This window comes from Paenibacillus senegalimassiliensis (assembly GCF_001486585.1).
GTDB classification, from domain to species: Bacteria; Bacillota; Bacilli; order Paenibacillales; family Paenibacillaceae; genus Fontibacillus; species Fontibacillus senegalimassiliensis.
In genome coordinates this window covers 1095759-1153429 of the sequence record NZ_LN909046.1, presented here as the reverse complement: position 1 = coordinate 1153429, position 57671 = coordinate 1095759, and the positions used below count along the sequence as shown (strand labels likewise).

The following is a 57671-nucleotide window of genomic DNA, read 5'->3' as shown; positions in this document are numbered from 1 at the left end:
ACAAATTGATGTCATTGCTGCCCGTATTGGTCAGCTTAATGCGTGGATTCAAGGTATTTACGGAGCTTGCCAGTGATCCGTTAAACATCTGGACCTTGATGTCGCCCGTGGCAGGCGGCTGCTCCGTGGTATCATTGATGGTAATCCCCAAAGTTGCGGGATTGCCTGCACTGAATACAAAGGTCAAGTGAGTCAAACCAAGCGCTTGCGCAGCCAGATAATGCTCACTGATGCTAACTGTAGTCCCCGATACGGTGTAATCCGTGCCGGACACAAGAACGTTGCTGCCATTACGAATAGAAGTTAGTGTATTTCCATTTAAGGTTAAGGTGACAGAAATATTCGCCGGATTATGCTTATCAAACTGGGCAGATATCGGAGTAATTACGGAGTTATCGTCCGGGTCAGGATTCGGTGTAGCATTCACCGGGTCTCCGTAAACGATACCGTGACCGTTGGTACCCAGATATACGCGGCCGAATACTTTCGGATCGCCAGTAATAGCCGAATTGGTCACCCCGTACTGATGTTGATCATCATTAATCCGCACCCAGCTTGCTCCGGCGTCAATGGAGCGGAAGATACCACGGACACCGTCGATTTTCGCGCTGGTGTAGATGGCTTTATAGCTGCGGCCAGGAGCTTCCTTCCCGAAGCCAACCACATCCGCTTCTTCGACATTCGCCAATCGGGTGAAGCTTGTTCCCGAATTGGTGGAATGCCAGAGTCCGTATACGCCTTCTGTACTTCCTCCAGCCAGCCAAATGTCGCCTTCCGTGCCTGGCAATGCCTTCAAGTTGCCTGTAACAGGCAACCCCGACGCGGCAGTGGGCGCAAAGGAGGCTCCGCCATTGGTACTTATATAGAAAGTACCGCCGCTGATCGCATAGAACTTGTCCTTATTCACCCGGTCCGAGGCCACCTTGGCTCCGGCAGGCAGTCCCGTGCTGGCCGACCAGGAGTTGCCACCGGTCTTGGAGTATTGCACACCGGCATCTTCAATCGACCAGACGATAGAGCTTCCGTCAGCAGCGAGGGCTACCGTTCCGCCACCCTTCTGGGTGGAAGGCTGACTGTTCGGAGAATACCAGTTGCTGGCGCTGTCCCGAGAAATTCCGATCAGCTTCTGATCCGGGTAGTTGGTATCATAGGTACCGACCCGAACGATAAATGCTGGGTCCAATTCAGCATAGTCCATGCTGGCTGTGCTCTTCGGATTAATCATCATCCTGGATGGAACCTTAGTTACATCATCATGACGGAAGCCGCTGACATCAAATACACCGCTAATGACTTCAGGACCGATAGGGGTGCTGAGCAGCGAGGTCACGGCTTCCTCCTCAATGCCCTTGGCCATGACGGAAATATTGATTTTCCCGCCATTATCCCAATCCGTCAGATTGTTGGTTCCGTACAGCGTAGCCCCGGTACCGTACATCATTCGGTCGGAATTAAACGGATCGATCTCGATATCGCCAATCATCCAGCCCAGCTTGGGCGTTGTTTCCGGTGGCTGGGGATTCGCGGCAAAATCCAGCCAAGGCGCGGTGGATATGTCCTGAGTGTAACGCAAGCTGCGGCTCGGATAACCATTCCAGTCCCAGATGGACGTCCAGGTAGCTCCTCCGTCCGTACTGCGGAAGATTTTCTCATCCGGCCACCATGCATTCATGGAGGATACCATCAATGTGTCCGGATCTTGCGGATCGACGGCCAGGCCGCCATAACCAAACCAGTTGTCCTCGCTATCGGAATCAACCGGGCTGATCTCCGTCCAGACACCGGTAGATGTATCCAGCTTCCAGACCTGTCCTTTGCTGCCGCCATAAGGGCCGACGTCATTGCTGTAGTTGACATATAATATACCGCTCGCGGCAAGCACACCGTGGTGAGGGAGGAACCCGGTCGGCTGACCAGGAACCGCCTGCCAAGTCACGCCACCATCTGTACTGCGAAAGATATTGTTAGACGGGTCGGCAACTCCTACATAAATTGTTTGCGTTGCACTGCCGGGAGAGCCTGTGCTTCGATCAAAGGCAATCCAGGCAATGCCCATAATGTCCCCTTGGTAGGAGTCGCCAGGGACAGGGATATAAGTGCCCGGATTCGGGAAGCTAGTAACTTTGCTCCACGTCTGTCCATAGTTGGTGCTTCTCCACAAGCCGTTGCCGCTACGCGCACCAAGATAGAGAATATTATTGCGATTAGGGTCTATTACCAGACGTTCGCCCATGGAGCGGCCCGGCATATTGCCGCCGACCTTGAAGGGCAGGGGAGAAGCAACAAAGGAATTCCCCCGGTCGGTGGAGATCAATACATTCCCGTTGTTGTGATCCCATTCATTCGTATACATCCCGGTCAGCAAATACAAACGGTCTGGGTCTACCGGGTCTGTGGCCAAACCATCGATTCCATTCTTGTTCCAGTCGTCCCAACCGACAAAACGGGTCAGTTGAATCCAACTGTTATCGCTAGGATTCCAGCGGTACGCACCACCAATATCTGTGCGAGCATAAATCAAATCCTCTTCGGATTCGTTGAAGATAATGCCAGGAATAAATCCGCCTCCCGCACCTGTGTTCACATTCTTCCAAACATAATCTTCATTTGGAGCAGAATGGGCGGTAGGGGTCCATTGCAAGAAAGATGTTCCAATTAGCGTTACAGCGAGCAGTAAAACAGTAGCGAATGAACTTCTTCTTTTGCGTACCATTCATCTTCACCCTCCGTAAAATAGTTTTGTTACAGCCAAAGATGGAACACAGCCTTCCATGCCAGATTCCGGGCATCACTCCTTCTATTCAAAGTACATCCGGGTTCAAGCGCGATGACCAAGAGATTACATAAGATACCATAATTTATAAAGATAGCGCATACAATTATTTTCATAAAATGTCTCTTCCCAGTCATGAAAGGAGATCGCGCCTTCAAATAAATTCTAACAAGGCTTGTACCTTTAGTAAACCCTAATTATGGATGATTATGGTATAAACCCGTGATAAGTAGACACATTTATTTCATAGATGCACCTATTTTTTTGGTAGAGAGAAGAATTGTCCTTGACTGTATAGAAAAGGCAGAGCTATGATTTGTGACAAGTTTCACGAACACCCATAAACTAAATAGGAGGCTGTTTTATGAAAAAAACGAAGGGCTCTTTGGCTTTCCTGCTTGCTACTATCCTGCTGTTATGTATTTCAATTCCTGCATTTGCTGCAGAGGTTCCTGCCGATAAGTACACTTATACCTTATCCGGCAAGATAGGGACTCAATCGGAAAAGATCGAACTCGAAGACTATGATGATAATCAAAATTTCAGAGACATTCTTGCCGCAGAAAAATATGAAATTGTTCTCGTGAAGGAAGGGGCCGAAATCAAATTTACGCCTAAGGAAACAATGCGTGCCATAGTTGATTATTTTAGCGTGGATGGTTCCTACGGGGGAGCTCTGTTGTGGACCATCGACGGTTCCGAGGAAATGGTAAATGAGCTTGCGGCTAACCAGACGGCTACCGTCAAGCTTTCCAAGAGCTATGGTGGATATAGCGGATTTGTTTATTATGTATTCAGCTTTGGCGAAGGGGACCAAGTGAGCAATATTATTTACCTCGTATCTGAGGGTACAGCCTCACCTGTTGCGGATCCTGAAGCCGCGACACCTGCTGAACAGCCTGAAACTGAACCGGCTGCTCCATCTGCTAACCCTGCGGTTAAACCGGTAGAGTCAGCCACGGCCAGCCCTTCGGTCTCCAAAGTGTTGGTGAATGGGAAGCAGGTTGCCTTCGAAGCTTACAACATCAACAATAATACCTTCTTCAAGCTGCGTGATATCGCTATGGCTGTGAACGGAACAGAGAAGGGCTTTGAAGTGGGTTGGGACGGGGATCATAATGCAATCAGCCTAAGTTCAGGCGAAGCTTATACGCCACAAGGCGGAGAACTGGCGGTAACGACCAAACCTGCTGCCAAGAAGGCCACCTTGTCCACAGCCAAACTTTACCTGGATGAAGAAGAGGTACAATTGACCGCCTATACCATTGGTGGCAACAACTACTTCAAGCTTCGCGATCTGGCAGAGGCACTGGATATCACAATTACCTTTGAGGCAGCAACAAATACCATCGGTATTGATACCACCGAACAAAGTAATTAATCATAGATATCGTGCTTCTATTGACATCCCTATGTTACAATGGGCATAAGAACGCAAACCTATCCTTATTAGACAGAGAGAGAGGAAAAATTCAAATGCCCAGACATGAATCAGAATTCGATATTAATCAAGACAAGCTATTAAACAGTTTAAAAAAGGAACAAACTCTTTGTACGATCATTACGAAAAATGGTGTTCCCATTAAGGGGAAGATTGCGGCTTTTGATAAATTTGTGATCTTGGTTAATACGCAAATAGGGAAGCAAAGCATGGTCTACAAACATGCCGTATCCACCATCGTACAAGGTTGAAGCTGGCCGTAAATCAGAAATACCCATCCATACTAAACTATAAAGTTCAAGAAGGCTTGCCCGTCGTTATAGACGAGCAAGCCTTCTTACATTAATTTACGGCTAGTCAGGAAAAATATAGAACATATTGTGCGTAAACGTTTTTACAACTTATTTGCCTCGAAATAAATCTACGCTTTATAAGTTTAAGTCATCTGATCAAATCATTTATCAATTCATTTGTATGTCACTAAACATAACACAAAACAATTAAATAGCTCATTTTAGTCCCATATAAATCCAAATACATGACATATATACGTTATATATTTGAGTTGTAAGCGTTTTTATTATTATTTTTTTAAATTAAACTATTGTAATCCCGGAAAAGCTGTACTAAAATGAAGTCAGAAATTGAGTAAACGTTTTTGCAAAAGAGGAGACATTCCTTCACAAATCCTTTTGACTGTACGACTGGGTTTTGCGTAAACGTTATGACAAGGGTGGGACGATGGAAGATAAAGAAATCACGATTAAGGACATAGCCCGATTGGCTAATGTGTCAGTGGCCACCGTATCGCGAGCCATCAACGGACGGGACCGGGTTAGCGAAGCAACGCGGAAGAAAATTTTGAAAATTATTGAAGAGGTCAACTTTGTACCGAATGCAATGGCTGCATCCATGGTTAATAAGCGAACTCATATGCTAGCCGTGGTTGTGCCAGAAATCCAAAACCCATTTTACACGGCTGTTATTGGTGGCACTGTAGAAGCAGCCAAGAAGGAAGGATATTCAACTCTGGTGGTCTCAACCTACGAGGATGAAGCTGAAGAAGAAGAGTTCTTTGAAGGTTTTCTGGGACGAAACGTTGACGGAATCATCTTAATCGGGACTCATAAGGAAGCTAACTTTTATAGAAACATCCGCAAACCTGCCATATTGGTGGATCGTTATATCAATGACTGTGGACATGATGGTGTAATCATTGATAACTTCCGCGGGGCTTATGAGGCGGTCAAGCATTTTGTAGAGTTCGGGCACGAGCGAATAGCGATTATTGACGGTTCTCATGATTTTAATGATGGCAAAGATCGTTATTGGGGGTATCACCAGGCACTGCACGAGAGTGGAATCAAGCCCGCTCCAGAATACCACAAGCAAGGAAAATGGCTGGAGGAGGATGGATATCGCTTCGCCACAGAGCTGATGCGTTCGGAGCAACCACCAACCGCAATTTTTGCAGCGAACAACGTGATATGCACGGGTGTAATCAAGGCTATTCGGGATTTGAACCTGGTTATAGGCGAGGATATTTCTTTAATCGGTTTTGATGATAATGAGCTAGCTCAATTTGTTCAGCCTCGGGTAACCATTGTGAGCAGACCTACCAGGGAGATGGGGGTTAGCGCAACAGAGATTCTCATTCAGAAGATTAAGGGGCGCACAAGCGACCCATCCAAGTTGAAGAAGGTCGTGCTTGACGTAGAACTTATCAAACGCGGGTCAGTCAAAAAGCTGAAATAGCAGATAGGAGAATACCATGTCCAACATTCTGGTTGTAGGCAGCATGAACATGGATATTGTAACAAGGGTTGGAGAGCTTCCGAAGCCTGGTGAAACCATTCACGGCATGGGGAGTGGCCTTCACATTGGCGGAAAAGGAGCAAATCAGGCTTGTGCTGCCTCTAGGTCCGGCGCCAAGGTAGATATGGCAGGAGCGCTTGGCACAGATGTCTTTGCTGGAGATATACGTAATGGATTGGAGAAGAACCAAATCAATACACAATATATCGTATCCAAGCAAGGAACAACCGGAATGGCCCTCATTACGATAAACGCCTCAGGAGAGAACTGCATTATTCTTTCTCCAGAAGCAAATTATAGATATGAAGAACAAGATATGAAGCCGATAAATTGGTCTGATTACGATGTGATTCTATTGCAAAATGAAATTCCCGGACGAGTTAACGCGAAGGTGCTCCAATTGGCTAGCGAGGCAGCAGTTCCTGTGTGTGTCAATCCGGCCCCTATGACCGGCTTTGATCGCGACCTGCTTGGTCATATTACTTATCTGATTGTAAACGAGGTGGAGGCGGAGGAACTTGCCGGGGTGCCAGTACATGATGTCGATTCAGCTCGTCAAGCGGCTCAATACTTACTGGAGCAAGGCACTCAGCATGTGATTGTAACGCTGGGTAGCCGGGGATCAGTCTACCTGGATCGGTCGGGTAATTGGATTGAAACTCCTGCATTTTCCGTGCCTTCGGTCGACTCTACCGCTGCCGGTGATACATTTATTGGAGCGTTCATGGCCAGCTACTTCGGGGGTACTGAGCTTAAAGAAAGTCTTCGCTATGCTACCGCTGCTTCTGCCCTGGCCGTATCCGCTGCCGGTGCCTATGATTCCATCCCTGCCCAGAGCAGCATTCGTTCCTTCCTTAATCAAGTAGAAACATAACGTAAGGTGAAGCAAGAAACACATAGATGCCATAAGGACATTCTCCGTCAGGAAGGATGTCGCACAACCTCACACTTTGATATATTAACGCTTGGTCTTGTTAAAGTTATCCAAAACATGCAGAGGAGGGGTTTAGATGAATCGACCTGTATTAACGATGGAAGGCATCAGCAAAGAGTTCCCCGGGGTAAAAGCCTTGGAATCGGTCGATTTCGAACTCTTTCCGGGGGAAGTTCACGCCTTAATGGGTGAGAATGGTGCGGGAAAGTCCACACTTATGAAAATCCTCTCCGGCGTATACGCTCCCACCCAGGGCACGATCAGGCTTAAGGGGGAGGAGGTTGCCTTCCGCGGCACGCTCGATGCCCAGCGTCAAGGTGTATCTATCATCCACCAGGAGTTCAACTTATTCTCGAATCTCTCCGTAGCGGAAAATATCTTCATCGATCGGCCTGAAATGACTGGACCCTTCGGCCGCATAAAGTGGTCCAAGATGATAGAGGAGGCACAAGCGCTAATCAATTCCATCGGGGGCAGTGATCTCGACGTCCGGCAGGAGGTTCGTCATCTCGGCGTACACAGCCAGCAGGTGGTTGAGATTGCCAAAGCGCTCTCCTTCAAAGCCGATGTGTTAATTATGGACGAGCCGTCGGCTGCCCTTCCTGAAAATGAAGTCAAAAAAATGTTCGAAGTCATCCATCATTTGAGGTCGCAGGGAGTAGCCATCGTTTATGTTTCCCACCGGATGAAGGAAATATTTGAAATTGCAGACAAGGTAACCGTGCTCAGAGATGGACAGAAAATTGATACTAAAAGCATTGATGAAGTCACAGAGCAGCAGTTAATTCAAATGATGGTCGGCAAGGAAGTTCAGCAGTTGTACCCGATTCGCCAGCAGCCACATGATGAAGAGGTCATTCTTAAGGTTAGCAATATGTCATTAGATGCAGAACACAAAATCAGTTTCGAACTCAGGAAAGGGGAAATTCTCGGGCTATTTGGAATTCCAGGCTCCGGTTCTCACACGGTAGCAGAGCGTCTATTTGGTCTTAAGCGGGGCACCGGGGAGATCGTTATAAATGGGAAGCCCGTGCAGATCGCTACTCCCCGCGATGCAAAAGATCATAAACTGGCCTATGTCCCGCCTGACAGACATCGTCAGGGAATTATCAAGCCGATGTCTATACGCAAAAATATTACGTTTACGCTGTTGCCTAGCTTATCCAAAGGTCTGGCCTTGAACAATACGGCCATTCAGCAGGTGAGCAGTGAATATATGAACAAGCTCAGAATCAAAGCGCCCCATGATGAGCAAGCCGTAGATTATTTAAGCGGAGGCAATCAGCAGAAGGTTGTGATTGGCAAATGGCTCGCTGCCAAGCCCGATATTCTTATATTAGAAGAGCCTACTCGCGGTGTGGACGTAGGGGCTAAAGCCGAAATTTACAGCATCATCCACAAACTGGCCGAAGAAGGACTAAGCATCCTGCTGATTTCTTCTGAAATGCCTGAGGTGCTCGGGATGAGTGACCGGATATTGGTGTTATACAAAGGTGACATCGTACACACATTTGCTCACGGTGAAGCCGATCAGGAACAATTGCTGCAGCGAGCGTCCCACCCCCGTATGGAAGGAGACGTGTTATGAAACGTTTGCTCAGTGTACACGAAGCGCCTATTCTTATTTTCACCTTACTCGTTATTGTCTTATTTTCCCTCGTTACTCCCGACTTCCTCCAACTGGATAATTTCAGGCTTATTCTGGATCAAAATATCTCTATGTTTATTGTAGCGATCGGGATGACGATGGTCATTTTGCTCGGAGGTATGGACTTATCGGTGGGTTCCGTTCTGGCTGTAACCGCGACCTCGGTCGGAATATTCTTGAATCATGGCATGCCCCCGTGGGTAGCCGCTATGCTGGGCATTGGCATCGGCGTTCTCTGCGGAATGGTGAATGGATATTTTATAGCCTACAGAAAAATCCCGGATATTATTGTTACCTTGGCTACGATGTATATATTTCGCGGAATAGCTGTTGGCATCAGCGGGGGAACATGGATGAATAATTTCCCGCCAGGTTTTCGCTTCTTTGGACAAGGCACCTTCCTGGGGATCTCCTTTCCTCTGCTTGTTGCCATACTCTTGATCGCTATATTCGTTTACCTCTTGCTCTACAGCCGTGCAGGCCGAAGAATCTATGCGGTTGGCGGCAACTCTTCTGCCGCAAAGCTGGCAGGAATCAATGCAGCCAGGACCAAATTCATGGTGTATGTCTTTACCGGGATGCTGGTGGGCATCGCTTCGGTCATATTCGCCGCCAAGGTGGGAAGTGTGCAGGCGTCAACGGCGGGCAATTCGCTCTCCTTTGAGGTCATGGCTGCGGTGTTGATTGGCGGAGGAAGCATTTTCGGCGGAGTAGGTACTATTGCTGGAACTATGCTTGGAGTCCTCTTCATGGGCATCGTGAAGAATGGCCTGATTATAGCTAAGGTATCTCCGTTTTGGGTCGATGCGGCGACGGGGTTCCTGATTATACTCGCCATCGTAATCAATACACTGCAAAGGGCAAGGCAATCCAAGAGAAAGGATGGGGATTTAATATGAGAGTGTGGATAGATCGGCTGCCACTTGCACTTCGGACCAACAAATTAATCGTTCAATTACTCCTGTTATTGTTCATTCTGGTCTTGTTTAGCTTCTTATCTCCCTATTTTCTTTCTGTAACGAATTTCATGAATGTCCTGAATCAGATGGTAGAGGTGGGGCTCATTGCTATACCGATGACGTTAATCATTATTTCGGGGGCTATGGATTTATCGGTGGGTTCCATCCTTGCCTTCTCTGCCGTGGCGATGGGCGTTGGGTTTGAAAATGGCCTGAACATCTGGCTATGTGTATTGATTGGTCTGTTCACAGGTCTGGTATGCGGTGCTATTAATGGCTATCTTATTGCAAGACACCGAATGCAGGCCATCGTCGTCACGATAGGGATGCTGGTCATGCTTCGCGGCCTCGTATACGTCATGAATGAGGGCAGGCCCATCAGTGGATTTCCGGATTCCTTCTACTTTCTAGGTCAACAATATATTGCCGGAATTCCCTTCAATGCCATCGTGCTCGTCATTCTGTTTCTCATCGCTAATTTCTTCATGAACAAAACGCGGTTTGGCAGTTACGTGTACGGAATCGGTAATAACGAGGAAGTGGTGCGTTATTCGGGTATATCCGTCACTCGTATTCGATTCATTCTGTTCATGCTAAGCGGATTGTTCTCGGCCATTGCGGGTGTATTCCTGGTGTCGCGGCTGGCCAGTGCTGAAGCGACATCAGGTACCAATATAGAGCTGGATGTTATTACAGCTACTTTAATAGGAGGTACACATATTTTTGGAGGGAGGGGGAGCCTTACCGGAACCTTTGTCGGGCTACTGATTATTGTATTTTTGCGCAATGGACTCAATTTGCTAGGTGTTTCCGTATTGTATCAAGCCGTTATCTTAGGCGCGCTACTACTGCTTGCAGTAAGCAATAAAAAATTTAGTGGAGAGTGAATCCTATGAAAAAAACAACATTGGCATTACTGACAGGTCTACTATCATTGAGCTTGGCTGCTTGCGGCAATTCTGCAAACACACAAACGGGTACAGGTGGAAATTCTCCTGCTTCGGGAGCAAAAACCTACTTCATTAATCCTAAATCGATAGGTCCTGCTTATTGGGCGGCTGCGGAGAAAGGCGCCAAACAGGCTGCCGAAGATTTGAAAGTAGAGGTGGTATTTAATGCACCTACTGAAGCAGACTCCTCGAAGCAGATCAATATGATACAGGATATGCTGACACGCAAGGTAAGCGGAATCGGCGTATCTCCCAACGATGCTAAAGCAGTAGGTCCCGTATTCAAAAAGGCAAAAGAACAGAATGTACAAATTGTGACCTGGGACAGCGATGCTCCAGATACGGACCGTCAGTATTACGTAGCACCGGCTACGGACGAAGAGATTGGCGAGCTTCTGGCGCAAACCATTGGTGAAGAGATAGGTGGAAAAGGCAAGGTCGCGTTCATGGTTGCCGGACTGGGCTCACAAAACCAAATTGCCAAATCCGATGCAGCCAAGGCTTATTTTACGGCTAACTATCCAGACATCGAACTGGTCACCACCGTATCCAGTGATGATGATCAGCAGAAAGCGTACGCCAATGCCCAGAACCTGATCCAGACTTATCCGGATTTAAGAGGAATTATAGGCTTTGCGGGTGGCGAACCTCCGGCTGCTGCAGAGGTTGTTGAACAAGCTGTAAATGCCGGGACATTAGAGCAAGGTCAGGTCGCCATTACAGGCATCGCTGTTCCGAGCGTAGTGAAGAATTATATCAAGAACGACACGATGAAGACGAGTATTATTTGGGACCCAGGCAAGCTTGCTTATACTACCGTCTATGTTCTGGATCAATTAGCGCAAGGCAATGAAATTCAGGATGGCATGGAAATTCCGAATGTAGGTGCTGTTAAGGTAGATGGCTCCAATGTTTTTATCGGCATGCTTGAAATAACAAATGAAAATGTGGACAGCTTTGATTTTTAATCCTGGCTGCTGAAAGGGTCAATAACTATGGAAATTCAAGTGCAAATAGAGAACTTATCACCTGAAGGCTTTGCGCCGTACGGTAAAGTGGTTGATATCCCGGCGGCCGCCCCCTCCAAAGAGGGGGATGGCTGGGATTGCTGGAGCTATATCCAAATGCTGGACGTATCAGAACCCATTGGATTTGGCCTCGTAGAGACCAGACAACGTGAGTTCATCGTATCGGCTATGGAGCGGCATGTGAGCCGGGAAGAATTGTTGCTTACCTTTGATCGGGAGATTATCCAGCCAGTGGCTCTCTGCAAAGATATCAGCAATCCAGAGGAGCAGCCAGATTCAAATACTGTGAAGTGCTTCCTTATTAAACCCGGACAAGCCATCGTTATCAACCGAGGGGTCTGGCATAGTCCAGCTTACCCGGCATCTGCAGATGCCCGTTATCTATTCGCTATCGAGAAGAAGAAGGATGCCTTTGGCGATGAGATGATTAACCCATGGGTCGATTTCACTAATGGAGATACTATTCGATTCAAGTAAAGGAGAAGCACATGACGCATGAACAACAGGTAATGAACTGGATTGACGAGCACCAGGAAGAAATTATTACATTTTTACAGCAGCTTATTCAAATTCCCAGCGTTAATCCATGGTTCTTTGACGAACCTGCTCCTTCCAAGGAGAAGGAACTACAGCAATTGATCTCAAGCAAGCTTGAGGGGCTGGGTGCAGAAATCGAGATGTGGGAGCCCGATAGTGATGAGCTAAAGCAATATGAAGGCATGGCGGGTTATTATCCAGGAAGAGACTTTACAGGACGCCCTAACTTAGCCGGGACCTTCGGAAAGGGGACAGCGGGCAAATCACTGTTGCTCTTCGGACATATCGATGTGGTGATGGCAGGGTCCAAATGGTCCGTTGACCCGTTCGAGGGGACGATCATTGACGGCAAGATGTACGGCCGCGGTACTGTGGATATGAAGGGCGGCGTTGCTGCCATGATTATGGCCGTAGAGGCTGTGCTGCGCAGCGGCCTGAAATTGAAGGGACCTGTCGTTGTAGGTACCGTTGTTGATGAAGAGGCTGGCGGGATGGGCGCGCTGGATTTTATCCACCATGGATACAGAACGGACGCTTGCATTCTGACCGAACCCACCTCGCTGACTATTGCGCCGTTGTGCAGAGGAATCTTGTGGGGGAAAATCCGTATTCAAGGGCGTAGCGGACATATTGAGATGCCGCAAGCCGACTGGAAGGATGGAGGGGCTGTAGATGCCATCAAAAAAGCACGGGTCATACTGGAAGCCTTTGACCGCCTGAATGAACGCTGGGCGGCGACCAAGACACACCCTTACCTGTCGATTCCTTGCCAGGTGCATGTGGCTCAACTAAATGCCGGAGAATATCCAACGTCCTTCGCTAATGAGGCAGAGATCGTATTTAACGCACAGTATCTGCCCAGAGAGCGCGATGAGAAGCTGGTCGGGGGAAATGTGAAGAAGGAATTAATCGAATTTATACGCGAGACAGCCATGCAGGACCCTTGGTTAAGTGAGCATCTGCCAGAAATTGAATGGATGGTGGATGCGGACTGCGCAGAAACGGACGTTGCTCATCCCTTTGTCCAAACCTGTGTACAGTCTTTAAAATCCGTTGGGGAAGAAGGCATCATCGAGGGCCTGGGCTTCCATACGGACATGGGCTGGCCGGTTAACGTAGGCATCCCGACAATTAACTTTGGCCCAGGCGATCCAAGTCTGGCTCATCACAGTGACGAATTCATCCCCTTAGAGGAGCTTATTCAAGCCGTGAAGATGATAGCGAAGACGACGATCGACTGGTGTGGGGTCGAGGAAGCTTAATTCGGCAATAAAGTCCATTCTACATGCGAAGTGAAGACACGGAGGGAGACGAACATGAAAATATTATTTGTAGGGGAATCCTGGGTGGTTCATATGATCCATACCAAGGGATATGATAGCTTTACATCAACAAAGTATGAAGAAGGAGCAACCTATCTATTGTCTTGCTTGAGAGAGCAGGGGATTGAGGTTACCTATATGCCTGCTCATGAGGTTCAGGTTCGTTTTCCCAAGTCCCTAGAAGAGCTTAAAGCTTATGATGCCATTGTAATTAGTGATGTAGGTGCGAACACATTCTTGCTGCAAAACCCAACCTTCTATCAAATGGAGATTATCCCGAATGCCCTGAATCATATTCAACAATTTGTTGCTGAAGGGGGAGGGCTGCTGATGGTTGGCGGTTACTTAACCTTTATGGGCATTGAGGGCAAGGCGAATTATGCCAATACCGTATTGTCCGACGTACTGCCGGTCATTATGCAGCAAGGGGATGATCGGGTTGAAATGCCGGAAGGCTTTGCTCCAACGGTTGCAGAGACGCATCCCTTGGTGGACTTTGGAGAATGGCCACGGTTATTAGGTTATAATAAGCTCGCTGCCAAAGCAGACGCTAAAGTGTTGCTTGGTCATAAAGAGGATGCCATCCTTACAGTCGGCACCTTTGGGGAAGGGAAAACCGCAGCCTTCGCCAGCGATTGCTCGCCTCACTGGGGCTCTATGGAATTCATGGAGTGGGAGCATTACTCGGCATTCTGGTCGGGTCTGGTTAAATATTTGAAATAGGTAAAGATGGTGACGTTCTTGAGTTGGTACGTGGTACGGATTTAATCGGCTGTTAGTTATGTTAGAAACCCAATCCCGAGGGGATTGGGTTTCTTTATATTTTATATAATGTAGTAAAAATGTAGATTGATACAGCTAAAAATAGCAGACATGATATGATTGAAATAATAAGTACATTGGAATATTGTAACTTCATATCCAAAGTAATACTATATGCACTGACTTTTTCGTGCAGCAAATGCACGGATTTTCTTTTTAAATTACGATAAATTTTAACTTGAAGGGAGGGGAAACGATGGATTGGTTGGACAACATGAAGGACGCTATGGAGTATATCGAAGCAAATCTGGCAGACAAGATCTCATATGATGAAATAGCGCGGAGAGCTTGTTGCTCTACTTATCATTTTCAAAGGATGTTTCCATTCATTACAGGGGTATCGTTATCTGAATATATTCGACGTCGGCGGTTGACCTTGGCAGCATTTGAACTACAGACATCGGATATTAAAGTTATTGATGTGGCTATGAAATATGGTTATGATTCGCCAGAAGCGTTTGCCCGTGCGTTCAAAAATCTCCATGGAGTTATGCCAATATCTGCGCGTGATAAAGGCGTTTCTCTAAAAGCCTATCCTCGAATGTCCTTTCATATTTCAATTAAAGGAGATATCGAAATGAATTACCGTATTGAACCAAAAAAATCGTTTGAAATGTTCGGAGTCTATGGCCTTATTCATTCAGACAGACAAACCGCCTTTGCTGAAGTACCTCTATTCCGCCAAAAATGTGACGATGATGGCAGTGTTGAACGGATGAACGAATTGCTCGGAAGGTTTAGTAACAACGTATTACACGCCGCATTATATGATCATACTGCAGAAGCCCTGAAATACATGATATGCTATCATGTACCTAAGGGATTCGAAATTCCCGAAGGATTTACAAAACTTACGGTCCCAGCATTGACTTGGGCTATCTTTCCCGATCCACAATGCGCTTTGCAAAAACTATGGGAACGGATATACTCCGAGTGGTTTCCAACATCTGAATACGAACAGGTAGAAGCTCCGAATTTTGAAATGTACTATGGAATGGCAGAGCATACCCAAGGTGAAATCTGGATACCGGTAAAAAAGAAATAGCGGGTTTACTACGTATATCTTTATCTTGAAATGTAATTAAGCAGGCTTATCTCTTTTTTGTGAGACACAAGTCTGCTTAATTAATCACAGCGGCGCAAGCGCAACATGATAGGGGATGAAGGGATAAGTCCCGCATAATTACGTTCAGAATAATCACATTGGACAATCGACGCGCATCGTTGCGTCCCAGAAGCGAAAGGAAGAGTAACGATGATAATGACAAAAAAAGAAATGCTGTTCATTGTGCAATCACAACTTGCTATTGACCTGAATTGCTCTGTCGATGACCTGAACGGCGAGAAGGATAGCATTATTTTTGTTGAAGCTAAAGAAAATCCTGGATGCAGACCATTTCCGAGGAAGGCACGGTATACGGTGATGTTCTATGGACTATACTAAGTGTTTTAAGGAAGTCTTACTGCAATATTCTTTTACTGACCCTATTGTCGAATTGATTCGTCATAATGAAAACATTACATACAAGTTAACAGAAAAGGGATCTGAAGATACTTACCTGTTGCGAATGCATAAACCCATTACGAAAAACATGCAGGGTGTACAAAATACACGTGAGGCCATTCTATCGGAATTAGAATATCTGATTGCTTGGTCGTCTCATTCTGAATTACCTGTTCAAAACCCTGTTCCAAATCAAAACGATGAACTAATAACAACCGTTATCGTTGAAGATGAAGAAGTACATTGTTCAGTATTAAAATGGATTTTTGGGGAAACCATGTCTAAGCAAGATTTTAACAGTGAGGAAACGGTTAATACCTTTGGAACAAATATAGCCAATTTGCATCGATTTTCGCTGAGTTATCAACATGGCTCATGTTTTATAAGACCAGAATATGGAATAGAGTGGACGAATACCATGTTAACTAAATTGCGATTAGGTGAAGAAATCGGAATCATCACATCAAGAGAATTTCATATTATTAAAAATACATTTTTGTTAATAAACGCTCGTATGAAAGAATGGAACAAAACGAAGGATACATGGGGGTTCATCCACGCTGACATAAACTACAGCAACTTAATCCTCACATCAAAGGGGATATCCTTCATTGACTTTGGTTTATCGGGTTTTGGATATTACATGATGGACATCGCTATGGGCACCTTAATGACTAAAGGCGAGATGCGAGATGCGTTACTATCTGGCTACACGAATATTATTCCAAAAAGAGTAGACGTCGAGCAATTAGAGGCATTCATGTTTTTGGCGATAGTTGGATACTATACGTTTATAATAAGCCAAAAAAATAAGCATAAGTGGATACGTGAAAATATATCAGGTCTGATTGAACATCTTTGCAAACCATTCCTAAACGGCCAAACAGTTTTTTATAATATATGACTGAGAAGCGAGTGACCATATCCAGCCCCTAAATCCGTCGGGACATCCAAAAATAATTGTAAGAAGACAGACAGCTGGTCACAGAAAATGATCAGCTGTCTTTGTCAGCTAACCATATCAAGTTAAGGTTAGTGGGATACGGGAACTTATAAAAAAACAAAGTGAAAATAGAGCTATATAATGTATGACACTAAATTAAAATTCTTATAGAATAAGGTTGAATAACATTTATAATATATATGTACAAAATACGGGTTTTGTGAAATAGTCATAAGTAAAATAGAAAAGACTGAGCATTTTTATTAATGTTAGTCTTCCGTCTTTTCTATTCTTTAATTTGATCCATATTGTTCACAGCCGTTCTCATCTCTTCATCTGTTAAATGCGTATAGATCATCGTCGTTTGAATAGAGGCATGACCCAGTTGGTTCTTCAGCCGTGGTACGTCATTGTTCTCCTGGTGGTATCTTGTCGCAAAGGAATGTCGCAAGGAATGCACGGTCAGTGCTGGCTTTCCAAAGGCTGTTGCGTATTTCTCAATCAGCTTCTCAATGGCCCGCGGCGTTAATCGCCGGTTCATGCCTTTGCGCCCGATTGGCGCTGCCATAAACAAAAACGTCTCTGATTTCTCCGGCTTATACCTGGACTCACGGATGATCAAATAATCGTTCAAATCCGCCAATGCCTGCTGACTAAAATAAACGTATTGTTCCTTATTGCCTTTACGAATGACCCGCACCTGACCCTTATTCATATCCAGGTCTTCAAGGTTAATCCCGGCAACTTCCGATAACCGGAGTCCGGAGCCAAGAATCAGAGAAACGATGGCCGTGTCACGTTCCCGATTAAACTCATGAAACCGATAAAGTCGTTTATTCTCCCGGTTCTGAACACCAAAATCATAGGCGACAAACTGCCGGAACAATTCAAAATCATCTGACCGAAGAATTTTACCCTCAATACGATTGGCAATGGTTTCTTGGCTTTCTTTCATGGCATTAAATTCAATTTTGGCCATCACGTTTCGCATAAGATAAGGCTCTAGAGCTTCAGTTTCAGCTTTATTTTGCAAATAATCAAATAGTGACTTTAACGCTGAGAGCTTGCGGTTAATCGTATATTTAGAATTATTTAGCTGATACTCCAGGTAAGTAAGAAAACTCTCGATCTCACGAGCCGTCAACTTTTCTAATACCGAAAGTTCCACGTCCTTGCGAGTAGGGGCCACAAACTTCTCAGCCACCAGCCAATCAAAAAAAATAATAAAGTCGTGGCAATAATTCAGCAGCGTCGTGTGCGATAATTTCCGCTTGCGCGTATCTATGTATTCATTAACATACCAAGGTAAATCAATCAGCTTATCGTCAATTCGGCTCATATAGTGCGCTTTAGCGGCTTTATCCATAAAAATGCACACCTCCTGATAGTTCCATTATAATTACTATATAATTATTCGTCAAATTATTATTTTACGTAATAATAAATAAGCAATGATCTCAACAGATCATCACTCCTCCGGCCAAGCTGCAAATCACAAACTTCAATTCGTTTAGTGTTAACCATCAATTTTTTAATAGCCGCCCATCATCATGCCATTGGCCATACATTTTATTTTCACGAGTATACTTCAGGAACTTCTCAAGTCTGCTATGGAATACGTCTGGCTGATTTTTGTAGCTTTGAATCGTATCAATGCGAATTCTCTGATAAAGGTTCGGGAATGCCACAAAATTTTGATAGGTCTGATCATCGGCTTTTAGCTGCTCCAACAAAAATTCATCTATGATAAAAGAATTCGGGTCCATATCCGGGAGCACCAGCCTGCCCTGCTCTCTCATCAGTCCAAGCTTCTCAAGACGACGAGCTCGTTCTTTATTTAATTCCGTCCATGAGCTTTTGTTACTTCTCGGAGATATACGCTGGGCCAGATCCCCTTCAGGCAGCTTCTTCTTTATGCCATCAATCCAGCCAAAGCATAAAGCTTCCTCAACTACGTCCAGATATAAAAGCTTATCAGAAACTGGGGTCATGCTAACTACAACCCAGCAGGCTTTCTCCGTTCCCGCGTGTTCTTCCAGCCATTGTCTCAGCTCTTCTCGCGATGCTGTTTTGAGCAAGTTGTGGATTTCCATGACTGTTAAGCCTCCATCAATCAAATTATACTAACCATTAATTCATGGCATAAATTATAAGGATCAGAGCATGTATTTCATCAAACATTGGGCTTTATTATAACACAACGACAGAAAGCGCATAGAGCTAGATTGGGCCGGATAACCTAAGCATGCCCTACAATACAACTTTGGAGGAATGAATCCATGAATAGCCAGCGTGCCAAAGACATTGTTGCTTCCCCTACTATGGTAGAAGTCACTTGTGACGGAGTTCCCATCTATATTCAGCATGTCGACGAGCAAAACAAGACTGCACGAATTTATCCGCTAGGTCAACCTGAAAATGAACAAGAGGTCGCTCTTTCCCAACTACACGAGCTGTAAACCAAATAGGAGGCGATGCCAAGTGGCGTCCCTCCTATTGTCGTCCAATTAACATCTTTACGTCCAAGTTAACATAACATTTATTATGTTTTATTAATCTCTTGAACTACTTCTCTTGTTATCATGCAGCGTTACATGCATATGACTCTCTGCTTCATCCCAAGATACAGCATAACCTTGACCCTTGGAGCAAAATATAGATGTTGAGGTATAAGCCGGGTCCGCATTCTTATCATAATTTCGCCGGGCGATGGCCTCTTCTGCCTGATGGCATGGCTCATATCCACCGAATTTCAGCGATAATGCCCCTTTTCCGTGTGTTAACGAAGCTAACTCCGTACTGTAATTCATGAAAGTTGCTACTGGGACGACTCCAGTGAGGCTTGCCGTAGACTCGGAGGTCTCCGGAGCTTCAAATCGACCGTGCGCCTGCTGGATATCGGTTAAGATTTTGCCCAGGTATTCAAGACTAACCTTGATTTTGAAATGATACACCGGCTCAAGTAGAATATTCTCTGCCTGCTCTAGCCCTTGACGTATTGCACGAAACGTAGCCTCGCGAAAGTCTCCCCCGCTGGTATGCTTATTATGTGCCCGGCCGGTTAACAGGGTAATCGCCACATCGGTTAGTGGCGCACCTGTCAGCAGGCCATGATGCTCCTGCTCCAGTACATGCTGACCGACCAAATGCTGATAGCCAGTGACAAGATCGTCGGGATGACAAGCATTGACGAAGACAACACCGCTATTTCTAACCGCAGGCTCTAGCCGCAGATGAATCTCTGCATAATGACCGAGCGGCTCAAAATGACCACAGCCAGATACAGGTCCGGCGATAGTCTCCTTATACAATATTTCCGGAGCGCCGAAAGTAACCCGCATGCCGAATCGCTCCAGCAACACCTGCTGCAATACCTCCAGATGGATGTTGCCCATGACATGAACATGAAGCTCTTGCAGCGCCTCATCCCAACGAGTACCCAGTGTGGGGTCTTCAGCATCCAGTTGACGAAATACACCAAGCACCTCTTTAATATGAAGTGGTGGCTCAAACTCCACACGAGATTGCAAGGTCGGAATCAGTTCCGTGTCCACCGTATCCAGACATACGCCCAAGCCTTCGCCGGGAGCCGCTGCGCCAAGTCCAATGACAGCGAACAAGTCGCCCGCCTCTACCTCTTCAACTTGGACGTAACCTCCACCGTTATACTTACGGATAGATGTAATCTTATCCTTCTGGCGATCGGTCTCCGGTCCATATTCCAGGAGTTCCCGGACCCTAAGCCTTCCTTGCAAGGCCTTGATGAAGGTAATCCGCGTCCCTTGCTCATCGTAACGAATTTTGTGTACTCTCCCGCCGAAGGGGAGTTCTCCATCATAAGTGGTTACGGTCAGGTTATCCAGCATTTTCAAAAATTCGGCAATGCCTTGATCCAGTAGCGCAGACCCTTGCAAGCAAGGAAACACCTGCCCTTCCTGGATCAGCCTGATCAATTCAGCACGCCACGCTTCGTCAGACAGGGTTCCTTCCAGATAGGCTTCCAACAGCTTGTCATCTCGCTCCGCCATCCAGACTTTTTGGGTATCCTGTAGCGGTTCCTCACAACTCCAGCCGCGTAAATCCAGTACATTCGGAGACAACTCCTGGCAGATGTCGCTTAGCACCTGCTCCGGGTCCGCACCTGTACGGTCAATCTTATTGATAAACAGAAACGTCGGAATGCCATAGCTGCGCAATAATTGCCACACCGTCTCCGTATGTCCCTCTACGCTCTCCACCGCGCTGATGATGATTACTGCATAATCCAGCACCTGCAAGGCTCGCTCCATTTCAGCCGAGAAATCAACGTGCCCTGGGGTATCCAGTAAATAATACGTCGAGTTCCCATAGTGCATCTCCGCCTGGTCGGCAAAGACGGTAATGCCCCGTGCTTTCTCAATCTCATGACTATCCAGAAAAGCATCCCGGTGATCGACCCGCCCCCGGCTACGAATCGTTTGCGTATGGTAGAGCAATGCTTCGGCAAACGTAGTCTTGCCTGCATCCACATGGGCCAGCAGTCCGATCGTTTTCTTCATCATCTATCCCGCCTAGTTCTTAAAGCTATGAATCGGTGCCGGAATACGTCCACCACGTTGGATGAATGGGGCACAGTTGAAGCTGTTCACTGGCATAACGGGCGCATAGCCCAGCAATCCACCAAACTCAACAATCTCGCCCACTTCCTTACCAATCACCGGAATAATCCGCACAGCGGTCGTTTTGTTGTTAACCATGCCGATGGCTGCTTCATCAGCAATGATACCGGAAATAGTGGCACTACTTGTACTACCTGGAATAGCGATCATGTCCAGGCCTACGGAGCAGACACAAGTCATGGCTTCGAGCTTCTCAAGCGTCAACGCACCGCGCTGTACCGCTTCAATCATGCCATGATCCTCACTAACGGGGATGAAGGCACCGCTAAGGCCACCTACATAAGAAGAAGCCATAACGCCGCCCTTCTTCACGTTATCGTTCAGAATAGCCAGTGCCGCCGTAGTACCGGGAGCCCCCGCTTCCTCCAGCCCCATTTCCTGAAAGATTTCAGCTATGGAATCACCAACTTCGGGTGTTGGCGCCAGGGATAGATCGATAATGCCAAAGGGAACGCCAAGCCGCTTGGAGGCTTCCTGTGCCACAAGTTGCCCTACCCGGGTCACCTTGAAGGCCGTGCGCTTGATTGTTTCGCAAAGGGTCTCAAAATCCTTGCCCTTCACATCCTCCAGCGCCCGCTTCACTACACCAGGACCGCTGACTCCTACGTTAATGACGCATTCCCGTTCTCCTACGCCATGGAAAGCCCCGGCCATGAACGGGTTGTCCTCTACCGCATTACAGAACACAACCAGTTTGGCGCAACCGATTGATCCCAGATCTGCGGTCCGCTCAGCCGTCTGTATGATGATTTCACCCATGCGTTTGACCGCATCCATATTGATACCGCTGCGTGAGGAGCCAACGTTGACCGAAGAGCATACGCGCTCTGTAACAGCCAACGCTTCTGGAATGCTATCAATCAGAATGCGATCCCCTTGCGTAAAGCCCTTTTGTACCAGCGCCGAAAATCCTCCGATAAAGTTGACGCCCACCTGCTTGGCCGCTCTATCCAGCGCTTCGGCTACTGGAACATATGTATCGGTCTTGAGCCCGCCTGCGGCGATGGAGATCGGAGTCACCGAGATTCGCTTGTTCACGATCGGCACGCCAAATTGCTTCTCCAAATCCTCACCCGTCTTCACCAAATGCTCGGCACTGCGAGTAATTTTATCATATATTTTCTGATTGAATACGCTCATATCCTCATGCGCGCAATCCATCAGGCTAATGCCCATCGTAATCGTCCGCACGTCCAGATTCATTTCCCGGATCATTGTATTCGTTTCCTGTACCTCTACGCGTGAAATCATGGTGTTCTCTCCCCTTTCTCAGATCCGGTGCATCGTATTGAAGATATCCTCATGCTGGAGCTTGATTTCTACGCCAATGGCTTCGCCCAGTCCCTGCAGTTCCTCTACCAGCCGTTCAAATTCCTTGGATGCCGCCGAAATATCCACGATCATCATCATGTTGAAATACCCTTGAACAATCGTCTGCGAGATATCCAAAATGTTGACACCGCTATCCGCCAGATACGTACATACCCTTGCGATAATGCCTACCTTGTCCTTGCCCAGTACAGTAATGATTCCCTTCACCGAAGCTTCCTCCTTTAAGTTCAAACCCTGCCGCTAGCTCATCTTGGCGAGTGTCTATTTCGCTTATTATGGCAAAAGTCGAGGAATTGTTCAATAACTAGGTTCACTGTGGAAAATAACCCATCTCTAAGGGAGACACGCTTTTGCTCTTGGATTTCTGTCCAGCAGGTTCCAAATGAGTGCTAGGGTCTTCGACCGCACACTCCTGACGGTAGCTCCCTTGCACAAGCTTAAGGTCGATAAAGTCCACCACTTGCTGCAACGAAACAATCTGCTCCACAATATGCTCGCGGTGCATTTTCATAAAATCCACCAGTTCCGGATAATCCCCAGGGTCTGCATCAACGGACACTTGCAGGAAGGGACGCATCTCCTCAAGTGGCATTCCCGTCTTCTTCAGGCAGCCAATCAGCTTAAGTGTCTCAATATCCTTCGAGTAGTAAATCCGGTGGCCATTTTCCTTCCGCTTGGCACGTGGCAGCAATGCTATCTTCTCATAATAGCGAATTGTATCCTCAGAAAGACCTGTGCGTTCGGCCGCTTGCTTGATGGAAAACACCTCAGTGTCCGCATGAGTCATACTCATAGCCATCTTCCTCCTTTATTTTGTTGAGTCAAAGCCTATTCTTATTCCGAACCGTGTGCTTGACGTCATTATATAACTTGGAGTTAACTCCAGGTCAAGTAGCCTTAAAATTTATTGATACGTGAATGAATGGGCTGCTTGACTTGGAGCCGACTCCAACATCTACACTGTTCCCTACTGGCAGCCATACAATGCTGCTCAATTACATGGGAGGGATACACATGCTTAGAAATACAAGAGAACAAGTGGCTCTGATTACAGGGGCCAGTTCGGGTATCGGACTGGAATTGACTCGCAAATTGTTGGAAGAAGGCTGGCAGGTCATCGCCTTGAACCGATCTGCGGTGCCATCGGGCGACATACCGTTGCAACAAGCCGTTCAGAGCGGGCAGCTTCGTATTTACACCGTGGGCGATTTGGCTGATTATGAGAGCTTAAGGTATGCCCTGCAAGAGGTTCGTGAGAAGGAATCGTTCATCGACGTACTCTTTAATAATGCCGGAGGAAGCTTCCACGAACTTACCTATAGTCGTCAGGGCCGGGAAACGCACTACGAGCTCATGACCGTTGTTCCGTATATCATCACCATGGAACTCAAGGAACTTCTACTGAAGGGGCATCTTAAAACCGTCATTAACACCTCATCCACTGCCCTGAATATGATTAAATCCTTTGATCTTGAACAATTGGAGCGTCCGAAGAAGTTCCGCAAATTGTTGGGGCCTTACGCCGCCTCCAAGTTGGGGTTATCGCTATGGACGGAGGCCGTAGCACCATGGCTGGCCAAGGAGGGCATTCTCATTCGCAGTGTGGACCCAGGAAGCAATAATACACTCCGCAAAGGCAAACAATCCGGGCTACCCATCTGGCTGGAGCCGATTATGCGCTATTTCTTCGCCCCCCCAACGCATGGAGCCAGCCTGCTGCTTGACGGTGCCTTTGGGGAACATCGGGGCCAGACAGGTGTATTTGTGAACAAAGGAAAGATTCAGTCGCTGCCTTTCAGAGCCTATTCCGAACCACTACTTGAACGGCTCCAGCAAGTTTATACAGAGGAATATAAGCTTATACGCTGATTATTGAACAGGAGGGATAGGTTATGCAATATGATACCAAGCATCAAGTTGCCTTAATTACGGGGGCCAATTCGGGAATCGGACTGGAATTAACCAGAAAACTGCTCCATGAAGGCTGGCAGGTCGTGGCCTTGAATCGATCTGAGGTCCCATCTGGCGACAGGCTGCTGCAACAAGCGGTGAATCAGGGACAACTGCGAATTTATAAGGTGGCTGATCTTGCCGATTATAATAGCTTGCGGCGGACACTCCAGAAGGTTCGGGAGAGCGAGCCGTTCATCGACGTGATCTTTAATAATGCCGGACAGAGCTTTCCCGAGCTTACTTATACGCCGCAAGGTCGGGAGACCCACTATGAGCTTCTAACTATCGTGCCTTACCTTATCACTATGGAGCTTAAGGAACTGCTACTGAAGGGCCAACTCAAAACGGTAATAAATACCTCCTCCTCCGCACTCAACATGCTCAAAACATTTGAGTTTGAACAACTGGAACATCCGCTAAAGTTCCGCAAGATGCTGGGGCCTTACGCCGCTTCCAAGCTAGCACTGTCATTATGGACGGAGGCACTAGCGCCATCGCTGGCCAAGGAGGGCATTCTCATTCGCAGCGTTGATCCAGGTAATAACAATACGGTTCGTAAAGGTCAAAAGTCCGGACTACCCATCTGGCTGGAGCCGCTCATGCGCTTTACCCCACCCCCAACGCACGGAGCCGGACTGCTGTTTGACTCTGCCTTAGGGGAACACCGAAGTAAGAGCGATGTATTCATTATCAAAGGGAAAATTCAGTCGCTTCCCTTCAGAACATTAGCCAAGCCCGTACTGGAACGAGTCGAACAGATTTATCGGGAGGAGTTCCGCAAGGTTGATATATAACAAGAAGAGCTTTGTCCCAGGCCCGTAAAGGTCAAGGACAAAGCTCTTTGATTACACTAACGTTGCAACCTGTCTTGATATTGCTTCTTAAGTAAAGCGAATAGAACGGCATCCACGAACTGATTCTTCTCGAAGAAGCATTCCTTCAAGTAACCTTCCTCGTAGAAGCCCACCTTCTCCAGCAAATAACGGGACCGGATATTATCCGGATCAATAAAGGCTTCCACCCGATGCAGTCCCCGATCCTCAAACCCAAAGCGCAACACCTCTTGCAGCACCTCGCTCATGACGCCCTGCCCCCAATAGGCAGGATCTAGCTCATAACCGACCTCGGCCTTCTGATGCGTCTTGGACCAGTTATGAAATCCGCAGGTGCCAATCACCCGGCTGCTCTTCGATTTGACGATGATGGCCCAGCGATAGCCTCGACGCTCTGTGTAGCGACTGTTCCAGGTCTGAATCAGTTCCTCCGCCTGCCGAAGCTCTACAAATCGTTCCAAGTCATAATATTTAGTCACTTCATCCGTCGAGAAGTATTTAAAGAGATCTGCGGCGTCTTCCGAAGTTAGCTTTCTGAGAATAAAGCGTTCTGTCTCAAGCTGCGGGAACAGTTTCATGACGGTCCGTCCTTTCTCCGTAGACTTCTTGCTAAATCCATTATAGAGGAAGAAACAGGACGAAAGAAAGGGCCAACCATTCCATCATGACAAACGAATTAGGCTGCAACAACCTCAAGCTTGATGCCGATGCCAAAGGGGTCATGCAGGGAAATGCCACTAAGCTCCCGCTCATAAGGAACATTAGCTTCCTCAAGACGGCTTACGACCGCCTCGAGCGCAGATGCGTCCGGCAGCGTTGTCGTGAAGTAACGAATGCCAACCGCATCCTCCGGTGCCGGTGGTGCTCCCGCCCCTGCCCACAGATTAAGGCCAATGTGGTGATGATAACCTCCAGCAGCGATAAATAGAGCAGCCTTACCATAATGCGCGGTCACTTCAAAACCAAGCACCTGGGTATAGAATTGCTCTGCCTTCTGCAAATCGCCCACATGAAAGTGAACATGCCCAATCCGTGTTCCTGCAGGCAATCCGTTCCACTCCGCTGATTCAGAGAGAGTCAGCAGACTGTCAACATCCACCGTGTCGGTGGTCATAACATATTCCCCGCCGCTATCCTTCTGCCACGTCTCACGTGGACGGTCTGCATAGATTTCAATTCCATTTCCGTCCGGGTCGTTGAAATAAAGGGCTTCACTGACCAAATGATCTCCTTGCCCCACAGGGATTTGATGCTTGACCAGGTTCCGCAGGGCCAGTCCCAAGGACACACGATCCGGCAGCAGTATGGCAAAATGGTACAAGCCCGATACGGACATTTCCCGCAGGACGCGGTATTCAGGGTTAGCATCGAGAATTAACAGCGATTGTTTGCCATTCGCAGTAAGCTCTACGGTCTGATCATATTGTTTAAGCACCTGAAAACCCACTGTTTCACGGTAAAATTGAAGTGATTTCTCCAAATCTCTAACTTTCAAGCGTACAGTGCCAATCTGAGCGGCAGCATCAATAGGTAATGGATAAGACATCATAAAACGCCTCCTTCTAAGTAAATACAGCATCATGGCATTTCAAGCCGAAGTTCGATTCATTTCCAAGCATTTAATCGTCGTTTTAAGTGTAGATTCAGGGAAATCATGTAACTAATATAGTTACACCAACTTATTGTAATCATTATAGTTACAGGTTAGCGATATGTCAATCACTTATTGTAGTCTTAGCACCGCCTGCTCATACAAAAAATGCCCCTGTTAGGGACATTTTAAGAGGTAGTTCAAAAAGTCGTCTTTCCAGAACGAAGCAGCTCGAGGAGTAGATTCGACTTTTTGAACACGTACTTAAGGACAATCTACATCAAGCTTATACGACCTCTGATTTAGAAGACAGATCATCTACAATATCCTGAAGCGTCACTGCCGCGAGTGTCTTCTCCATCGCCTTCTGCGCTGAAGAGAATACAGGTTCAATGGCCGACTGAATGTTACGCCCGACCGGGCAATTCGGATTAGGGCGGTCATGTACTGCGAACAGGCCATCCTCTTCCACCACGTTTACCGCACGATAAACATCAAGCAGCGTAATGTCCTCCAGCTCACGTAACAGCTTCGTTCCGGCCACACCAGCCCGCACTTCCACCAGTCCCGCCTTATTCAACATACTCATAATACGGCGAATCACGACCGGATTGGTATTCACACTACCAGAAATATATTCCGAGGTGCTTACGCCTTCCTTGTTAAATTCAAGCAAGGACAAGATATGAATGGCAACTGAAAATCTGGAGCTGATCGTCATAACAGCACTTCCCCCTTTCCACTTCCTTGTAACAATATTAGTTACAAGGAAGTGTTATGTCAATAGGATTCCCCCACAAGCCAAGAAAGAAGCCGCCAAACCGCACAAAACAATCACGGTCTGACGGCTTAGTTCCCGTTCCTTTCTCAAATGGACTAGTCCCAGGTAATCATCAATAGACAATCACCCATACACATGAATATCACGGATTTGCTTGGCCTGCTCGATATACGGACCTTCAGACAAGTTGTTAAAGGCCAGATGCGTCGCCCGCAAACTGAGAAGCTGATCCCCTGGCTTTAAGCCAAATTGCTGCCAGGTGTGCAGAGGCAATGTAAAGTAATGGCTGCTATTGAGATGAACCCAGCAGAAGGTACGTTCTTTGAATGTGATGGTCTCCCCTTCGGGGATGGCGAATCGTTGAAGCTCAGGCATGCTGGCAAAAATAGAAGCCAGCGGCGAGTTTGCAATTAACTCTTTGCATACGACGCTAAAGCCTTTGACCGTATTGCGCCCTGTCATTAAAATAATGTTGGAATCCGGCTTAATATGGTACTCATGTAGGGCTTGATCCGGAAGGTAAAACGATCCGTCAGGAAGCACTTTGCTCCATGCGTAAAAAAACTTCCCGCCTTTGGCATTAACTGCCATGCATATCATCCCCCGAGCGTATTAGATATCTTTTTGGTAGGTTAATCATCGCCCAATTGCGGGGGCTGGAGATATGATTTTAATCACGCTTTCATAAAGGTGATACTAACGATACAGGCCTTTATTCCGGTAGTTTTTCAATTCTGGAGGCAAAATAAGCTTTATGTGCTCTCAGCACCACAATCTTAAGCATCATATAGACCGGAATCGCCAGGATCATTCCCAGGATACCGGCAAAGTCTCCTGCTACCAACAGCAAAATGATTGTCGTAAGTGGATGAATGTTGATGGTCTTGCCATAGATATATGGCGAGATGAGATTCCCTTCAACCTGCTGGGCTATCACCACAATCACAATAACCCAGATCACCATGGATGGCGATACGGTAAACGCCACAATGACACAGGGAATCGCCCCGAGCAGCGCACCGAAATAAGGAACGAAATTGAACAGCGCTCCCACTACAGCCAGCAACAACGGGTATGGCAACCCAACCAGCCAGAACCCGATGAAGCTCATCAAGGCAAGTACCACGGCACTAATCATCCGTCCGGCAATGAAGCCCTTGAGCATATTATCAATATCATGAATGACGCTACTACCGTCCTTGCGGTACTTGGCGGGCAGCATACGTATCAAGGCCGGGGTAACCCGCTCATCTTCCTTGAGCATGTAGTACAAGAAGATGGGAACGGTACCGACAACAATTACAAAATCATTCAAGAAGGTGAAGAAATGAGACAGATATCCAGAGATGGCTTCCACCGCTGAATTTAAATGCTCGGTAATTTTGTTCATCAGCTCCGGGCTGCTCTCATTGGCCACCATGGAAAAGAACGTACTCTCGCGGATATTTGTCATTTGCTTTTGCAAATTACTGATCAGCTTGGGCACGTTATTCATGAACTCAATAATCTGATTTTGCAGCGGCGGCCATACAACGATAAGGAACACCGTCAGTACGCCGGCAAACAGCAAATAAATCAGCAGAATCGATAAGATCCGGTTTAGCTTCTTGCCATCCAGAAACTGCACAATCGGTCGCAACAAATAATACAGAAACCCCGAGATCGTTATCGGGACAATCAGTATACTTACCAATGTAACCAATGGATTAAAAATAAAGCTGACCTTGGATAGCAAATAAATCATTGTCAGCAGCAGAATAATCCCAAGCGATGTACGGTAGAATGGATGTTGCAGCATGTGATGCTCCCCCTCCCTTCTCCTTAATTATGAGCATTCCGGGCAATCCGTTTGTGCTGCCCATTGTTTAGTTCAAGCTTATTTAATTCTCCGGCAAGGTATCCCAGGCGGCATCCAGCAAAGTGTCGAACCAGCTATCCTCCTGCTCGATCTTGGCATCCACGTCGAGAAGCTGCTCCTCCATGCCAGGCTCTCCGGCATAATGCAGGCTGTAATCCCAATCATGCCCCCGCTTGCTGAAGAAGGAGATTTCATAGCCAACCTTGTGACCTTCAACCTCAAAGATGGTCTTGCCGATATAGGTCCCGTCCTCCTGACGCTTCATTTGTGCGCTTACAATATGTATTTCCTTCATACAATTAGCAACTCCTTTATGCAGTGAATAACTTTTTGACATTGTACATTCTTATTGCAATATCGTACCATGTTTTATGTCAATATCAATACGCAGAACTTGTATAGAGGTGGATCACCCTTGCCAAAACCAAAAAAATCGCTACTCTCCCCTGCCAAAGTATTAACCTTGGGATTTGCCCTTATGATTATGATCGGCACGTTTCTGTTATCGCTTGCCCCCGCTTCGGTGGAAGGCCGGAAGCTCGATCTGATTGATGCGTTCTTCACCGCGACTTCCGCTACCTGTGTTACGGGGTTGACCGTGGTTGATACGGGAACGCATTTCAGCTTGTTCGGGCAGATTGTTATCTTGCTACTGGTGCAGATCGGGGGACTCGGCTTCACAACCATAGGTACGCTAATTCTCCTGGCCTTCAACCGCCGGATCTCCCTGCGAGATCGGCTGCTGCTTCAGGAGGCTCTGAATTACCATCAGATCGGCGGATTAATGCAATTGATCCTGCGCGTTCTCGCCTATTCCCTGACCATAGAAGCGGTTGGGGCGCTGCTGCTTGCCGCCAGGTTCTCCTACGATATGCCAGTGGGACAAGCCGCTTATTACGGGATCTTCCATAGTATTTCTATCTTTAACAACGGAGGCTTCGATCTGTTTGGCAAAATTCATGGTCCCTTCAGCGGACTTGCCGAGTATGCTAGCGATCCGTTTGTAAATATCGTGGTCATGATCTTGATTTTTCTTGGCGGGATTGGCTTCATCGTCATTTCCGACCTGCTCGGCTATCGGCGCACTCGGCGTCTGGCCTTGCATACTAAAGTGGTCCTAACCATGTCGGCCATCTTGACGGTGGTTGGAGCCCTGCTCCTGCTGATTAACGAGGCTGGAAATCCTGACACCATGGGAACGATGAACTGGATGGATCGTGTGTACGCCAGTCTCTTTCATTCTGTCAGCTCCAGATCTGGAGGCGTCAGCACAGTCACCATTGCCAACATGGAGCAATCCAGCCAGTTCCTGCTGATTCTGTTGATGTTCATCGGGGCCGCTCCCGGCTCCACCGGTGGCGGAATCAAGGTGACGGTGTTCGCCATTCTGCTGGGTGCCATGTACACCATGATTCGAGGCAAGGAGGATATCGTCTTCTTCCGTCAACGCTTGTCCAAGGGTTCGATCATCAAGGCGATTACCCAAACCTGGCTGGCCACCTTCCTGGTAGTCTTCGTGGCTATGACCCTGTCTGCGCTGGAGGACCGCTCCTTCCTGGCGCTGCTGTTCGAGACGACCTCGGCCTTCGCCACCGCGGGACTTAGCCTTGATCTGACCCCGCGGTTAACCGATATCAGCAAGGTTATTCTGTGCATCGTCATGTTTCTTGGGCGGATAGGTCCACTGACATTGGCTTACGCCTTCACTTCTAAATCCAAGAAGGAATTATTAAAGTATCCTGAAGGCAAGATTATTATAGGGTAAATCACGCCGAGAGGTCCCGAATTACAATTGTTATTCGATTGGTGTATGATAGAACAATAACTTATTTAGTATGGAGGAGAGTTCGATATGTCCGATTTTCAAACCAAATTGGAGAAATATGCAGAATTAGCAGTCAAAATAGGCGTCAACGTCCAGCAAGGACAGACCCTTATTATCAATGCCTCCATTGATTGTGCGGAACTGGTTCGCCTGATCGTCAAGCAAGCCTATGAAGTGGGTGCTCGCTTTGTCAAGGTGAACTGGAGCGACGACACGGTCACTCGTCTTCGCTATGATTTGGCGGCTGAGGAATCCTTCCTGGATGAGCCGAAATGGTACGCGGGAGAAATGCTGGAATACGTGAAGAATGGTGCTGCCGTACTGCACGTGATGTCCTCTGATCCCGATCTGCTGAACGGTGTGTCTACCCAGCGATTGACCAATCACCAGAAGGCCTACGGTAAAGTAATGAAAGAGTATCGTCAATTGCAGATGTCCGACAAGTTCAGCTGGTCCATTGTGGCTGTGCCATCCAAACCATGGGCAGATAAGGTATTCCCTGATTTGGCAGAATCCGATCGTGTCAACGCGCTTTGGGAGACTATTTTCCGGACCGTACGCCTCGATCAACCAGATCCAATTGCCGCTTGGAAACGTCACATCGATAACCTTAAGGAAAAATCCGAGTATCTGAACAACAAACGTTACAAGAAGCTTCATTACATAGCGCCTGGCACCGATTTGACCATTGAATTGCCGGAGGGGCATCTGTGGGTGGCTGCAGAAAGTCATAACGCACAAGGGCATACCTTCCTTGCCAACCTCCCTACGGAAGAAGTGTTCACCGCTCCTCATAAGTCCGGGGTGAACGGTACGGTAACTGCAACGAAGCCGCTTAGCTACCGGGGGACGATCATCGATGGCTTCTCGCTCACGTTCGAGAACGGACGTATTGTGGATTACAAAGCTGCTGTAGGCCAAGATGTCTTGAAGCAGCTTGTTGAATTGGACGAAGGCTCACGCTCCTTGGGTGAGGTGGCATTGGTGCCACATAACTCCCCTATTTCCCAGTCCAACATCCTGTTCTACAACACGTTGTTCGACGAGAATGCCTCTAATCACTTGGCCATCGGTAATGCCTATGCCTTCAATCTCGAAGGCGGCAAGGACATGAGTCAAGAGGAACTTTCTGAGCGTGGTCTTAACGCCAGCCTGGCGCATGAGGACTTTATGGTAGGCTCGGCCAAGATGGACATCTTTGGCATCACAGCCGACGGCAAGGAAGAGCAGATCTTCCGGGAAGGCAACTGGGCCTTCTAACTAAGTCCCAATTACGTCTCTCCCAGCACACAAAAACGAAAAACCGGATTCCTCGTCATGAGGTCATCCGGTTTTATTTATTATTATCAGGCGCCTGCTTCCTCCAGTGGCATCAATTGCTGCCGGAGAATCTGAACGCGGGAAATTCTCTTGTTGTCGGTCTCTTCCACAATATAAGTATATTCGCCGTACTCAACGGCATTTCCAATCTGCGGCGGGAGAATATCAAGCCGGGCGTAGAGCCATCCCCCGATGGTATCGTAATCCTCAGAGTCCAGATCCAGACCAAAGTGATCATTAATCGCTTCAATCAGCAGCAAGCCGTCTACAGAATACACTTCGGTATCCAACTGCTCAATGGCAGGGCGCTCCTCGTCAAATTCATCCTGAATTTCCCCGACGATCTCCTCTACGATATCTTCCAGCGTCACCATCCCGGAGGTTCCTCCGTATTCATCGATCAGAATAGCAATTTGCGACTTGCCTCTTTGCATGCGTTTCATCAGATCGCTGATCGGAATGGATTCGGGAACAGCCATAATCGGCCGAATATGGTCGCGCAGATGGCGGGAATGAGAACGAATCAAATCCTTGACATGAATAAATCCAATAATATGGTCCTTATCCTGATTACATACGGGATAACGGGTTCGCGTGCCTTCCAGGGCAATTTCCAGGTTCTCCTCCAGCGAGTGCTGGGTGTACAGGCAAATCATTTCCGTCCGGGGAATCATGATCTCCCGAGCGGTAGTATCAGCGAATTCAAATATGTTGTCCATGAGCGACATTTCTGTGCTGTCGATCAAGCCGCTTTCGCTGCTCTCCTTCATCATAACGCGAATTTCCTCTTCCGTATGCAGCGACTCCTGCTCCGAGACCCGGGTCATGCCGAACATGCGCAGCAAACCACTCGAAAGAAGATTTAACACCCAGATGAAAGGATACATCAGCCGGTAAAAAACACGCATCGGCCAAGCCAACCATAACAGGATGGTTTCAGCCTTGCGAACGGCGATCGTTTTCGGGGCCAATTCCCCAAGCACAATATGCAGGACGGCAACCAGTACAAAGGCAACAGCTAGCGATATGATATACACCGGCCTCTCACCGAAGCCCATCCACTTAAACAATGGTCCAAGCATGCGGGCAACCACCGGTTCCCCAAGCCATCCCAGTCCAAGCGAGCTAAGGGTAATTCCAACCTGGCATGCCGATAAATATCCATCTAGCCGATCTAACAAATCCTTGGCAATTTTGGCGCCTCTGCGCCCTTCTTCCGCCAATGCGTCGATTCGCGAACTCTTGACTTTGATAATAGCAAATTCCGCTGAAACGAAGAATCCGTTAAGCAATACCAATAAGATCATCCATCCTACAGAGAAAAGACTCGGTAAAGGGTCACTCAATACATTTCCTATTCCCACTGATGAGGCGGCGAATAGGTGCACCTCCTTCGTGATTTGAAATTGATTGAATCATGACTTACAATAATTATCAAATTCCACATCAACTTCCCAATAGACCCATCTCCTTTGATTATATATTATACACTACACAGTCAACCGCTGCCGTATTCCTGTCGATCGGGCTGTAACTAAGAAAAAGCATCCAAAAAAGAACACCCCTTGGGTAAGGGGTGTTCGCTCTAACTCCGTCTTGTTGGCGGAGCGCCAATTGTGCCCGGATATTGGTAGGTCAGAGGTTCATCAAAGGTGGCATAGTCGAAATTCACCATAAGCATAATCGTACGTACCCCCGTCACCGGGTCACTGATAATGATGTGGTCACGTCCGGCAGCCTCGAGCACGCCCTTGAATATCTTGGCATTCCATTCGCTGTTATTCTCGTATGTCATGTAGAAGGTTCCAACCTTGCCCAAGTTCAGGCGAAGTATGTTCTCGATATAGGATTGCTCGTAGGATGTAACAGGTACAGGGACCGCAGTACCACCGGCGGTCATTGGACTGCCGCTGGGAATTTGCGGCGGGATTGTGCCTCCTCCTGCTGACATCATCGGGTATCCCATCCCCTTATAGTGAGGGGCAGGTTGGTTAGGCCCCATTGGGTAGGCCATCGGCCGGTAAGGCTGTGTGAACATGTAAAAATTCCTCCTCTTTATTGGTTAATACACAGTAGGACAATCCTCCGCAGTCGGTGCAAAGAAGCAATGGGCTTTGAATCTGCCAGTATTTTGCTGATTGTACCAGGTCCCGGGGCAATCACCGGCCGGGCGAAAGAACCATAACGCATTGGAGGCCGGCCATACCCGTTCCCCATCAATGATGCGCTGCGCCAAGCGGATATCACGATCACGTGCTCGTTGATAGAAATAGCCCTTCTGCGTGGCCTCAAAACCGCCAGGACTTTGAAAAACCATTCGGTTCATATCGCGAATATCACGGAAATCAAGGCAATCGCCAAGAATGCGGTTAACGCCGACATTGCCGACCATCAGCATTCCCTGCTCTCCTTCTCCCTCCGCTTCTGCACGCATCAGGCGCGCCAGCAGCCTGACGTCCTCGGAATTGGTCTTGATTACAGCCAATTTCGTACCTCCTTCCTCCCTGCTGAACGCTATATCTTATGTGCAGATGCCCATCTTGGTGCCTAAGAAAGGGAGAAAACAACACACCCATTTGCTGGAAGCACAGGCTATTGAATGCGATTACAAAATTGAACAAATTGTGTCCATTTCTATGGACGCGCTTACATGAATAGCATATACTGAAGGTAAATAAAGTTTGTTTATAGGTTTGTAGCTTTTTCTTTATAAAACGCTTGGCTTCATAAACACCTTTTAGGAGGTTTCCCCCATGAGAATTGCGATTATTGGCGGTGGGCTTGCCGGACTGACGGCTGCCGCTTACCTATCGAATCACGGTGATACGTCCGGTACGGTATTCGAACGGAGTCCGCAACTGGGTGGCCGCGCTTTTACTTATGAGAAATCGGGATTTACTCTGAATTACGGGGCACATGCGGTATACGGAATAGATCGACACACGCTCCACACTATGGAAGATGAACTGGAATTGAAATTTCAGAACAAGCAGGTAGACAAACGTAAGGTCGTTTACGCCAAGCACGGACAGTTAACCCCGGCTCCCCTTGATTTTGTCAATGTCATGAAAACCCAGGTACTTTCTCCACTGGAGAAAATGCGGTTTGTGGCTGAAATCGCTGCTGTCATCGGCAACATTCATCAATTGAAGCAGCACCGCACCTTGGGAGACTATCTGGAACAGTCGACGGCATCGGCAGATGTGAAGGAATTATGGGAGCATCTGGTCTGCTCCAACTTCTTTATTACACCTGAGGAAGCCAGGAAAGTGCCGGGTGATGTCATCGCGGACTATTATCATAACCTGTTCCTATCCAGCCGGCCCGTCAGCTACATTGTAGGTAGTTGGAGTACGATTACCCATCAACTGACCGAGAAGATTGGCATGAACCCCAAGTGGGATATTGCCACCAAGGAACCTGTGGAGTCGATTGAGATGCAGGATGGCCGATTCATATTAAATACAAAAACGAGGCAACAGCTTGAATTTGATCAAGTTGTGTTCGCCATGCCTGTGCAGCAGATCAACAAGTTGCTGGAAGGCTCAGCGTGGAGCGACTTTATGACTCCTTATCAGGATAATACCGCTACCGAGGTGCTGGTGTACGATATTGGGTTATCCAAGGTCGTAGCTCGTCCGTTCCATTATATCAGTGACATGGATCGCAAAATCTTCGTTAGCGATGTATCTGCAACGGACTACACGGCGGCCCCAGTCCATGGCCAATTGCTCCAGGGAATTGCCTACCTGAACGACGATTTCAAAGAGGAACAAGAGAAGAAGGAATATCTGGAGCAGAAGACCAAGCAGATGGAGTCCCTGTTTGACACTTATTATCCGGGGTGGCGCGATTGTCTTGAGGTGAAGCGTGTATCCAAGAAAGCAATGGTTGCCAGTGTAAAAAATGTTAGTGGCAATAAGCTGCTGCCCAATCGCATGGAGGGGCTCCCCTTCTATTTCTGCGGGGACGGCTGCGTTGGCAAGGGAGAGCTCGCGGAACGTGCCTTCTCCAGTGGACGCACGGTAGCGCAAATGCTGCTGGAAGAGACGGCTGACACTAAAGCCCTGGCTTATTAATTCATCATAGAAAAGCAGAAGCCTTCATGGAAGAAGCAGGTTTCCTCTGCGCTTCCGTCAGGCTTCTGCTTTTTGTATTGTCCGAAAGTTCCAACGACATAGCCTTCCTTTCATTTTTGCTAAGAATGTTGCTGCATGAGCCCGCGCTCAGCCAGAGCTATGGAATCTGCGATATTCCTGCACCTCTGTCACATACGTTCGCATAACCCGCTCAAACCCGTGATACCGGCGGCCCTGAAACGTCAGCTTCCCCTCATCTCCTTCTGCGCTTTGGCCATACTCCAGACCAGAGACAGCAAATTCCAGGCGGTCACCGCTCTCCACCTCGAACGTGAGATAATACCTGGTGTCAGACCGGTTAACGGAAGTATCCGTATCATGCCGATGCGTCACCTCGGTGCGCTTACCGACAATCACAGAGGTTACGCTTAGCACAGGCTGTCTGCTATTGCCCAGGCTGCGCAGCAAGCCACCTGCTGCGGTAAGTGCAAGTAGGCTCACAAGGACGAATAGCAAAATCGGCAAGCCGCCTTCCATCATTTCGAACATTTCCGTCCAAGGCTGCATAGCTTCATCCTCCTTACTAGAGGTAGCGTTTCAAGGCTGTCTTTCTCCTTCTCCACTTATGTATATGCCTGGCCCGTGAGAAACTTGTTATTCCCCGTGTCCGGAAAATATACCACTCTTGTCCATAAATTTAGGGACAAAACAAAAAACCTCCAAATCCCGGTTACGGATGGAGGTCTAATCGTAATTCAAGCTTTGTCTGATTAGCTTAAGCATAATACTGGAACAGCAATTGACGGGTTTCTTCCGCACCGTCTGTCTCACCGCTTAATTCAGCGTCAAGTCCTTGTTCTGCCCAGCAAGCCTGACACATTTCCTCAGTCGTACACAGATGAGCGTCTTCACAATTGTAGCAAAATTGAAGGAAGTTGCGAGTTACCGTTTCTTGAGCTGTTGTTTTCATAAGATCCACTCCTGTCAATTTGTTTTGGAGCTTAGCTCCGGGCTATCATGTCTTATTTCTGCTTGTTGTTCCTTACAAGTTAAATATATCACAAAGTCTGAAATATACAACGTGATAAATTTCACAATATGATGAACGTCACAAAATTATTTTCTACACCATGCAAAAAAAAGGCATGACAACGGGCGTCATGCCTTCATCTAGTCCACTTCGTGATAAAAAATGCTATTGGAGTTACCTCTCAAAGTACCTGCCAGCTCTGTCCTCCATCCTTTGTTTGCAGCAATAAGGACCGTTGTTGATCCTCCTTGGCTACAAGCAGCCAACCAACACGTGATGAGAAAAATTGCAGCTTTACAATTTCAGGATAGTCCTGCAGGATCTTCTGAAGCTTGCGACTCTCCGGCAAGGGCTCCCAATGGCTTCCTTGATCCGTGGTGTAGTACACCGTGGAGTCAAGAATTGTCCAGCCCTCCTCACTACTCAGAAAGGTAGGCGCAAGAAATTCATTAATACCTTCCTGCCAGGACAGCTTAAACGGCACCAACGACCAGGAATGCCCGGCATCCTCCGTGAAATAACCGTTATATTTGGTCGAGTCTCCACGACTACAACCGATGGGAACCCAGCCTTCTTGTTTATTCTCCGAGAAGAAGGAGATCGTCCCCATGGTAAAGCTGTCACAGGTCGTGTATTTATCCCCGTCAAAGAATTGCCCGTTCTCCTCCCAGGTTAATCCCCCGTCCTCAGTCATGTAGAGCTTGGGATAACCTTGCTGGATGTCTCCGATAAATCCATGCCGCACGCTTGTAAATGTTAACGAGAGATTGTCCTCGGAAATGAATTCGTCACTTCGGGTCGAAGTCGCATCACTGGAAAGACTCAATCCAAAACCTTTGTCCAGCCCGAGCGGGTTCTCAAAGCTCTGCCCACCATTCTCTGTGGCATATAGTGAATAGCGTTCTTCTACAATAGAGCCCCCGGTTTCAGAGAGCATCCAGCCATGAGCCGGATCGGTGAAGTACATGGCCGAGACTGCATTATTCTCCGGGAAGGAGTTGACCTTCCACGTTGCCCCTCCATCAGTAGTGCGCAACATAATTGTGTCCTCAGAACCTTTGGCATTCCGGACAATAAACCCGTGATTGGGGTCCAGGAAAAAAATATCCTTACCGTACTCCGGCGTTTCCGTGAACTGGAGGGAAGCTGCAGGCGATATATTTGTCCAGGTCTTACCGTTATCCTGCGTCATATATAACCTTAATTCATTGCGAGTACACCCCCAGGCCAACCCCGTTGTTGCGCTAAGCAATTGAAAATCCGTTAGCCGAGTCTGAATCTGATAACGATTCTTCCCGTCCTCAGCCGGGGTCTGGGCAGCGGGTATCCCCTGATTCTCTGCGACTGGAGGATTTATCACCGTGATTGTCTGGCCTTTCTCGGGTGGATCATCGTCCTGTACCGGTACGGCAGCCGGAGGCGGTTCGTTCGTGCAGGCCGTCGTCAACAGCAAGCCACAAGCCAGCGCTGCTCCGGCGAACTTGCGCCACATTTTCAAAACCGAACTACCTCGCTTTCTACGTTGAATTTGTACATTTATTATAGCATAGCCATTCAGACAGCAAAGTAGCGGTTAGAGCCTTGGATCATTGTCGAAATTAACAGAAAAATGCTGCTCTGGCTTATATACGGCGAACGCATATCCTTTTTCTTGCAAATACTCGATAATTTGAGGGAGCATGGCCACCGTCTGCGCCTTCTCATGCAATAAGATGACCTCCGTATCTCCCTTCACCTGCCGCTTGATCTCTTGTAAGATCAGCTCTGGCTTGGCAGCATTCTTCCAGTCCTTAGAGTCTACCGTCCAGTCCCACATTTTGAAGCCTGCTTCGGCAATCTCATCGCGAAAAGCCTGGTTAATCTCCGGTTTGCTGCCATAAGGTGCACGAATCAACGCAGGTGAGGTCCCGATCAACGCCTTGACCATTTCTTGCTCTTTGGTAAATTCAGCGATAAAATGATCAGCATTTCCGCTATCATACAGCTTCTTTTTGCTATGACTCATACTATGTAAGCCGATGTAATGACCTGCCTCTGCCGCATCCTTGACCGCTTGTTGATGACCACCAAGCTGGTTGCCGATCATGAAGAAAGTGCCGTGAACCTGATAGCGTTCCATGATTTCCAATAAAGGCTCGGTGTACTTCCCAGGACCGTCATCAAAGGTTAAATATATCGTTTTTTGAACTTTGGGGGTATCCGGCTTGTTGATTTGCTCTACAACCGTATTTGGTGGCTGCTGAGCTGGAGGTGGAAGCTTGACCGGTTCGGGAACGGAAACGGGGTTCTGCGGTGTAGGTGCCGGGTTGGCAACTGGCTCCGGCTTGGCAACCGAAGTTCCCTCCTCCAAATTTTCTTCCGAGGCAGCCAGACCAGGGGGCACCACTTGTTCCGCACGGTAGTGCCGATTCGGGTTCGAGCCAGATATTACTGGAATAAGGGCTGCTGCAGTCAAAGTCATGGCCGCGAGCGACAAGGCCATAGCCGTAATAACGACAAATTTTGCAGAGTGCGTGCGTTTGGAGCGATTTGTGTGTTGTTCTCTTCTGCTGATGTAAGACGGCATAGCCAATCACCGGATTCCTCTCTCTTATCTCTATGTACTAGAATAATATAAATAGAGAGTTTCATCCTTACAGAATCGTTAATCTGTGGTTACAAAGTAATAACAAATTCCAGATGACTAATTTAGTTAACATAACATAAATTATGTTACTCATTGTTTAAAAAATGAAAATCCCCTATTTTACTTTAAATTGAGGGCATTTATGGAGTACAATGGAAATTGGTACAAAAATGCATTTCTCGTCGGCTAATGACGAGGTTAATAATCTCAATATTAGCGTAATCTAAAACTTGCAGAATACTACCCTAGGAGATGAGAACATGAAGAACAAGTTACGTTCCAGTCGGGTCGTTATTATCGGAACCGGAGCAGTAGGTTCTACGACCGCGTACACACTGCTGCTACGAGAGCGTATCTCGGAGCTTGTATTAATTGATGCAAATAAGGAAAAGGCACTCGGCGAAGCACTGGATATGAATCATGGACTGCCCTTCACTGGCGGAGTCAAGTTATGGGCTGGAGATTATAGCGATTGTGCCGATGCCGATGTTATCGTCATTGCAGCCGGTGCTTCTCAGCGTCCTGGAGAGACAAGAATTGATCTGCTGAAGCGAAACTCCGATATATTTGATAGCATTATTCAGAATATTGTGAAATATAACGACCATGCCGTCATTCTGGTTGCCACAAATCCGGTGGATATTTTGTCTTATGTAACTTTGAAGAAAAGCGGCTTCCCCTCCAATCGCGTCATTGGTTCCGGTACGCTGCTCGACAGCGCTCGTTTCCGTTATTTAATCGGACAGAACAAGAAGATCAATCCGCGTAGTATTCACGCCCACATTATCGGTGAACATGGCGATTCAGAGCTTCCACTCTGGAGCTTGGCTAACGTGGCTGGCATTGGGCTGGAGTTCTCTGCTGAGGATCAGGAAGAAATATTCAACAGCACGAAGAACGCTGCTTACGAAATTATTAATGCCAAAGGGGCAACCTCCTATGCCATCGCATTAGCACTGGACCGGATTATTGTCTCTATTCTTCAAAATGAAGCCTCTGTCCTGAATGTTTCGACATTATTAAAGGATTACAACGGGATATCCGACGTTTATCTCGGTGTACCAAGCATCGTGGATCGCAGCGGGGTTCGTGAAGTGCTGGACCTGCAGCTTAGCGATGAGGAGTTGGCACAATTCCACGCGTCAGCGAACAAGCTAAAGGCAGAGATTGCTAAGCTGGAGCTATAAGATTTCTACAAAAGAACCTTCACAACCACTTCTTGAGGAAGGGGCGTGAAGGTTCTTTTCTATGTCATATATTTGTGAGTTAAGCCCCATTATATAGGGAATTCAACTATAGTTAATATAATTAATTAATATAATTCACCTAATTAATTAAACGTTAAATTAGACTATCCTTCTCCCCTCTAAAACGGTGGCAGCATATCGTCTTCTTCCTCGGGTTGCTTCTTCTCCAGTAGGCGCTCTGCTACGCGATCAAAGGGCTCAGGCTGTAACAGCTCGACCGGTGAGAAGGCCTTGTCGAACGTAAAGGAATCCCCTTCAAGAATGACGGCATATCGACCGTTCAGCCTGGCAATATGAATCTGATCGCCAAAGTCCGCCAGTCGCCCCTTCACCAGCGTATCGCCGATACGGAACTTAAGCTCAATTTCCGGCTTAATTTCAATGATACGTTCCGCAGCTTCATATACCTGCTCAGGCTCCCATTTGTCCTGAATGTCCCGCTTCTCACTGGCCGCCCATAGTTCCAGCTCCTTCTCGACTTGCTGGCGCTCTTCCCCGCCTTCATCAGGCCATTTCGTTTCTACAAAGGTCTGAACGTACTCCAATACCTGCTCATTAACAATCTCGGGAATGGACAGCTCGTAGGTAACAAAGCGAAGAAAGTCCTCGAAATATTTGGCGTGGGAGGATTGATGGATTTTCAACTCCCATTCATCTACCAATCCCTCTTCTTCCATGTACGGATATTGAATGGACTTCATGTTCCGGGCACTAATGGCCATCTCTACCTGACTGATCAGACTGCGTTCATCGGAGATTCGGGCAATCTTCGGTTCGAAGTCGCATTTAAGTACGAAGATAAATGGAGGCTCTGAATAATTGTCCAAATCGGCTTGGACGACGATCAAAGCGCCGCCCCGGACTGCACTTGCATCCAGATAACCACGGACTAGATCGTCGCAGGCATTTTTATAATCCTCTTTATTATCTGCGGCCCGCAATCGGGCGAACATATTGAAGTTCGGATTGCTATCAAGCTCATATCCCGGCTCAACGATAAAACGGCCGATCTTCGTCGGCGCTTGCTCCACAGCGGGATTCTTATCTACCTTGCGCTTTGCGATGCGCTTGAACTCACCGTCCAGGAACAGCTTGACCTCGCTATCCAGATATTCATAACCGTCCAACGTTTGATAATGCTTGTAGTTCTTTCCCTGCCCCTCCTTGCCCTCGACCTGTATAACAAAAAAGGATAAGTGCTTAACACTAAATTTCATTGTTGCGTAGCTCCTTTGAAGTGACGTTCCAAACCAATTATAGCAAGGATTTGAAAGAGTGCCTGATGACATCCCCTCGGCTGATGATTCCAACCAGGACACCATTGCGCTCCACGGGCAGCTTCTTGATTTGCTTTTTCCCCAGGATTGCGGCAATATTCTCTAATTCTTCATCCCATGAAACTTTAATGACCTTCCTCTTGCCTATTTCCATGACGCTGAGATCAAGCAGGCGCTGCGCCCGTTGCTCGAAGGCTTCTGAATCCCCTTCGAATACCGCTACATAGTAGAACGAATCGACGACCACATCCCGATGCTTGCCGATATACCGCATAATGTCTCCATCACTGATGTAAGACACGATTTCATTCCGCTCATTAACAATGGGAAGGCCGCTGATCCGGTACTCCATAAACCTCTGAATCACCGACCGGACCGTATCGCTCTCTTTGACCTTATATACTTGCTTGATCATGATTTCATGGGCCTGCATAGCCACATCCCCCTTATCTAATGGAATTATACAACGACAGGACAGCTTGTCAAATGACTTGTGATGTATTCATTTTTCTCCACATCCATGCTATGGTACGATAAGTTTATGTCTATTAGCGTTGCTTCGCTCCAAAAAGGCAAGGCAAACGGATATAGTTTACATAACAATAATTATGTTCGATTACAAGGAGGATACAAACTATGAATGATGTAGATTGTCCCGCCCAAGTCATTGAACGGGCCACTACGCCTCGCGGCGAAATTCAGTTGCAGCGCAGAGGAGAGTATTTCGAAGTCATTAGCAATGGTACCTTTCTGATGGCGACCTATAATGGTGACTCAGAGCGGTTATTGGTTCGCCGCGCGCTACAGCTCACTTCCCGGCGGGATCATGTGCTGATCGGCGGTTTGGGTGTAGGCTTTTCATTGCAGGAAGCCCTGCTTGACCCAACCGTTCACACCGTCACCGTTGTTGAAATTGAAGATAAGGTTATTGAATGGAACCGGTCTATATTGGCTGAGGCATCCGGACAAGCCTTGGCTCATCCCAAGACGAGGTTGGTCCATGCAGATTTAGTCACGTGGTTACGAGAGACTCGCGAGACATTCGATCTGATATGTCTGGATATCGATAATGGGCCGGATTGGCGAGTATTTGACGACAATGCCTCTTTATATGATGTTGAAGGTCTAAAGGCGCTTCGTTCCCGGCTACGTGAAGGAGGATGCCTGTCCTTCTGGAGCGCTACCCCTTCCCCTGATTTCGCCAGACAACTGGAGGAATTTTTCGGACGCGTGGAGAGCTGTGAGGTGCCGCAAGCCCATGGCGATCCGGATTATATTTTCCTGGTCCGTTAGCTACTGTAGCCCGTACCAACCGCAGGCTGCCCATGATTCAACACGCTTTTTAGATTGGAGGGGTATTCATTGAAAATTCAAAGGGTCATTGACCGCAAGAAGCTGGATGAGAAGGTAGTTAGCTTGCCTTGGTTCATTCAGCAATTTATCGACTATAAGCTACCTGACCTTTCCCCTTCCACTTTGCTGGAATACGTTCGGGATTATGAGCAATTTCTGACCTGGCTTCGGGCTGAAGGACTGACTTCCGCAGAGAAGAATGCAGATATCACCCTGCTTGACCTGGAAACCTTACATATGGAGAGTATTGTTGGCTACCGACTGCATTTAACAACCCGTACGGAAGGCACTAACTCTAGAATCACCGTCTCGCGAAAAATGTCCTCCCTGCGCTCCTTGTTTCATTACTTGAGCCAGATTGCCGAGGATGAGCATTTCTATCCCTTGCTGAAGCGTAATATTATGGCCAAGGTAGAAATCAAGCGGATTCACAAGCCCAAGGATACTGCGGCCAAGCTAAAAGGAAAGATCCTGGAGGAAGACGAACTGATGGAGTTTATTGCTTACGTCGCGGAAGGTTATGGTCAGGATATCACCGATAACAAGCAAGCCCTGTACGCATATAGACTGAACAGCGAACGCGATGCCTGCATCGTCAGCCTGATTCTGAATTCCGGGCTCCGTGTGTCCGAAGTCGTGAATTTGAATATAGATGATCTGGATTTGGCCAATAAGCTGATTTACGTCTACCGTAAAGGGAATAACGATGAGACCTTCAAGACTCCCGTCTACTTTCGCGAGCAATCCAAGGAGGACCTAGCAGCCTATCTCGTGCTGCGCCAGGAGCGTTATCATACGCCCAAGCGAGAAAAAGCCCTTTTCGTTGCCATTCCTAACGGCCAGAAGGAGGGCAAACGCATGACCAAGCGAGCCATGCAGGCCATGATTATCAAGTATGCCAAACGCTTTGGCAAGCCTTATCTGACCATTCATAAGCTTCGTCATTCTTTTGCCACGGACTATTACTTGCAAAATGATATCTATAAAACCAAAGAACAACTTGGACATGCCTCCACAGAAACGACTGAGGTGTACGCCCATCTTACCGACAAGACCATGTCCGAGGCCATTGAGCGCCGGACTGATACTGATGAAATTTGAACCAGATTTGAAAAGAAACAGCAGCGTAATCATCCTTCAAACGGATCGTTACGCTGCTGCTCTTGTAAATACTGATCAAGCAGTTCGGAAGCTTGTCTTGAGATGGCGATAATCTCTTCCTTCGTGAGGTCATCATAATGAATGCCCATCACAACCGTCACGGTCCGCTGAAGAGCGGCCGCAGCGCGCTGGGCAAACTCTCCACTCAGCGTATGCTCCTTATGTCCAGGAACAGCAGAGGTCTGCACCTCTGTTCCTTCGCCTGCTGCATAGGCGGTAGAAGCTGAGCCGATATGCGCTACGCCACCCGTTATGACAAGTAGCAAATCCCGGCCCACAGGAATTGCCTTGAGCTTGATATCATCATAGTTCACGTTGCCGTTCCTCCTATATAAACGAGATTGTCTTCATTTTATAGGATTCCACGGATTTCGTCCAAGCTGCTTATCCCTTCCTGTTCCATAAAGGCCTCCAGGCCTGCTACAAGCTGTTCCCCGGCCCGCATTTGGACGAAGTTATGCGTCCCTACCTGAATGACAGTAGCTCCAGCCATAATGAACTCAATGATATCCTCCGTACTGCTGATTCCCCCCATCCCCATGACGGGGAACGTTACCGCTCGGCACACCTGATGCACCATACGAAGGGCTATCGGCTTGATGGCTGGGCCGGACAAGCCGGCATACAGATTATCGAACATGCTGCGTCGCTTGTAGATATCAATCTTCATGGCCGAGAAGGTGTTAATCAGTGACACGCCGTCTGCCCCTTCCTCCTGGCACATCACCGCCATGCCTACAATGTCTTCGGCATTGGGCGATAGCTTGACCACCAGCGGCAGTGTAGTGGCTCCGCGCACCTGACGTACTACCTCACGGGCTATCTCAGTATTGATACCGTAGGCCATACCGCCCGCCTTGACGTTGGGGCAGGAGATATTAAGCTCAATCATATCGACGGCCTGACGGCCAGCCTGCGCCCGCCAAGCAGCGTCCTCATCAATCAACCGGGCCCCTTCCACATACTCTTCAATCGTGTTGCCACCCAGATTGGCGATCCGAGCCAGATCCAGCGACTCCCAGCGTGGACATTCTTCTTGCAGAAATGCAGCTACGCCCGGGTTCTCCAGGCCAACACTGTTAAGCATGCCGGAGGCGGTCTCCGCTACTCGAATACCATCGTTGCCGGCTTTGAGATGAAGGGTGAGCCCTTTTCCAGACAGACCGCCCAACTTGTTAATATCGTACAATGCGCCGTATTCTTTCCCGAATCCAAACGTGCCGGAGGCCATGACGATCGGGTTCTTGAACGCTACACCCGCGATACTACAAGAAGTATCTATCATTGGAACACCACCTCCTCGGCAGGGAATACCGGACCATCGGTACAGGCCTTCTTCCGTCCATCCTGGCATTTGACGCTGCACACCAGACATGCCCCTATAGCGCAAGCCATCCGGTTCTCCAGAGATACGTAGACCTTGGCCTGCGTGCCGCTCTCCGCCTGTTTGCGCTGAACGGCATGAAGCATGGGATGAGGACCGCAAGCCACTATCGTATCATAGGCATGAAAATCAACCTGATCCAAAATAACTCCGCCCACGTCCACTGTTACCTGTCCCATAGCGGCTTGCTCGAATTCCTCCACCATATAGGACTCACGGCTAAAGCCCAGATACACATCTGCCTCTGGTACTTCCTTGAGCGCATAATAAAAAGGAGCAATACCGATGCCCCCTCCAATAAAAGCCGTTTTTCCTTTCGGCAAGGTAAATCCATTGCCAAACGGCCCTTCCAATTCCAAGGGATCACCAGGCTTCAATGCCGATAATATGGCCGTTCCCTCGCCAGCTTCCAAAATCAAAAACTCAATTCGGCTGCCGCTTATATTGAAGATGCTGATCGGACGCGACAGCAATGGATAACGCTCACCCGCGCGAAGCATGTAAAACTGTCCCATTTTCCCTGTAAACTGCCCTTCGGCCTCTAGCTTGAAGACCCCTTGGGCTACCTGCTGATTAGCTATCACCGTTGCCATGAATCCACCTCGTTCTTTTGTTCGCTTCATCACAGAATGCCAGTTTTTCGCGCCAACAGTCTGTGATATTTGTCACTACGAGTAGCTGAGGCATAGCTGAACACCCTAATGTTCCGAAATTTCATAAATTTTAAGCAAATGGACATAACAATAGGACGATGAATGGAGGTGCAGCATTGCCTGATTTGCGCAAGAAATGGGTGTTGTTTCTAACCCTGGTGTTGCTCGTTACTGTTCCAATCAGTACCGCTCAGGCCTCCGTGCGCGATAAGCCTTCCAGTCTGGGAGAGCTGCGCAAGAAATACTCGGAGACCTTTAAATTCCGTGGGCCGGATACGAAGCAGGTAGCCCTTACCTTTGATGATGGCCCCGACCCCCGATTCACTCCGCAAATCCTTGAAATCTTAAGTCAAAAAGGGGCCAAGGCGACCTTCTTCGTTGTTGGGGCAAGGGCGAAGAAATTTCCGGCTTTACTGGAGCGAATGCACCGAGAAGGTCATGTTATCGGAAATCATTCCTTCAACCATCCCCCTTTCCGCAAGCGTACGGTAAAACAGTTCGTTAGCGAAATCGAACGCACAGAGCAGGTTGTTGAGCGCACCGTAGGTTATCGACCCAAGCTCATTCGCCCGCCGTATGGGGAAATTAATGAGGAGCAGGTTAAGTGGGCCAAAGCAAATGGCTATAAGATTGTGAACTGGAACGTGGATTCACTGGACTGGAAAGGGCTGAACAAGGAACAAATTAAAGCGAATGTGCTGCAGGCCACCGGGCCGGGTGCAATTATTCTGCTCCATGCCGGCGGGGGCGTGGGTTCTGATCTGTCCGGTACTATTGAGGCTCTGCCTGACATTATAGAAACGCTCCGTGCTAAAGGCTACGAATTCGTGGACTTGGCCGAGCTGCTACAGACCAGTGCTTCCCGGTGATCTGATATAACAAAAGAGCTCCCTCAAGGAGCTCTTTGCTTTTAAAAGTTAGCTGAACAATTTAGTCCAGTACATATAATTTTACATCTTGGTAGCCAAACGTTTTGACAAAGGATTGGCTGCCTGGAATGAAAATATCAATGCGGTTCCCCTTAATGCTTCCGCCCTGATCCGTAGCCGTCGCCACAAAAGCTTGATCCGGCAAGCCATCATGGCTATGGCCTGTCACCAGGACCTTGGTTCCCATCGGGATGATCTTGGGGTCGACCGCAATCGTACCCAACTTCAGCGGATTGCCCAAATAATCAACGGCCCCCCATTTGCCATTCTCGCTGGCGGCCTTGCTATAGGCTGACGCTTTGACCTGTATTGTATTGGAGTAAGTAAACGTCTTGCCCCAAGCTACAACGACCTCTTCAGAGACGACGTTCAGCTTGGATACGGCTTTATGTACCGATTCGGCATGTGCCGCTGTATTTTGAAATAAAAGGGTTACACTTGCAGCAACAATGGCTGCCTTGGCGATTTTGGTTCTGATATTACTGTTCAAGGTTGTCCCTCTCCTTATATATCATTTGCCGGTTCGCTTTCGGCCTTAATGAATATATCACAATTTTGTAACCAGTTGGACAGGTAAATCCGACCAATTGCGCTCATCTACTGTTACGAAGGTGGTAAGAGCCATGCAGATTCATTGATGGCCACCAAGCCGTGGTTGGAAAATAACTCCAACATGCATAATTCGGGAGCCACAAACGTTACATTTTGTTCTTCATATTTGGCGCAAGCAAAATCAGAATACATAAAGAAAAAAGCTGCCGAGATCATCACTCGACAGCCTTTTATGAACAACCTCTTAAAGCACTTTACTTAAAAAATCCTGAGTACGTTGGTGCTGTGGAGAGCCAAACACCTGCTGCGGGGTACCCTGCTCCAGAATAACGCCCTGATCCATAAAGAGGATACGGTCCCCTACCTCGCGGGCAAAGCCCATTTCATGGGTGACGATGACCATCGTCATCCCCCGTTCAGCAAGCTTCTTCATGACGTCCAGCACCTCGCCCACCATCTCGGGGTCAAGTGCCGAGGTAGGCTCATCGAACAGCATCACATGCGGCTCCATAGCCAAGGCACGCGCGATGGCAATCCGCTGCTTCTGACCCCCTGATAATTGAGACGGATAGCCGTCCCGCTTATCCTCCAGTCCAACTGTACGCAACAGTTCTACGGCAGAGGCTTCCGCTTCGGCCTTGCTTTTCTTTCTAACGCGGATTGGTGCCAAAGTAATATTATCCATGACGGTCTTGTGCGGGAACAAGTTGAACTGCTGGAACACCATGCCCATCTTCTCGCGGGTCTGATTGATATTATGACGCTTATCGTTAATTAACTCCCCTTCAAAGCGAATTTCGCCTTCCGTTGGAGTCTCCAGCAGGTTCAGACAGCGGAGAAACGTACTTTTCCCCGAGCCACTGGGACCAATCACTACGACAACTTCTCCCTTGGAAATCTGGAGATCAATGCCCTGCAAAATATGCAACGCTCCAAACTTTTTATGCAAGCCCTTAACGTTGATCACTGGTCTTCAACTTCCTTTCGAAAATCCCGAGAATGCGGGACAGGGTGAAAGTCAACACAAAGTACATGACGGCTACGATCAGGTAAGGAGTCATACCATCATAAGTAATCGTGACTACCGATTGGGATTGGAAGATCAGTTCCGTCGTACCGATAATCGATACGATGGAGGATTCCTTGATAATCGTAATAAATTCGTTCCCGATGGCTGGCAGCACCGATTTGATCGCCTGAGGAATAATGATATGCCGCATCGCCATTCCTTTGGTCATGCCCAAGGAACGAGCCGCTTCCCCTTGGCCCCGGTCTACTGCCTGAATCCCCGCCCGGAAGATTTCAGCCAGATAAGCCGAGCTGTTAATCGACAACGTGATCGCACCAGACTGAATCGGGGTGAAATTAATATCGAACATAAAGGCGAGTCCATAATGAATGATCAATAACTGCACCATCATTGGCGTACCGCGCAGGAATTCCACCCACGCATGGCCGAAGAACCGAACAACACGCCACGAAGACATCCGCAGCATGGCGATGCCAAGACCAAGGATAAAGCCACATACCACACTGATGGCTGCCAGCAACAGCGTATACTGCACACCTGCTAGAAAATAACTTCGATATTCCACAAACATTGAGATCAGTTCCATAAAACCTTTATTCCTCCTCCGTTACCTTAACCTTTTAACCAAAAAAAGAGAAAATAGCGAAGAATGCTCCGCTATTTTCTGCAAGGTAACAATCGCGATTATTTCTCGGCTAGCGCGCTCGCTTCTGTAACGAATCGGTCGATGCTGCCGTCACCCAGCAAGCGGTCGAGCGTTGTGTTCACTTGATCAAGCAGTTCCTGATTGCCCTTCTTCACACCGATAACGTAGCCTTCATCTTCGTTCTCCACTTTAGCATCGGTAATGACCAAGCCTTCTACATTCTTCACGAAAGATTCAGCAACAGGACCTTCCAGAATGGCCGCATCTACGCGGTTGGTGTTAAGTTGCATTACAATATCATTGATTTTGGCCAGCGCTGTCAGCTTGGCATTTGGAATCTCTTGAGCAATACCCTCTTGAATAGAGCCTAGCTGTATCCCGATCTTGGCTCCTTCCAGCGATTCCATGGTAGCAAATTTATCTTTGTCAGCCGCACGGGTAACAACAGCTTGCTCCGCCGTGTAGTAAATTTTCGACATGTCAATTTGCTCGGCACGCTCTGGTGTTGGACTAAGTCCCGAAATGACGAGATCAATCCGGCCGCTAGCCAGCTCATTCAGCAGGGAATCGAATTTCAAGTCCTTGATTTCCAACTCCGCGCCCATGTCCTTGGCAATCTCCTTGGCAATTTCGATATCGAAGCCAACAATCTCGTCCGCACCTTGTTCATTCTTGATATGGAACTCATATGGCGGGAAATCTGCGCTTGTACCCAGAATCAGCTTCTTGGCAACATCTGTTTCCGGCTGGGAGCCTTGTGTTTCATTTTGGCTTTGATTGTTCCCCGTTGTATTGGCAGCTCCGTTGTTGCTATTTTTTTCCTGACCACAAGCGGCCAAGACCATCGTAAGCATCATAACCGCTGCTAACAATATACCCCATTTTTTCATAATATCTCTCCTGTTCTTCTTTCCATATTCACATTTACTCTGGATAATCACTGGGCTAATTATAAATCAGTTTGTATATATATGCAAAGGTATTTTCATAGCCTTCATCATATAGTCACACTTCTTCTTCATGCGTCTTAGCAAGGAGCTATTTGTTTATAATACTTTGGTCAATTAGCAGGCTGCTCATTCATGGGGATGTGAGAATTGGGAATACTGGCAGAAGACAGATTGATCTTGAGGAGGTGCGCCGTTCATGCTGCTTGAAGCACTTTACCATGTTCCCCGCGATAAATGGGCCTATGCCTATGATGCTTCCACCATTCATTTGCGCATTCGTACCAAGCGGGATGATGTCACACAGGTGGTAGCCTTGACCGGTGACAAATATGATTGGGGCGGGACTTTCCAGGAACTCCCGATGGAGCGCACCGCGCATGATCGCAGGTTTGATTATTGGGAGGTGGCCGTTCGTCCACGCTTTAAGCGCTTGTCCTATGCATTCAAATTAAGCGCTGGCTCCGAAACGATCTATATGCTGGATTCCGGCCTGCAGTCCGAGTCCCCCGCCACGCCCGGCGAGTGCTTTGAATTTCCATATATTCATGCCGTCGAAGTAGCACAGGTGCCCGAGTGGGCCAAGCAAGCGGTATTCTATCAAATTATGCCTGATCGATATGCGAACGGAGATCCCACCAACGACCCCGAAGGTACATTAGCATGGGGGGGCAAGCCGGCCTGGGATAATTACTTTGGAGGTGACCTGCAGGGTATCCTCGATCATTTGGATGATCTGACGGATTTGGGGATTACCGCCATTTACATGACTCCATTGTTTGTCGCTCCCTCCAATCATAAATACGATACGATGGATTACAAGCACGTCGATCCGCATTTTGGAGATAATGCCCTGCTGCACAAGTTGGTAGAGCATTGCCATGAACGAGGAGTCCGTGTGGTCCTGGATGCGGTATTTAACCATTGCGGCGAGCAATTCCCGCCGTTCCAGGATGTATTGAAGCATGGCGCGGCCTCTCGTTATGCAAGCTGGTTCCATATCAATCGGTTCCCCGCCACCGTGGAGAACGGCATACCGACTTATGATACGTTTGGCTTTTTTGGCAACATGCCAAAATTTAATACGGCCGATCCGGAGCTAAGGAATTACCTGCTGGGGGTAGCGGAATATTGGATTAAGGAAATCAAACTGGATGGCTGGCGGCTGGATGTGGCCAATGAGGTGGATCATCACTTCTGGCGCGACTTCCGCCGCCTCGTCAAGCAAGCGAACCCGGAGGCCTACCTGATTGGCGAAGTATGGAGCGATTCCCTCAACTGGCTGCTGGGCGACCAATTTGATTCCGTGATGAACTACCCCTTTGCCGATAAGGTGCTGGAGTTCTTTACGGGGAATGCGGATGGAGCGGCTTTCTCTAATGAAATGGGAGCGCTGATTATGCGTTACCCGCATCAGATCAACGAAGTAATCTTCAACCTGTTATGCAGCCATGATACGGCCCGTCTGCTCACCCGCGCAGGTGGAGACAAACGGCGACTCAAGCTATGCGTCGTATTCTTGTTCACCTATATTGGGACACCTTGCATCTTATACGGTGATGAAATTGGATTAACTGGTGAGGGTGATCCGGACAGCCGCAAATGCATGGAATGGGAGCCTGGCAAGCAAGATCGTGAGTTATATGACTTTTACAAGCTCATGATTGGGCTGCGCAAGCATAATCCCGCCTTGCGTCAGGGACATTTTCGCTTCCTGCATGCCGACGAAGGTGACCCTAATATCATCTACGAGCGGATGGATGGGCACAAGCATTTTACCGTCTGGATGAACAATACAGCCAATACGGCCTTATTAACTCACCCGATGCAAACCAGTGACTGGCGGGATGCGTTGACAGAAGAGCAAGTAAATCCAGCAGACGGTCAGATGAAGATTACGCTCGAACCCTACGGTTTTCGAATTTTGTACAGGTCCCTTTAATAAACATGACGCTCAGAATCACAGGCCAACTCCGAACATAAAGAGCCTGGGATTGCTGAGCGTCTTTTTTAATTGAACAGCGAGTGTAGCCTTATACCGGCCGCAAGCTCCTACGATCTATTCACCAGCTTCTAGTACATGCTGATAAATTTCTACATACTGCCGAGCGGAACGGTCCCAGCTATAATCCCCCGAGAACGCATGACTAACAATCTGCTGCCAATGCTCGGGACGATGATAGAAGGTAGTCGCTCTGCGCAAGGTATACAGCATATCATGGGCATTGTAATTATGGAAGGTAAACCCGTTGCCCTCTCCCGTAAACTCATTATAAGAGCTTACCGTATCGTTAAGTCCCCCGGTCTCCCGTACCACCGGAATCGTTCCGTAACGCAGCGCCAGAAGCTGGCTAATGCCACATGGCTCGAACCGCGACGGCATCAGCAGCATGTCACTCCCTGCATAGATACGCCGGGACAAAGCCTCGCTGAAGCGGATTTGCACGGCAAGCTTGCCTGGATGGCGATGAGCAGCCTCCCGGAACCACGACTCATAGACCGGGTCCCCCGTTCCAAGCAAGACGAACTGCACCTCATCGTTCCATAACCATTCATCCAATACACGCAGCAGCAGATCAAGTCCCTTGGGCTCCACCAGGCGGGTAATCATGCAGAAGAGCGGAACGTCGGCCTTCTCCGGCAAACCCAGCTCGCGTTGCAGGGCCAGCTTGTTGGCTTGTTTCTGCTCCAAGCTGTGGCTATAACGAGCAAATAGCTCCAGATCTGTCTCCGGATTGTACAACTCCGTGTCAATACCGTTGACAATGCCCGATAAGCGTCCGCTTAAGAAGCGTAGCAATCCGTCCATCCCGCAGCCGTAATGCTCCGTCTGAATCTCCCCCGCATACGTGGGGCTAACCGTCGTGATATGGTTCGCATACACAAGACCCGCCTTCATAAAGCTGACGCTGCCGTAATACTCCACGCCCTCAGGGGTGAAATAATGCCAAGGCAAGCTCAGCAGATCAGGCAGGATCTCTTCCGGGAAATTCCCTTGATAGAGCAGATTGTGTATGGTGTAGACTGTGCGAATATCTCTGTAGAACGCTTGATGCCGATAGTGCTCTCTTAGCAACAATGGAATCATCCCCGTATGCCAATCATGACAATGAATGATATCGGGTACAAACCCGGTAAGGGGTAGCAATTCCAGCACGGCCCGGTCAAAGTAAGCAAACCGTTCCCCATCATCTCCATGTCCATAAATACCGTCGCGGCGGAAATACTCCTCATTGTCAATGAGATAAATGGGCAGGCCATCCCAATGGACCAACGCCAAGCCACCATATTTCTGACGCCAACCTACCGGGACGTCCTTAGTCCCTATATGTACCATACGTCCCAGTACAGCATCAGAAAGTGCCTTATATTTGGGCAACATAATGCGCACGTCATGCCCGGCAGCAATTAATGCCTTGGGTAATGCTCCAATGACGTCAGCCAAACCGCCAGTCTTGACCAGGGGCGCAGCTTCTGCCGCAGCAAACAGGATATTCATCGCTTGTTCCTCCTCATCGGCTCTTGGCGCTTCCAGATGGTTACACTCAGCGGCGGGAGACTCACCCTGAGGCTATGCCGCTGAGTATGCCAAGGTACTTTCTCACTGCTGCGGCTGGTTGACCGCGTCCTCTCCTGGCCACCGAACCGCCATTCCTGGCTATTGAATATTTGATCGTACCCTCCTGGCCATGGAACACCTACGCGGTAATTCGCTCTCTCCACCGGTTGAAAATTTACCAGAATCACGAGGGTATCTCGCATCCGCTCCGTCTTTCGCATATATGCAATGACACTCTGCTCACCATCATCTGGACATATCCACTCATAGCCAGCCGGGTCATGATCCAGCTTCCAAAGGGCTCGCTCTCGCAAATATAACCGGTTCAGCGCCGCGCTGTAACGTTGCATTCGGTGGTGAGCCGGATAATCCAGCAGATGCCAATCCAGTTCCTCCTCATCTCTCCACTCCACAAACTGGCCAAACTCGCCCCCCATGAATACCAGCTTTTTACCCGGAGAAGTGAATTGATAGCCCAGTAGCAGCCGAAGTCCGGCAAATTTCTGTTCATAGCTGCCCGGCATTTTGTCCAGTAGTGATTTTTTGCCGTGCACGACCTCATCATGGGATAACGGAAGCGTGAAATTCTCGGTATGGGCGTACCAGATAGGAAAGGTAAGCAAGGAATGATGCTGCGGGCGCTTAGCAAATGCCGTCTCCACATACCTCAGCGTATCGTTCATCCATCCCATATTCCATTTATAGTTGAAGCCCAGTCCGCCCTCATGCACAGGCGCGGTCACTTTAGGCCAGGAGGCTGATTCCTCCGCCATCATTAACGCCTGAGGGAAATAGTGGAATACCGCCTTGTTCAACTGCTGCAAGAAATTGACTCCCTCGAGATTCTCCACACCGCCTTCCGCGTTGCGCGTCACTTCCCAGGAGGGCTTCTCGAAGTCCAGCCTAAGGATGCTAGTCACCGCATCTACGCGCAAGCCATCGAAATGGTACACGTCCAGCCAATAGATGGCGCTCGAAATCAGGAAGGAACGCACCTCGGGTTTGCCAAAATCAAAAGTTAACGTCCCCCATCCCCTTTTCTCCGCTTTGGCGGGATCACCATATTCGTACAACGGCGTACCGTCAAACCTCCGCAATCCATGGGCATCCTTCGGGAAATGTCCCGGAACCCAATCCAGCAGCACCCCGATTCCAGCTTGATGGCATCGATCGACGAAGTACATCAGATCATGCGGCTTACCATAGCGGCTTGTCGGAGCAAAATACCCCGTCGTCTGGTAACCCCACGACAAATCGTATGGATGCTCGCACAAGGGCAACAACTCAATATGGGTGTAGCCCATTTCTAGGACATAAGGGATCAGTTCATCCACCATCTCTCGGTAGGTGAAAAACACGCCGTCTTCCTTCTGCCGCCAAGTCCCGAAATGCAACTCATAAATACTAAGCGGTCGCTGATAAGGTGCTGTTCGGCTACGAATCCAGGCCAGATCCCCCCACTCATACCCATCCAGAGAAGTGACAACCGATGCTGTCTTAGGCCTGATCTCTGACTGATAAGCAAAAGGATCGGCCTTCAGCGAGGTGGAGCCATCGGAAGTGGTTATCGCATATTTGTAAAAACTTCCCTCCGGTACGTCTGGCAAAAAAAGAGTCCATATCCCGGAATCGGGCATCTTATGTAATACATCACGCTTCTCGTCCCATTCATTCCAGTCTCCCACTACGGCGAGCTGGCGAGCACGAGGAGCCCATACCGTGAAGCGTACGCCTGGCCGTCCATGTTCGGTCGTGCGGTGGGCGCCGAAGGTTCGGTAACTATGATGCAGTGTCCCCTCGTGAAATAAATAATTAACCTCCGGGGATAAGGGACAACTTCGGCTTGGAGCAGACATAAGGGTCACCAACTTCCATTCCAAAAATTTTTTCAGCGTTTTCCATAAAATGATGTAATATTTCTGCGTTATTTCCATAATTTATTTCATCTACATTATATCCTTTAGTGTATGTGCTACTCACACTAAAACATACGGGAGGGAATCAAAAATGAGGAAAAAGGATTGCATTGCTATGCTGCTTGCGGGCGGAGAGGGACGGAGATTATCACCGCTGACAGCCAAGCAGGCCAAACCGGCCGTGCCATTCGGTGGACGTTACCGAATTATCGATTTTCCTCTAAGCAATTGTGCAAATTCCGGCATCGATACGGTTGGCGTGCTGACTCAATATGAAGCCGAGTCACTCCACAATCATATCGGGGAAGGCGATCCCTGGAGGTTGCCACATACGGAAGACGGCGGAATTACCCTGCTCCCCCCATCCCGATGCGGTACGGAAGCCTATGCGGGCACAGCGGACGCCATTTTCAAGAATATGGAATTCGTCGATAGTCATTCTCCCAAGCATGTGT

At 48.1% G+C, this 57671-nt stretch carries 56 protein-coding genes and 1 pseudogene (2 of these 57 cut by a window edge); 26 read left to right on the top strand and 31 right to left on the bottom strand.

The window, feature by feature from the left end; translation table 11 throughout:
• Positions 1 to 2713: the 5' portion of a X2-like carbohydrate binding domain-containing protein gene (locus tag BN3279_RS19410; protein WP_059053124.1), read on the bottom strand. The gene continues 347 nt to the left of window position 1, outside the view; the window shows 2713 of its 3060 coding nt (coding positions 1-2713); the start codon lies at positions 2711 to 2713; the stop codon falls past the left edge of the window.
• Between the two features lie 424 nt (positions 2714 to 3137).
• Between BN3279_RS19410 and BN3279_RS19405 the strand changes: the two genes are divergently transcribed.
• The 14 genes from BN3279_RS19405 to BN3279_RS19340 all read left to right on the top strand — a co-directional run bounded on the left by BN3279_RS19405 (position 3138) and on the right by BN3279_RS19340 (position 16637).
• A complete protein-coding gene (locus tag BN3279_RS19405) occupies positions 3138 to 4154 on the top strand; it encodes a stalk domain-containing protein (RefSeq protein ID WP_059053121.1) in 1017 nt (338 codons plus the stop codon).
• Positions 4155 to 4249: 95 nt separating this feature from the next.
• Positions 4250 to 4465 (top strand): RNA chaperone Hfq, encoded by a 216-nt coding sequence (hfq, locus tag BN3279_RS19400; RefSeq protein ID WP_059053120.1) that lies wholly within the window; start codon positions 4250 to 4252, stop codon positions 4463 to 4465.
• Between the two features lie 490 nt (positions 4466 to 4955).
• Complete coding sequence (locus tag BN3279_RS19395) at positions 4956 to 5969, top strand: LacI family DNA-binding transcriptional regulator (protein WP_059053116.1); 1014 nt, start codon at positions 4956 to 4958, stop codon at positions 5967 to 5969.
• A gap of 16 nt (positions 5970 to 5985) precedes the next feature.
• Positions 5986 to 6903 (top strand): ribokinase, encoded by a 918-nt coding sequence (locus BN3279_RS19390; RefSeq protein WP_059053114.1) that lies wholly within the window; start codon positions 5986 to 5988, stop codon positions 6901 to 6903.
• A gap of 136 nt (positions 6904 to 7039) precedes the next feature.
• Positions 7040 to 8551: a sugar ABC transporter ATP-binding protein gene (locus BN3279_RS19385; RefSeq protein WP_059053113.1), complete on the top strand. Its 1512-nt coding sequence runs from the start codon at positions 7040 to 7042 to the stop codon at positions 8549 to 8551.
• Positions 8548 to 9510, top strand: coding sequence for an ABC transporter permease (locus BN3279_RS19380; RefSeq protein ID WP_059053111.1), 963 nt, complete (start codon positions 8548 to 8550; stop codon positions 9508 to 9510). The genes BN3279_RS19385 and BN3279_RS19380 overlap by 4 nt, the downstream gene beginning before the upstream one ends.
• Entirely contained in the window at positions 9507 to 10457 is a 951-nt protein-coding gene (locus tag BN3279_RS19375; RefSeq protein WP_059053110.1) for an ABC transporter permease, read from the top strand. The genes BN3279_RS19380 and BN3279_RS19375 overlap by 4 nt, the downstream gene beginning before the upstream one ends.
• 5 nt (positions 10458 to 10462) lie before the next feature.
• A complete protein-coding gene (locus tag BN3279_RS19370) occupies positions 10463 to 11488 on the top strand; it encodes an autoinducer 2 ABC transporter substrate-binding protein (RefSeq protein ID WP_059053108.1) in 1026 nt (341 codons plus the stop codon).
• Positions 11489 to 11515: 27 nt separating this feature from the next.
• Complete coding sequence (locus BN3279_RS19365; protein WP_059053107.1) at positions 11516 to 12025, top strand: ureidoglycolate lyase; 510 nt, start codon at positions 11516 to 11518, stop codon at positions 12023 to 12025.
• An 11-nt stretch (positions 12026 to 12036) separates the two neighbouring features.
• On the top strand, positions 12037 to 13347 hold the full coding sequence (locus BN3279_RS19360; RefSeq protein WP_059053105.1) for an ArgE/DapE family deacylase: 1311 nt from the start codon (positions 12037 to 12039) through the stop codon (positions 13345 to 13347).
• Between the two features lie 54 nt (positions 13348 to 13401).
• Positions 13402 to 14130 (top strand): glutamine amidotransferase, encoded by a 729-nt coding sequence (locus tag BN3279_RS19355; RefSeq protein WP_059053104.1) that lies wholly within the window; start codon positions 13402 to 13404, stop codon positions 14128 to 14130.
• A gap of 295 nt (positions 14131 to 14425) precedes the next feature.
• Positions 14426 to 15274 (top strand): AraC family transcriptional regulator, encoded by an 849-nt coding sequence (locus BN3279_RS19350; protein WP_059053102.1) that lies wholly within the window; start codon positions 14426 to 14428, stop codon positions 15272 to 15274.
• 210 nt (positions 15275 to 15484) lie between these two features.
• A complete protein-coding gene (locus BN3279_RS19345; RefSeq protein ID WP_059053100.1) occupies positions 15485 to 15673 on the top strand; it encodes a hypothetical protein in 189 nt (62 codons plus the stop codon).
• Positions 15660 to 16637 (top strand): phosphotransferase enzyme family protein, encoded by a 978-nt coding sequence (locus tag BN3279_RS19340; protein WP_059053098.1) that lies wholly within the window; start codon positions 15660 to 15662, stop codon positions 16635 to 16637. The genes BN3279_RS19345 and BN3279_RS19340 overlap by 14 nt, the downstream gene beginning before the upstream one ends.
• Before the next feature lie 325 nt (positions 16638 to 16962).
• Here the strand turns inward: BN3279_RS19340 and xerS (BN3279_RS19335) are convergent, their stop codons facing one another.
• Together xerS (BN3279_RS19335) and BN3279_RS19330 are read right to left on the bottom strand one after the other, a co-directional pair.
• Entirely contained in the window at positions 16963 to 18042 is a 1080-nt protein-coding gene (xerS, locus tag BN3279_RS19335) for a tyrosine recombinase XerS (protein ID WP_059053096.1), read from the bottom strand.
• Positions 18043 to 18199: 157 nt separating this feature from the next.
• Positions 18200 to 18769 carry a YdeI/OmpD-associated family protein gene (locus tag BN3279_RS19330; RefSeq protein ID WP_059053094.1) on the bottom strand — a complete coding sequence of 190 codons (570 nt, stop codon included), beginning with the start codon at positions 18767 to 18769 and terminating at the stop codon, positions 18200 to 18202.
• Positions 18770 to 18955: 186 nt separating this feature from the next.
• On the opposite strand from BN3279_RS19330, the gene BN3279_RS19325 reads away from it, so the two are divergent.
• Positions 18956 to 19135: a small acid-soluble spore protein H gene (locus BN3279_RS19325; RefSeq protein ID WP_018753937.1), complete on the top strand. Its 180-nt coding sequence runs from the start codon at positions 18956 to 18958 to the stop codon at positions 19133 to 19135.
• Positions 19136 to 19228: 93 nt separating this feature from the next.
• Here BN3279_RS19325 and BN3279_RS19320 read toward each other — a convergent pair whose 3' ends face one another.
• The 4 genes from BN3279_RS19320 to BN3279_RS19305 form a co-directional block, all read right to left on the bottom strand.
• Positions 19229 to 21217 carry a GTP-binding protein gene (locus BN3279_RS19320; protein ID WP_392396879.1) on the bottom strand — a complete coding sequence of 663 codons (1989 nt, stop codon included), beginning with the start codon at positions 21215 to 21217 and terminating at the stop codon, positions 19229 to 19231.
• Between the two features lie 9 nt (positions 21218 to 21226).
• Positions 21227 to 22585: a PFL family protein gene (locus BN3279_RS19315; RefSeq protein ID WP_059053091.1), complete on the bottom strand. Its 1359-nt coding sequence runs from the start codon at positions 22583 to 22585 to the stop codon at positions 21227 to 21229.
• A gap of 18 nt (positions 22586 to 22603) precedes the next feature.
• Positions 22604 to 22873, bottom strand: coding sequence for an ACT domain-containing protein (locus BN3279_RS19310; RefSeq protein WP_018753935.1), 270 nt, complete (start codon positions 22871 to 22873; stop codon positions 22604 to 22606).
• Positions 22874 to 22976: 103 nt separating this feature from the next.
• On the bottom strand, positions 22977 to 23459 hold the full coding sequence (locus tag BN3279_RS19305; protein WP_059053090.1) for a MerR family transcriptional regulator: 483 nt from the start codon (positions 23457 to 23459) through the stop codon (positions 22977 to 22979).
• Positions 23460 to 23680: 221 nt separating this feature from the next.
• Here BN3279_RS19305 and BN3279_RS19300 point away from each other — a divergent pair, with 221 nt between their 5' ends.
• Both BN3279_RS19300 and BN3279_RS19295 read left to right on the top strand, forming a co-directional pair.
• Positions 23681 to 24535: an SDR family NAD(P)-dependent oxidoreductase gene (locus BN3279_RS19300; RefSeq protein ID WP_059053088.1), complete on the top strand. Its 855-nt coding sequence runs from the start codon at positions 23681 to 23683 to the stop codon at positions 24533 to 24535.
• Positions 24536 to 24558: 23 nt separating this feature from the next.
• Positions 24559 to 25413, top strand: coding sequence for an SDR family NAD(P)-dependent oxidoreductase (locus BN3279_RS19295; RefSeq protein WP_059053086.1), 855 nt, complete (start codon positions 24559 to 24561; stop codon positions 25411 to 25413).
• A gap of 56 nt (positions 25414 to 25469) precedes the next feature.
• Here the strand turns inward: BN3279_RS19295 and BN3279_RS19290 are convergent, their stop codons facing one another.
• From BN3279_RS19290 to BN3279_RS19265, 6 genes are all read right to left on the bottom strand, one after another.
• Positions 25470 to 26030, bottom strand: coding sequence for a GNAT family N-acetyltransferase (locus BN3279_RS19290; protein ID WP_059053083.1), 561 nt, complete (start codon positions 26028 to 26030; stop codon positions 25470 to 25472).
• Between the two features lie 98 nt (positions 26031 to 26128).
• Positions 26129 to 26998 carry a VOC family protein gene (locus BN3279_RS19285; protein ID WP_059053081.1) on the bottom strand — a complete coding sequence of 290 codons (870 nt, stop codon included), beginning with the start codon at positions 26996 to 26998 and terminating at the stop codon, positions 26129 to 26131.
• A gap of 331 nt (positions 26999 to 27329) precedes the next feature.
• Complete coding sequence (locus BN3279_RS19280) at positions 27330 to 27764, bottom strand: Rrf2 family transcriptional regulator (protein WP_059053080.1); 435 nt, start codon at positions 27762 to 27764, stop codon at positions 27330 to 27332.
• A gap of 183 nt (positions 27765 to 27947) precedes the next feature.
• Positions 27948 to 28415 (bottom strand): hypothetical protein, encoded by a 468-nt coding sequence (locus BN3279_RS19275; protein ID WP_059053078.1) that lies wholly within the window; start codon positions 28413 to 28415, stop codon positions 27948 to 27950.
• Between the two features lie 121 nt (positions 28416 to 28536).
• Entirely contained in the window at positions 28537 to 29622 is a 1086-nt protein-coding gene (locus BN3279_RS19270) for an AI-2E family transporter (RefSeq protein ID WP_059053075.1), read from the bottom strand.
• Between the two features lie 82 nt (positions 29623 to 29704).
• Entirely contained in the window at positions 29705 to 29977 is a 273-nt protein-coding gene (locus tag BN3279_RS19265) for a hypothetical protein (protein ID WP_059053073.1), read from the bottom strand.
• Positions 29978 to 30097: 120 nt separating this feature from the next.
• Between BN3279_RS19265 and BN3279_RS19260 the strand changes: the two genes are divergently transcribed.
• The gene (locus BN3279_RS19260; protein WP_059053071.1) at positions 30098 to 31447 is read left to right on the top strand and encodes a TrkH family potassium uptake protein; all 1350 of its coding nucleotides are present in this window, start codon (positions 30098 to 30100) and stop codon (positions 31445 to 31447) included.
• Between the two features lie 87 nt (positions 31448 to 31534).
• Positions 31535 to 32767: an aminopeptidase gene (locus BN3279_RS19255; protein ID WP_059053070.1), complete on the top strand. Its 1233-nt coding sequence runs from the start codon at positions 31535 to 31537 to the stop codon at positions 32765 to 32767.
• Between the two features lie 86 nt (positions 32768 to 32853).
• On the opposite strand, the gene BN3279_RS19250 is transcribed toward BN3279_RS19255, so the two are convergent.
• From BN3279_RS19250 to BN3279_RS19240, 3 genes are all read right to left on the bottom strand, one after another.
• Positions 32854 to 34134 (bottom strand): hemolysin family protein, encoded by a 1281-nt coding sequence (locus tag BN3279_RS19250; protein ID WP_187377822.1) that lies wholly within the window; start codon positions 34132 to 34134, stop codon positions 32854 to 32856.
• Positions 34135 to 34412: 278 nt separating this feature from the next.
• Positions 34413 to 34865 carry a spore coat protein GerQ gene (gene gerQ, locus BN3279_RS19245; protein WP_059053068.1) on the bottom strand — a complete coding sequence of 151 codons (453 nt, stop codon included), beginning with the start codon at positions 34863 to 34865 and terminating at the stop codon, positions 34413 to 34415.
• 24 nt (positions 34866 to 34889) lie between these two features.
• Positions 34890 to 35312 carry a cell wall hydrolase gene (locus tag BN3279_RS19240; protein ID WP_059053066.1) on the bottom strand — a complete coding sequence of 141 codons (423 nt, stop codon included), beginning with the start codon at positions 35310 to 35312 and terminating at the stop codon, positions 34890 to 34892.
• Between the two features lie 268 nt (positions 35313 to 35580).
• Between BN3279_RS19240 and BN3279_RS19235 the strand changes: the two genes are divergently transcribed.
• On the top strand, positions 35581 to 36906 hold the full coding sequence (locus tag BN3279_RS19235; protein WP_059053064.1) for an FAD-dependent oxidoreductase: 1326 nt from the start codon (positions 35581 to 35583) through the stop codon (positions 36904 to 36906).
• 147 nt (positions 36907 to 37053) lie between these two features.
• Here the strand turns inward: BN3279_RS19235 and BN3279_RS19230 are convergent, their stop codons facing one another.
• The 4 genes from BN3279_RS19230 to BN3279_RS19215 all read right to left on the bottom strand — a co-directional run bounded on the left by BN3279_RS19230 (position 37054) and on the right by BN3279_RS19215 (position 40502).
• Entirely contained in the window at positions 37054 to 37473 is a 420-nt protein-coding gene (locus BN3279_RS19230) for a DUF2500 domain-containing protein (protein WP_059053062.1), read from the bottom strand.
• Positions 37474 to 37681: 208 nt separating this feature from the next.
• Positions 37682 to 37876, bottom strand: coding sequence for a hypothetical protein (locus tag BN3279_RS19225; RefSeq protein WP_059053060.1), 195 nt, complete (start codon positions 37874 to 37876; stop codon positions 37682 to 37684).
• Positions 37877 to 38117: 241 nt separating this feature from the next.
• Positions 38118 to 39428 carry a WD40/YVTN/BNR-like repeat-containing protein gene (locus BN3279_RS19220; RefSeq protein WP_059053058.1) on the bottom strand — a complete coding sequence of 437 codons (1311 nt, stop codon included), beginning with the start codon at positions 39426 to 39428 and terminating at the stop codon, positions 38118 to 38120.
• 81 nt (positions 39429 to 39509) lie between these two features.
• Entirely contained in the window at positions 39510 to 40502 is a 993-nt protein-coding gene (locus BN3279_RS19215; protein WP_232436890.1) for a polysaccharide deacetylase family protein, read from the bottom strand.
• A gap of 320 nt (positions 40503 to 40822) precedes the next feature.
• Between BN3279_RS19215 and BN3279_RS19210 the strand changes: the two genes are divergently transcribed.
• Complete coding sequence (locus BN3279_RS19210; protein ID WP_059053054.1) at positions 40823 to 41749, top strand: L-lactate dehydrogenase; 927 nt, start codon at positions 40823 to 40825, stop codon at positions 41747 to 41749.
• 179 nt (positions 41750 to 41928) lie between these two features.
• Here BN3279_RS19210 and BN3279_RS19205 read toward each other — a convergent pair whose 3' ends face one another.
• Positions 41929 to 43026, bottom strand: coding sequence for a DUF3900 domain-containing protein (locus BN3279_RS19205; protein WP_059053052.1), 1098 nt, complete (start codon positions 43024 to 43026; stop codon positions 41929 to 41931).
• Positions 43027 to 43063: 37 nt separating this feature from the next.
• Positions 43064 to 43519: a CBS domain-containing protein gene (locus BN3279_RS19200; protein WP_059053050.1), complete on the bottom strand. Its 456-nt coding sequence runs from the start codon at positions 43517 to 43519 to the stop codon at positions 43064 to 43066.
• Between the two features lie 203 nt (positions 43520 to 43722).
• Here BN3279_RS19200 and BN3279_RS19195 point away from each other — a divergent pair, with 203 nt between their 5' ends.
• Positions 43723 to 44379 (top strand): spermine/spermidine synthase domain-containing protein, encoded by a 657-nt coding sequence (locus BN3279_RS19195; RefSeq protein ID WP_059053048.1) that lies wholly within the window; start codon positions 43723 to 43725, stop codon positions 44377 to 44379.
• 69 nt (positions 44380 to 44448) lie between these two features.
• Complete coding sequence (gene xerS / locus BN3279_RS19190) at positions 44449 to 45540, top strand: tyrosine recombinase XerS (RefSeq protein ID WP_059053046.1); 1092 nt, start codon at positions 44449 to 44451, stop codon at positions 45538 to 45540.
• Between the two features lie 29 nt (positions 45541 to 45569).
• Here the strand turns inward: xerS (BN3279_RS19190) and lpdD are convergent, their stop codons facing one another.
• From lpdD to BN3279_RS19175, 3 genes are read right to left on the bottom strand one after another with little or no spacing between them, the layout of a single operon-like run.
• Positions 45570 to 45914, bottom strand: a complete 345-nt coding sequence (gene lpdD / locus BN3279_RS19185; protein ID WP_059053044.1) for a prenylated flavin chaperone LpdD — start codon at positions 45912 to 45914, stop codon at positions 45570 to 45572.
• A 38-nt stretch (positions 45915 to 45952) separates the two neighbouring features.
• Positions 45953 to 46885, bottom strand: coding sequence for a dihydroorotate dehydrogenase (locus BN3279_RS19180; protein WP_059053043.1), 933 nt, complete (start codon positions 46883 to 46885; stop codon positions 45953 to 45955).
• Positions 46882 to 47577 carry a dihydroorotate dehydrogenase electron transfer subunit gene (locus BN3279_RS19175; protein WP_059053040.1) on the bottom strand — a complete coding sequence of 232 codons (696 nt, stop codon included), beginning with the start codon at positions 47575 to 47577 and terminating at the stop codon, positions 46882 to 46884. The genes BN3279_RS19180 and BN3279_RS19175 overlap by 4 nt, the downstream gene beginning before the upstream one ends.
• A gap of 176 nt (positions 47578 to 47753) precedes the next feature.
• On the opposite strand from BN3279_RS19175, the gene BN3279_RS19170 reads away from it, so the two are divergent.
• Entirely contained in the window at positions 47754 to 48506 is a 753-nt protein-coding gene (locus BN3279_RS19170) for a polysaccharide deacetylase family protein (protein ID WP_059053038.1), read from the top strand.
• A gap of 61 nt (positions 48507 to 48567) precedes the next feature.
• Here BN3279_RS19170 and BN3279_RS19165 read toward each other — a convergent pair.
• The 4 genes and pseudogenes from BN3279_RS19165 to BN3279_RS19150 all read right to left on the bottom strand — a co-directional run.
• Positions 48568 to 48915 (bottom strand): annotated as a pseudogene (locus BN3279_RS19165) (3D domain-containing protein); the annotation flags it as partial.
• Between the two features lie 447 nt (positions 48916 to 49362).
• A complete protein-coding gene (locus BN3279_RS19160; RefSeq protein ID WP_059053034.1) occupies positions 49363 to 50085 on the bottom strand; it encodes an amino acid ABC transporter ATP-binding protein in 723 nt (240 codons plus the stop codon).
• Positions 50072 to 50734 (bottom strand): amino acid ABC transporter permease, encoded by a 663-nt coding sequence (locus BN3279_RS19155; RefSeq protein WP_059053032.1) that lies wholly within the window; start codon positions 50732 to 50734, stop codon positions 50072 to 50074. Before BN3279_RS19155 ends, BN3279_RS19160 begins: the two co-directional genes overlap by 14 nt.
• A 98-nt stretch (positions 50735 to 50832) precedes the next feature.
• Positions 50833 to 51684, bottom strand: a complete 852-nt coding sequence (locus BN3279_RS19150; protein ID WP_059053031.1) for a transporter substrate-binding domain-containing protein — start codon at positions 51682 to 51684, stop codon at positions 50833 to 50835.
• A gap of 256 nt (positions 51685 to 51940) precedes the next feature.
• Between BN3279_RS19150 and BN3279_RS19145 the strand changes: the two genes are divergently transcribed.
• Positions 51941 to 53683 carry an alpha-glycosidase gene (locus BN3279_RS19145; RefSeq protein ID WP_059053030.1) on the top strand — a complete coding sequence of 581 codons (1743 nt, stop codon included), beginning with the start codon at positions 51941 to 51943 and terminating at the stop codon, positions 53681 to 53683.
• Between the two features lie 117 nt (positions 53684 to 53800).
• Here BN3279_RS19145 and glgA read toward each other — a convergent pair whose 3' ends face one another.
• Together glgA and glgB are read right to left on the bottom strand one after the other, a co-directional pair.
• On the bottom strand, positions 53801 to 55240 hold the full coding sequence (gene glgA, locus BN3279_RS19140) for a glycogen synthase GlgA (RefSeq protein WP_059053029.1): 1440 nt from the start codon (positions 55238 to 55240) through the stop codon (positions 53801 to 53803).
• On the bottom strand, positions 55237 to 57156 hold the full coding sequence (gene glgB, locus BN3279_RS19135) for a 1,4-alpha-glucan branching protein GlgB (protein WP_187377845.1): 1920 nt from the start codon (positions 57154 to 57156) through the stop codon (positions 55237 to 55239). Before glgB ends, glgA begins: the two co-directional genes overlap by 4 nt.
• Positions 57157 to 57307: 151 nt before the next feature.
• Between glgB and BN3279_RS19130 the strand changes: the two genes are divergently transcribed.
• A protein-coding gene (locus tag BN3279_RS19130) for a glucose-1-phosphate adenylyltransferase (protein ID WP_059053027.1) crosses the window boundary here: on the top strand, positions 57308 to 57671 show its 5' portion. 857 nt of this gene lie beyond the right edge of the window; 364 of the gene's 1221 nt are visible here — the first part of the coding sequence; its start codon is at positions 57308 to 57310; its stop codon lies off the right edge, out of view.

Excerpts from the sequence above, each read along its gene's own strand:
- BN3279_RS19405 (WP_059053121.1), top strand. The coding sequence starts at position 3,138 with ATGAAAAAAACGAAGGGCTCTTTGGCTTTCCTGCTTGCTACTATCCTG.
- hfq (WP_059053120.1), top strand. The coding sequence starts at position 4,250 with ATGCCCAGACATGAATCAGAATTCGATATTAATCAAGACAAGCTATTA.
- BN3279_RS19395 (WP_059053116.1), top strand. The coding sequence starts at position 4,956 with ATGGAAGATAAAGAAATCACGATTAAGGACATAGCCCGATTGGCTAAT.
- BN3279_RS19390 (WP_059053114.1), top strand. The coding sequence starts at position 5,986 with ATGTCCAACATTCTGGTTGTAGGCAGCATGAACATGGATATTGTAACA.
- BN3279_RS19385 (WP_059053113.1), top strand. The coding sequence starts at position 7,040 with ATGAATCGACCTGTATTAACGATGGAAGGCATCAGCAAAGAGTTCCCC.
- BN3279_RS19380 (WP_059053111.1), top strand. The coding sequence starts at position 8,548 with ATGAAACGTTTGCTCAGTGTACACGAAGCGCCTATTCTTATTTTCACC.
- BN3279_RS19375 (WP_059053110.1), top strand. The coding sequence starts at position 9,507 with ATGAGAGTGTGGATAGATCGGCTGCCACTTGCACTTCGGACCAACAAA.
- BN3279_RS19370 (WP_059053108.1), top strand. The coding sequence starts at position 10,463 with ATGAAAAAAACAACATTGGCATTACTGACAGGTCTACTATCATTGAGC.
- BN3279_RS19365 (WP_059053107.1), top strand. The coding sequence starts at position 11,516 with ATGGAAATTCAAGTGCAAATAGAGAACTTATCACCTGAAGGCTTTGCG.
- BN3279_RS19360 (WP_059053105.1), top strand. The coding sequence starts at position 12,037 with ATGACGCATGAACAACAGGTAATGAACTGGATTGACGAGCACCAGGAA.
- BN3279_RS19355 (WP_059053104.1), top strand. The coding sequence starts at position 13,402 with ATGAAAATATTATTTGTAGGGGAATCCTGGGTGGTTCATATGATCCAT.
- BN3279_RS19350 (WP_059053102.1), top strand. The coding sequence starts at position 14,426 with ATGGATTGGTTGGACAACATGAAGGACGCTATGGAGTATATCGAAGCA.
- BN3279_RS19345 (WP_059053100.1), top strand. The coding sequence starts at position 15,485 with ATGATAATGACAAAAAAAGAAATGCTGTTCATTGTGCAATCACAACTT.
- BN3279_RS19340 (WP_059053098.1), top strand. The coding sequence starts at position 15,660 with ATGGACTATACTAAGTGTTTTAAGGAAGTCTTACTGCAATATTCTTTT.
- xerS (WP_059053096.1), bottom strand. The coding sequence starts at position 18,042 with ATGGATAAAGCCGCTAAAGCGCACTATATGAGCCGAATTGACGATAAG.
- BN3279_RS19330 (WP_059053094.1), bottom strand. The coding sequence starts at position 18,769 with ATGGAAATCCACAACTTGCTCAAAACAGCATCGCGAGAAGAGCTGAGA.
- BN3279_RS19325 (WP_018753937.1), top strand. The coding sequence starts at position 18,956 with ATGAATAGCCAGCGTGCCAAAGACATTGTTGCTTCCCCTACTATGGTA.
- BN3279_RS19320 (WP_392396879.1), bottom strand. The coding sequence starts at position 21,217 with ATGATGAAGAAAACGATCGGACTGCTGGCCCATGTGGATGCAGGCAAG.
- BN3279_RS19315 (WP_059053091.1), bottom strand. The coding sequence starts at position 22,585 with ATGATTTCACGCGTAGAGGTACAGGAAACGAATACAATGATCCGGGAA.
- BN3279_RS19305 (WP_059053090.1), bottom strand. The coding sequence starts at position 23,459 with ATGAGTATGACTCATGCGGACACTGAGGTGTTTTCCATCAAGCAAGCG.
- BN3279_RS19300 (WP_059053088.1), top strand. The coding sequence starts at position 23,681 with ATGCTTAGAAATACAAGAGAACAAGTGGCTCTGATTACAGGGGCCAGT.
- BN3279_RS19295 (WP_059053086.1), top strand. The coding sequence starts at position 24,559 with ATGCAATATGATACCAAGCATCAAGTTGCCTTAATTACGGGGGCCAAT.
- BN3279_RS19290 (WP_059053083.1), bottom strand. The coding sequence starts at position 26,030 with ATGAAACTGTTCCCGCAGCTTGAGACAGAACGCTTTATTCTCAGAAAG.
- BN3279_RS19285 (WP_059053081.1), bottom strand. The coding sequence starts at position 26,998 with ATGTCTTATCCATTACCTATTGATGCTGCCGCTCAGATTGGCACTGTA.
- BN3279_RS19280 (WP_059053080.1), bottom strand. The coding sequence starts at position 27,764 with ATGACGATCAGCTCCAGATTTTCAGTTGCCATTCATATCTTGTCCTTG.
- BN3279_RS19275 (WP_059053078.1), bottom strand. The coding sequence starts at position 28,415 with ATGGCAGTTAATGCCAAAGGCGGGAAGTTTTTTTACGCATGGAGCAAA.
- BN3279_RS19270 (WP_059053075.1), bottom strand. The coding sequence starts at position 29,622 with ATGCTGCAACATCCATTCTACCGTACATCGCTTGGGATTATTCTGCTG.
- BN3279_RS19265 (WP_059053073.1), bottom strand. The coding sequence starts at position 29,977 with ATGAAGGAAATACATATTGTAAGCGCACAAATGAAGCGTCAGGAGGAC.
- BN3279_RS19255 (WP_059053070.1), top strand. The coding sequence starts at position 31,535 with ATGTCCGATTTTCAAACCAAATTGGAGAAATATGCAGAATTAGCAGTC.
- BN3279_RS19250 (WP_187377822.1), bottom strand. The coding sequence starts at position 34,134 with ATGATCTTATTGGTATTGCTTAACGGATTCTTCGTTTCAGCGGAATTT.
- gerQ (WP_059053068.1), bottom strand. The coding sequence starts at position 34,865 with ATGTTCACACAGCCTTACCGGCCGATGGCCTACCCAATGGGGCCTAAC.
- BN3279_RS19235 (WP_059053064.1), top strand. The coding sequence starts at position 35,581 with ATGAGAATTGCGATTATTGGCGGTGGGCTTGCCGGACTGACGGCTGCC.
- BN3279_RS19230 (WP_059053062.1), bottom strand. The coding sequence starts at position 37,473 with ATGCAGCCTTGGACGGAAATGTTCGAAATGATGGAAGGCGGCTTGCCG.
- BN3279_RS19225 (WP_059053060.1), bottom strand. The coding sequence starts at position 37,876 with ATGAAAACAACAGCTCAAGAAACGGTAACTCGCAACTTCCTTCAATTT.
- BN3279_RS19220 (WP_059053058.1), bottom strand. The coding sequence starts at position 39,428 with ATGTGGCGCAAGTTCGCCGGAGCAGCGCTGGCTTGTGGCTTGCTGTTG.
- BN3279_RS19215 (WP_232436890.1), bottom strand. The coding sequence starts at position 40,502 with ATGCCGTCTTACATCAGCAGAAGAGAACAACACACAAATCGCTCCAAA.
- BN3279_RS19210 (WP_059053054.1), top strand. The coding sequence starts at position 40,823 with ATGAAGAACAAGTTACGTTCCAGTCGGGTCGTTATTATCGGAACCGGA.
- BN3279_RS19205 (WP_059053052.1), bottom strand. The coding sequence starts at position 43,026 with ATGAAATTTAGTGTTAAGCACTTATCCTTTTTTGTTATACAGGTCGAG.
- BN3279_RS19200 (WP_059053050.1), bottom strand. The coding sequence starts at position 43,519 with ATGCAGGCCCATGAAATCATGATCAAGCAAGTATATAAGGTCAAAGAG.
- BN3279_RS19195 (WP_059053048.1), top strand. The coding sequence starts at position 43,723 with ATGAATGATGTAGATTGTCCCGCCCAAGTCATTGAACGGGCCACTACG.
- BN3279_RS19180 (WP_059053043.1), bottom strand. The coding sequence starts at position 46,885 with ATGATAGATACTTCTTGTAGTATCGCGGGTGTAGCGTTCAAGAACCCG.
- BN3279_RS19175 (WP_059053040.1), bottom strand. The coding sequence starts at position 47,577 with ATGGCAACGGTGATAGCTAATCAGCAGGTAGCCCAAGGGGTCTTCAAG.
- BN3279_RS19155 (WP_059053032.1), bottom strand. The coding sequence starts at position 50,734 with ATGGAACTGATCTCAATGTTTGTGGAATATCGAAGTTATTTTCTAGCA.
- BN3279_RS19150 (WP_059053031.1), bottom strand. The coding sequence starts at position 51,684 with ATGAAAAAATGGGGTATATTGTTAGCAGCGGTTATGATGCTTACGATG.
- BN3279_RS19145 (WP_059053030.1), top strand. The coding sequence starts at position 51,941 with ATGCTGCTTGAAGCACTTTACCATGTTCCCCGCGATAAATGGGCCTAT.
- glgA (WP_059053029.1), bottom strand. The coding sequence starts at position 55,240 with ATGAATATCCTGTTTGCTGCGGCAGAAGCTGCGCCCCTGGTCAAGACT.
- glgB (WP_187377845.1), bottom strand. The coding sequence starts at position 57,156 with ATGTCTGCTCCAAGCCGAAGTTGTCCCTTATCCCCGGAGGTTAATTAT.